The organism is Kineococcus gypseus, assembly GCF_050871305.1.
Lineage (GTDB): Bacteria > Actinomycetota > Actinomycetes > Actinomycetales > Kineococcaceae > Kineococcus > Kineococcus gypseus.
Genome location: NZ_JBJLRD010000025.1, coordinates 1 through 57,671, shown reverse-complemented (window position 1 = coordinate 57,671; position 57,671 = coordinate 1). Strand labels below are relative to the sequence as shown.

Here is a 57,671-nt window from a genome sequence, read left to right as displayed (position 1 = left end):
ACTCGGTGAGCTTGCCCATGGTCGCCCACAGGTGCTGCTTCTCGGTCTCGATGGAGGCGTTGTCGCGGCGCAGCTCGTCCTGGCCGCTGGCGAGCGCCTTGATGATGGCGTCGAGCTGGGACTGCGCGTCCTGGTAGCGCTCGAAGTAGCGCTGGACCTTGCTGCCCATGGGGATCAGGCCGAGGATCTTCTTGGCGCCCTTGAGGTCGGCGCGGCCGGGGTCCAGCTCGGTGATGGTGCGCCGCAGGTCCAGCAGCGTGCCGGCCACCTTCACCTGCGCGTCGGCGCCGGGCCCGGAGGCCTTCTGCCCCTTGGCGCCGGCCAGGGAGGACGCCGGGCGCTCGAGCATGCGGTTGGACACCTGCGCGGAGGCGCGCACCTCCTGCTCGCCCATGCGCGTGATGTCGTCCACGCGCTTGGTGAAGGCGGGGCTGCGCGGGTCCTGGGCGGCGAGGTCGGCCACGAACGCCTGCGCCTTGCGGGCGAGCTCCGCGCGGGTGGCCTCGTCCAGCGGGATCATGCTCTCGGCCTGCTCGTCGGCGACCACCGGGACCGGGGCGGGCGGCGTGAGCTGGAGGTCGCTCGCGGCCGGCGCCGGCGCCGCGGGCGGCGTCAGCGGCTTGCTCAGGTCCAGCGACTCCGACATCAGGCGGTCCCCCTCGTCCTCGGGTGCTGCTGCGCGCGGCCCCTGCCCGGAGCCGCACCGGCCCAACGATCCTGCCCGCGGTCGAGTGCCCGCGGCATCCACCCGACGGGGGACCCGCGGGTGCGCCCGGGGGCTGGGCCCGGGGGCGCCCGGTGGGTCACCAGTCGTCCTCCTCCTCGTCCCTGAGGTCCTCCGCCTCGGTGCGCGCCCGCGCCAGCTCGGGGGCGCGCGCGGCCTCCTCGCGGGTGGCGTACGGGCCCAGGAGGAACTTCGCCGGGCCGCGGTGCTCGGAGTCCTGCACCTCACCCGTGCGCGTGTCGTAGTAGTACGGTCCTGCGCTCACGGCAGCCATCCTGGCCCCTCCGGCGCGCCGGCGCACCCGACCTAGACTCGCGCCCATGAGCACCGGCACGGCCCAGCCCGGCGGCACCGCCCCCCTCGGCGACCTCGTCCCCGGGACGGTGGGCCCGCGCCGGGCGGTGCCGGCCGCGATCGCCAGGCCGGAGTACGTCGGCAAGCCGGCGCCGGCGCCCTACACCGGCCCGCACGTGCTGGACGCCGAGACGGTCGAGCGCGTGCGCCGCGCCGGCCGGCTGGCCGCGCGCGCGATGCAGGAGGCCGCGCGCAGCATCGCCCCGGGGGTGAGCACCGACGAGCTGGACCGGGTGGCGCACGAGTTCCTGTGCGACCACGGCGCCTACCCCTCCACGCTGGGCTACCGCGGCTTCCCCAAGTCGCTGTGCTCCAGCGTCAACGAGGTCGTCTGCCACGGCATCCCCGACTCCACGGTGCTGCGCGAGGGCGACATCGTGAACCTGGACGTGACCGCCCACCTCGACGGCGTGCACGGCGACACCAACGCCACCTTCCTCGTCGGCGAGGTGGACGAGGAGTCCCGGCTGCTGGTCGAGCGCACCCGCGAGGCCACCCGCCGCGGCATCGCGGCCGTGGCGCCGGGCCGGGCGGTCAACGTGATCGGCCGCGTCATCGAGGCGTACGCCAAGCGCTTCGGCCACGGCGTGGTGCGCGACTTCACCGGCCACGGCGTCGGCCCGGCGTTCCACTCCGGCCTGGTGGTGCCGCACTACGACGCCGCGCCCGAGCACGGCACGGTCATGGAACCGGGCATGGTCTTCACGGTGGAGCCGATGCTGACGCTCGGCACGCACGAGTGGGACCTGTGGGAGGACGGCTGGACCGTCGTCACGCGCGACCGCCGGCGCACCGCGCAGTTCGAGCACACGCTCGTCGTCACCGAGACCGGCGCGGAGGTCCTGACGCTGCCCTGAGCCGCGCGCCGGGCCGGCCCCGGGCCGGGCCGGCCGGGCACCGGCGCCCGGGCCCGCTCGTTGACCCGGCACCACCGCCCCGACGAGAGGAGCCCCCCGTGAACGGCCTGGTCCGTCCCTCCCGAGGCCGCGTGCTGGCCGGCGTGTGCGCCGCGCTGGGCCGCCGCTTCGGCCTGTCCGCCACCGTCGTGCGCCTGCTGTTCGTCCTCTCGTGCCTCCTGCCGGGGCCGCAGGTGCTGGTGTACCTGGCGCTGTGGGTCCTCGTGCCCGCCGAGGGCTCCCGGCGCGCGCTGCGCTGAGCCCGGTGCGTCCGCGCGACGCGGGGCGCCCGGGTGCCTAGGCTCGCGCCGTGAGCACCCCCACGGAGTCCAGCAGCGGCCTTCCCGAGACCCCCGCGCCGGCGCGCCCGGCGCTCGCCCTGGGCGTGGACATCGGCGGCTCGGGCATCAAGGCCGCGCCGGTGGACCTCGCCGCAGGCGAGTTCCTCGCCGAGCGGGTGCGCCTGGAGACCCCGCAGCCGGCCACCCCCGCGGCCGTCGCCCCGGTCGTGGCCGAGGTGCTGTCCGCCTTCGCCGACGTGCCCGCCGACGCGCCGATCGGCATCACGTTCCCGGCCGTGGTGCAGCACGGCATCACGCGCACCGCGGCCAACGTGGACGCCTCCTGGATCGGCACCGACGCCGAGGCGCTGTTCTCCGACGCGCTGGGGCGGCAGGTGCTCGTCGTCAACGACGCCGACGCCGCCGGGTACGCCGAGACCGCCTTCGGCGCGGCCAAGGGCGTCAAGGGGGTCGTGGTCGTCACCACCCTGGGCACCGGCATCGGCAGCGCCATCGTCGTGGACGGCAAGCTCGTGCCCAACACCGAGCTGGGCCACCTGGAGATCGGCGGGCACGACGCGGAGAAGAAGGCCGCCGACTCCGCGCGCGAGCGGCACGACCTGTCCTGGCAGCAGTGGGCCAAGCGCCTGCAGCGCTACTACTCCCACCTCGAGGACCTGCTGTGGCCGGACCTCATCGTCGTCGGCGGCGGGGTGAGCAGGAAGCACGAGAAGTTCCTGCCGCTGCTGGACCTGCGCACGCCCATCGTGCCGGCGGGGCTGCGCAACGACGCGGGCATCATCGGCGCGGCCTCGCTGGCCGCGGCGCGCCCGCGCGGCTGAGCACCCGCCCCGGCGGGAGGTGGCCTAGGCGTACTAGGGTCGCGCCATGAGCGACGCGACGCTGCGGTTCGGACTCTTCGTCCCCCAGGGCTGGCGGCACGACCTGGTCGGGGTGGCCCCCGCCGAGCACTGGGCGACGATGCGCGGGCTGGCGCAGCGCGCCGACGCCGGTGACGTGTGGGAGTCCATCTGGGTCTACGACCACTTCCACACCGTGCCCGAGCCCACCGAGGAGGCCACGCACGAGGCGTGGACCCTCATGGCCGCCTTCGCCGCGGCCACCGAGCGCATCCGCCTGGGGCAGATGTGCACGTGCATGGCCTACCGCAACCCCGCCTACCTGGCCAAGGTCGCCGCCACCGTCGACGTGGTCAGCGGCGGGCGCGTGGAGATGGGCATCGGCGCCGGCTGGTACGAGCACGAGTGGCTCGCCTACGGCTACGGCTTCCCCGGTGCCGGCGAGCGCCTGGCGCGCCTGGCCGAGGGCGTGCAGATCATGCGGCAGGCGTGGACGGAGGGGGTCTCCACCTTCGCCGGCGAGCACTACACCACCGACGGCGCGATTGTGCGCCCGCTGCCGCTGCAGGAGGGCGGCATCCCGCTGTGGATCGCCGGCGGCGGTGAGCGCAAGACGCTGCGGTTCGCGGCGCAGTGGGCGCAGTACACGAACTTCGACGGCACCCTGGAGGGGTTCACGCACAAGTCGCGGGTGCTCGAGGAGCACTGCCGCGACCTGGGCCGGGACCCCTCGGAGATCACCCGCAGCGCCAACTACAACGTGGCCATCGGGCGCGACGAGGCCGAGGTCGCCGAGCGCGTGGCCGCGCGCCGCGCGCAGCTGGAGGGGCACGTCAGCGCCGAGGCCGTCGAGCGGGAGCTGACCGGGCTGGACGCGAGCACCCCGTGCGTGGGCACCCCCGAGCAGATCGTCGAGAAGCTCAAGCCGATCGTCGAGGCCGGCATGACGTACCCGATCCTCAACTTCGCCGAGGCCGCCACGGACACCAGCGGCATCGAGCTGTTCGAGCGCGAGGTCGTGCCGGCCCTGCGCGGCTGAGGCGCGGCCGGGGCGGGGGCGGGCGGGTGTCGTCGGGCGGGGCGGGTGCTGTCGGCGGCGGCGGGCAGGCTGGGGCCGTGGAGGAGCACGCACCGGTCGGCGCCGGGGAGCCGGGGAGCGCCCCGCCCCCGCTGTGCGCGTTCTGCGGCGGCACCGAGGACGTCGGCGAGCAGGAACGCCTGGGCGTGCGCGTGAGCGTGTGCGCCCGGTGCACCGCCCGCTTCGCCCGCGCCCGCACCGGCGCCCCGGAGCCGGCGCCGCAGGCGCCCTCCCCGGGGGTCGGGCTGCCGCCGACGCTGGGGCAGCACTCCCCCGAGGTGCTGCGGCACCTGGCGCGCGTGGCGCGCAGCGCGGCCGCCCGGCCCTTCACCGAGGAGGAGTGCGCCCGCTGCGGCGGCGCCGTGCACGCCTACCCCGGCGCCGACGGCGAGGTGGTGCGGCTGGCCAAGGACGCCGTGCTGGCCACGTCCATCCCCGTGGGCGACCGCTGGCGGGTGCGCGGCGGGCGCGCCGAGCGCGCCGGCGACGACCCCGAGCAGGTCGGCGCGCGCGTGCTGCACGCGCTGGTGTGCGGCGCGGGTCCCGAGCCGGCCAACCCGCGCCTGGCGCAGGCCTGGCGCGCCCACCGCGCCGGCGGGGGCGAGCCGGCGGAGTGAGCCCTGCCGAGTGAGCCCTGCGGAGTGAGCCCCGCGGCGCGCTCCGGGGGCGCCCGGGCGCCTAGCCGCCCAGGGCCGGCAGCACCGCGTAGACGACCGTGAGCACCACCCAGAAGACGGTCACCAGCCAGCACACCACCAGCGCCGCGCTCGACAGGCGCGGCGAGCGGGTGCCGCGGCGCTTCGCGTGCGCGACGACGATCCCCACCAGCGAGGTCAGGCCGCCGGTGAGCAGGCCGCACACGCCCAGCACCAGCGCCACCGCGGCGGCCGCGTCGGTCCCGCCGGCCCGGGGGGTCGGCGGCAGGGTCGCGGGCGGGTGCGGCACGGGCTGGTGGCTCACGGGGTCTCCCGGGGTCGGCGGTGCACCCGTGGACCGGGGCGGCCGCGACGCTACCGGCGGCGCGAGCGCCCCACCCGCCGCGGCGGGCGGTGGCGCCGCGCCGCGTCAGGTTCCTGCCCGCGGGTGCCCGCGCGGGCGCGCGCGGGGGCCCCGAGGGGGGACGAGCCGGCCTGTAAGCCGGATCCTGTGCCGGCGGGGGTCTTGCGACCCGCCACCGGCGGCGGCCATCCCTCTACGACGTGCGTCGCCGCACGCCTCCAGCGACCTACCCGGCAGCTCGGGCGGGCCGCCCTCGAACGCTGCCTGTCTGGTCTTGCTCCGGGTGGGGTTTGCCGAGCCGCACCGGTCACCCGGTGCGCTGGTGGTCTCTTGCACCACCGTTTCACCCTTACCGCCCCGGCTCGCGCCGGGGAGGCGGTCTGTTCTCTGTGGCACTGTCCCGCGGGTCACCCCGGGTGGGTGTTACCCACCACCCTGCCCTGTGGAGTCCGGACTTTCCTCGGCGGCCCGGTCGCCCGGGCCGACGCGACCGCCCGGCCGACTCGTCCACCCCGAGGGTAGCGCGACCCGCGGGCCGCCCCGCGCGCGCGGCGCCTAGGCTGCCCCCTCGTGCTCGTGCTGCTGCCCCCGTCGGAGTCGAAGTGGGCCGGGCCGGCGCGCGGCGCCCCGGTGCGGCTGGCCTCGCTGTCGCACCCGGAGCTGACGGGGGCGCGCGAGCGGGTCCTCGACGCGCTGGTGGCGCTCTCCGCCCGCGAGGACGCCCCGGCGCTGCTGGGCGCCGGCGCCGGCCTGGCGGCGGTGGTGCGCGCCAACACCACGCTGCGCACCCGCCCCGCCGCCCCCGCCTCGCGCGTGTACACCGGGGTGCTCTTCGACGCGCTGGACCTGCCCTCGGTGCCGGCGGCCGCCGCGCGGCGGGTGCTCGTCGTCTCCGCGCTGTGGGGGGTGCTGCGCCCGGGCGACCGGGTGCCCGGGTACCGGCTGTCCATGGGCACCGACCTGCCGGGCACGGGGCCGCTGGCGGCGTTCTGGCGCCCGCACCTGGGCGCGGCGCTGGCCCCCTCCGGCGTCGTCGTGGACTGCCGCTCGGCCGCCTACGCCGCGGCCTGGGCGCCGGACGCGGCCACCGCGGCGCGCACGGTGCGGGTGCGGGTGCTGCGCGCGGGCCGGGTCGTCTCGCACGCCGCCAAGCACACCCGCGGGCTGCTGGCCCGGCACCTGCTCACCCGCGCCGGGCGCGCCCCGCGCACCCCCGCCGAGCTGCTCGACGCCACCGCGGGGGCGTTCGGGGCGCAGCTGCTGGAGCCGGAGCGGGCCGGGACGCCGTGGACGCTGGAGGTCGAGGCGGCGTGAGGCGCGGGCGACGGCGGGCCGGGGCCCGCTGAGGTGTGGTGGGCGTGCGGGCTGGCGGGGCTGGCCGTGGTCGCCACCGGCCTGGCCGGGCCGGTGCAGGTCGCCGAGGTGGCGCACCGCGCCGGGCCGGTGCTGGCCTTCCTGCTGGCGGTGACGGTGGTGGCCGAGCTGGCCGACGAGGCCGGGGTCTTCGACGCGGCGGCGCGCCTGGCCGCGCGCGCCGGGCGCGGGCGCACCTGGCGGCTGTGGCTGCTCGTCGTGGTGCTGGGGGTGCTGGCCACCACCGTGCTGTCCCTGGACACCACCGCGGTGCTGCTGACCCCGGTGGTGCTGTCCCTGGCCGCGCAGCTGCGCCTGGACCCGCTGCCCTTCGCGCTGACCACGGTGTGGCTGGCGAACACCGCCTCGCTGCTGCTGCCGGTCTCCAACCTGACCAACCTCATCGCCCTGGACGCGCTGGAGGACCTCGGCGTGCGCGGCACCGGCGGGTTCGTCGCGCTGACGTGGGCGCCGGCGCTGGCCGGGGCGGGCGCAGCGGTAGCGGTGCTGGCGCTGGTGCACCGGCGGTCCCTGCGCGGCGGCTACGGCGCCGCCCCGCCGGCCCCGCCGCGCGACCCGGTGCTCTTCGGCACCGCCGCGGTGGTCTGCGCCCTGCTGGCGCCGGCGTTCGTCAGCGGCGTCGAGCCGGCGGTGCCGGCCACCGCGGCGGCGCTCGTGCTGGTCGCGGTCTTCGCGCGCCGGCGCCCGGGGGCCCTGCGCCCGGCCCTGCTGCCGTGGCGCACGGTGGTGCTGGTCTCGGGCCTCTTCCTCGTGGTGGAGGCCGCGCAGGCGCACGGGCTGACGGACCTGCTGCGGCCGGTGGCCGGCACCGGGGAGGGCCTGGGCGCGCACCTGCGGCTGGCCGCGACGGCGGCGGTGGGGGCCAACGCCCTGGACAACCTGCCCGCCTACCTCGCCGCCGAACCGCTGGCCGGCAGCCCGGCGCGCCTGGTGGCGGTGCTGGCCGGGGTGGACCTCGGTCCGCTGGTGACGCCGTGGGCCTCGCTGGCGACCCTGCTGTGGCTGGAGCGCTGCCGCGCGCGCGGCGTGCACGTGCCGCTGACGCGCTTCGCGGCGCTGGGGCTGCTGGGCGCGACGGCGAGCGTGGGCGCGGCGGTGCTGGCGCTGCAGCTGACCAGCTGACCCGGGGGCGCACGCGCCGCCCGGCGCCGCCCGGCGGGTCCGTAACCTCCCGGTCACCTGGGGCGGGTGTAGTGGCCCCATGCACCTACTCCCCACCCCCGGGCGGCGCGCTCGACGCACCGGCGCCGCCCTCAGCGCCGCCGCCCTGCTCACCGGGCTCGGCGCCACCGCGGGCGCCGGCAGCGCCGCCGCCGTGCCCGCCCCGCCCTCGATCACGCTGGTGTCGATGACCGACGTGCACGGCCACGTCCTGGACTGGGACTACTTCGCCGGCAAGCCGTACGCCGCCGGGCAGGGCCTGGGCCTTGCGCGCGTGTCCACGCTGGTGGACCGCGTGCGCGCCGAGCGCGGCGACGCCTCCACCCTCGTGGTCGACAACGGCGACGCCCTCCAGGGCACCCCGCTGACGTACTACTACGCCCGCCAGGAGCCGGTGACCACCACCGGCGTGGAGCACCCGATGGCCCAGGCGTACGACACCATCGGCATCGACGCGCAGGTCGTGGGCAACCACGAGTTCAACTACGGCCTGGACACCCTGGAGAAGTACCGCTCGGACCTGAACGCCCCGCTGCTGGGCGCGAACGTGGTCGACCAGCGCACCGGCGCGCCGTACCTGCGCCCGTGGGTGCTGCGCTCGGTCGAGCCCACCGGCGGCGGCAAGCCCGTGAAGGTCGGCATCCTGGGCCTGACCACCCCCGGCTCGGCCGTGTGGGACAAGCAGAACGTCGAGGGGAAGCTCACCTTCGACGACGTGGTCGCCACCGCGCAGCGGGAGGTGCCGCGGATGAAGGCGGCCGGCGCCGACGTCGTCGTGGTGCTCTCGCACTCGGGCCGCTCGGGGCCCTCCTCCTACAGCGAGGCGGAGCTGGGACCGGAGAACGTCTCCGACCGCGTGGCCGCCGAGGTCGCCGGCGTGGACGTCGTCGTGGCCGGGCACAGCCACCAGGACCTGCCGCAGGCGTGGGTGCGCTCCACCGCCACCCCCGGCAAGGAGGTCCTCGTGACCCAGCCGTACCGCTGGGGCGCCTCTGTGACCGCCACCCGCCTGGAGCTGGACAAGGAGCGCGGCCGGTACTCCGTGAGCGGCGCCGACGTGCAGGACCTGCGCGCCGCCGACGCCCCCGAGGACCCCGAGGTCGTCGAGGCGGTCGCCGACGAGCACCGCAGGACCGTCGAGTACGTGGACCAGGTGGTGGCCACCTCGACGCAGGAGCTCCCCGCCACGGACTCGCGCTGGCGCGACACCCCGCTCATCGACTTCATCCAGGACGTGCAGACCGACACCGTGCGCGAGGCCCTGGCCGGCACCCCCGACGGGGAGCTGCCGGTGCTCTCGATCGCGGCGCCGTTCAGCCGCACCGCGGTGTTCCCGCGGGGCGAGGTCAGCGTCAAGGACGTCGCCGGGCTGTACGTGTACGACAACACGCTGCAGGCGGTGCGGATGACCGGCGCGCAGGTGCGCGACTACTTGGAGAAGTCCGCGCAGTACTACGCGCAGGTGCCGCCGGGGAACCCCGCGGACCCCGAGTCGCTGGCCACCGGCGCGACGCCGGACTACGACCTCGACCAGCTCGCGGGCGTGGAGTACGAGCTGGACCTGTCGCGGCCGGCCGGCTCGCGGGTGGCGTCGCTGACCCTGGACGGCGCGCCCGTCGCCGACGAGCAGCAGTTCGTCGTCGCGGTGAACAACTACCGCCGCTCCGGCGGCGGGCAGTTCCCGCACATCGCCACCGCCCCGGTGGTCTACGACGCGCAGGCGGAGATCCGCCAGCTGCTCATCGACCGCGCCCAGGCCACGGGCACGATCGACCCGGCCGACTTCGCGGTGGAGAACTGGTGGCTCACCGCGGGCGGCGAGCGCCTCTTCGGCTGAGGCCCGTTCGGCTGAGACCCGCCGGGCGCGGGGCCGCTCAGACGCGGTTGACGGCCACGACCTCGCTGGAGCCGTCGGCGTGCAGGCGCAGCAGCGTGCGCGAGGCGGGGTCGACGCGGATGCGCCGCTGCACCTGCGCACCGCAGCCCAGGCTCTGGCGCAGCAGCACCCGCAGCGGGTCGCCGTGGGTGACCAGCACGACGCGCCGACCGGCCCACCGCGAGCGCAGCGCCGCGGCCGCCTCGCGCACCCGCTGCTCCACCGCGCTCAGCGCCTCGCCGCCGGGCGGTGCCACGGCCGGGTCCTCGGACCAGGCGGCGTACTGCGCCGGCCAGCGGCGCACCACCTCCGCGGCGGTGCACCCGTCCCAGTCGCCGAAGTCCGTCTCGTCCCACAGCGGGTCGGCCAGCACCGGTGCGCCGACGCGCTCGGCGATCACCTCGGCCGTCTGGCGCGAGCGGCGCATCGTGGAGGTCAGCACGACGTCGGCGCCGCGCACCTCCTCGCAGCCGGCCACCCGCTGCGCCTGCTCCAGCCCCGCGGCGGACAGCCCCGGGTCCTCCCCGTGCCGGCCCGACAGGCGGCCCTGCTCGGTCAGCGGCGTGGCGGCGTGGCGCACCAGCACCAGGTCCACCGGCTCGCCGGCGGCGGCCGGGCGCGCGGCGGCACCGGAGGACGCGGCGGCACCGGAGGACGCGGCGGCACCGGAGGACGCGGCGGCACCGGAGGACGCGGCGGACGACGCGGCGGAGGACGCGGAAGACGACGCGGTCGAGGTGGTGGAGGCGCGCTGCCACTGCCGCCCGGCGGCCGCGGCGTCCATGGCCTCGTTGGCCAGGCGGTCGGCGTGGGCGTTCTGCGCGCGCGGGATCCAGCCGTAGTCGACGCGACCGGCCGGCAGCACCGCGCGGGCCTCCTCGGCCAGGCGGCGCATGTCGGCGTGCTTGACCTGCCAGCGCCCGGACATCTGCTCGACGACGAGCTTGGAGTCCATGCGGACCTCCACGCGCGCGTCGGGGTCGATCGCGGCGGCGGCGCGCAGGCCGGCCAGCAGCCCGCGGTACTCGGCGACGTTGTTCGTGGCGCGCCCGATGGCCTCGGCCACCTCCGCGAGCACCTCGCCGGTGGCGGCGTCCTTGACGAGCGCGCCGTACCCGGCCGGGCCGGGGTTGCCGCGCGAGCCGCCGTCGGCCTCCACGCGCAGGCGGCGAGCGCTCACAGGCCGGACTCGGCGGTGCGCACGAGGATGCGCCCGCACTCCTCGCAGAAGACGACCCGGTCGGCCGGGGCGGCGCGCACGGCGGCGAGGTCGGAGGCGTTCAGCTCCAGGCGGCAGCCCTCGCAGCGGCGCCCGCGCAGCAGGGCCGCGCCCACCCCGCCGCGGGTGGCGCGGGTGCGCTCGTACAGCTGCACCAGCCCGTCGTCGACGGTGGAGGCGATCGCCTGGCGGCGGGCCAGGGCGGCGCGCTCCTCGACGGCGACCTCCTCCAGCACCGCGTCGCGGCGGCGGGTGGCGTCCTCGGCCTGGGCGGCCAGCTCGCCGTCGGTGGTGGCCAGCTCGGCGGCGGCGAACTGCGCCTGCTCCAGCTTCTCCATGGCCTCCAGCTCGGCGTCCTCCAGGACGCCCTGGCGCCGCGCCAGCGACTCCAGCTCGTGCTGCAGGCCCTGCAGGTCCTTGGCACTGCCGGACCCGGCGTTGAGGCGGGCGGTGTTGCGCTCGGCGCGCTCGCGCACCTGGGCGACGTCGCCCTCGGCCTTGGCGACGGCGCGCTCGGCGTCGGAGAGCAGGGCGCGCGCGGCGACGAGCACGTCGCCGACGCGGCGGCGCTCGGCCGCCAGCGAGTCCAGCTCCGCCTGCTCCGGGACGGTGGCGCGCCGGTGGGCCAGCTGCGCCAGCCGGACGTCGACGGCCTGCAGGTCCAGCAGCTTCTGCTGGTCGATCGCCGGTGCGTCGGGCATCCGCCGGGTCACTCTCCTCGACTGGGCACGCGCAGCGCCCAGGGGTCGGTGCGCGTGGTGGACACGTGGGCGTCCACGGTACGGCCGCGCGCGGCCAGCCCCGTCACCAGGCGGTCTGCGCACCCGGCCAGCCACGGCCACTCGCTGGCCCAGTGGGCCACGTCCACCAGGTGCGGGGTGCCCGCGGCGCCCAGCGCGGCGCCCTCGCGGGCCTCGGAGGCGGGGTGGTGGCGCAGGTCGGCGGTGACGAAGACGTCGGCGCCGCTGGCGCGCACCCGCGCGAAGAGGGAGTCGCCGGAGCCGCCGCACACGGCCACGCGCCGCACGGGCGCGTCGAGGTCGCCGGCCACGCGCACGCCCTGCTCGGTGGCCGGCAGGGCCTGCGCGACGCGCTCGGCGAAGTCGCCCAGGCGCTGGGGGGCCGGCAGGGTGCCCACGCGCCCGATGCCCAGCTCGGGGCGGTCCGGCTCCTGCTCCAGCGGCTCCAGCGGCTCCAGGTCGTCCAGGTCCAGCACGCGGGCCAGGGCGTCGGAGACGCCGGGGGCGGCGGCGTCGGCGTTGGTGTGGGCCACGTGCAGGGCGCAGCCGCCCTCGATGAGGCGGTGCACCAGGCGGCCCTTGGCGGTGGTGGCGGCCACCGAGGAGACCGGGCGCAGCAGCAGCGGGTGGTGCACCAGCAGCAGGTCGGCGCCCGACGCCAGCGCCTCCTCGACGACGGCCTCGACGGGGTCGACGGCCAGCAGCACGCGCCGCACGGGGCGGGCGGGGTCGCCGCAGACCAGGCCGACGGCGTCCCAGGGCTGCGCCCAGCGCGCGGGGTGCATGCCCTCGAGGACCTCGAGCACCTCCCCGAGGGTGGGGGTCGTGCCCGTCGCGGTCGGCGCGCTCGTCGGCGCGGGGGTCGTGGCAGCCACGGGCGCACCCTAGCGGCGGTGGGCCCGGCCGGGTTCGAACCGACGACGGCCGCGGTGTAAGCGCGGTGCTCTACCAGCTGAGCTACGGGCCCGCGCCGGCGCGCGGCCGGCCGCGGCCACGGTAGCGCCCCGCGCGCGGCGGGGACGGGCGCTCAGCGGGAGGGGCTCAGCGCCTCCAGCGCGGCGCGGTGGGCGGGCAGCGAGCGCGGCGCGCCGGCCGGGCCGCTCAGCGTCCACACCACGCGGCCGTCGCGCACCAGCAGCGAGAGGCGCTCGCTGGTGCCCAGCTCCTCGTCGAAGGCGCCCAGCGCGCGCGAGACGGCGCCGTGCGGCCAGAAGTCGGACAGCAGCGGGAACGGGTAGTGCCGGTCCTCGCCCCACGCGCGCAGCGCCGGGACCGGGTCGCACGAGAGCGCGGCCAGCTGCACCCCGGCGTCGTCGAAGCGCTCCACGTCGTGGGCCAGCGCCCCCAGCTCGGCGGTGCAGTGCGTGGAGAACGCCGCGGGCACCAGCACCAGCAGCGCCGGGCCCTCGGCCCACAGCTCCGAGAGCCGCACCGGCTCGCCGTGCTGGTCGCGCACCACCGCCCCGGGCACGGGGAAGGCGGACCCCGCGCGCGGCGCGGCGCCGGCGCCCGGGGCGGGCGCGCTCAGCGGCGCCCGCCCTTCGGGGTGGTCATGCGCGTGCCGGCCCAGTTCGCCGAGGCGCTGACGCTGGAGGTGGCGTGCAGCCCCGCGGTGGGGGCGGCCTCGTCGATCTCGGAGGCGGGCACGTGGCCCGGGCGGCCCTTCTTGGGCGTCAGCAGCCACACCACGCCCCCGTCGGCGAGGTTGGTGATGGCGTCCACCAGGGCGTCGACGAGGTCGCCGTCGCCGTCGCGGTACCAGCACAGGACGACGTCGGCGACGTCGTCGGCGTCCTCGTCGAGCAGCTCGCCGCCGACCAGGTCCTCGACGGCGAGCCGGAAGTCGTCGTCGACCTGCTCGTCCCAGCCGAACTCCTGAACGAGCTGGCCGGGCTTGAAGCCCAGCTTGGCCACTGCCGCCGTGTCGGCGGCAGGGTCCGCGGTCGCGCCCACGTGCTGTCCTGCCTTCCCTCTGCCCCCGAGCGGGGGTCCTCCGTGCTCCGTGACCTCCTAGTCCAGCCCACCGGGCCCCCCGCGCGCAAGGCGGCCGCGCCCGCCGGGTGCCCGCGCGGGCGGCGCCCGGCCCCCGGTCGGGGGTCGAGCGGGGTGCCCGTCGAGCGCCGGCGAGGTGCCCGCGGGGTGCCCGCGGGGGCGCGCCGGCGGCCCGCGTGGGAGCCTGTGCGCGTGGGACGGGTCACGACGCGCACGCGCACCGAGCGGGTCGACCTGCGCCCGGGAGGCGCGCGCGGGGAACGGGTGGACACCCTGGCGGTGGAGGAGCCGCTGCAGGTGGAGGTCGCCGGCGAGCAGCTGACCGTGACGATGCGCACCCCCGGCGACGACGTGGACCTCGTGCTGGGCTTCCTGCACGCCGAGGGGCTGCTGGGCGGCGCGGAGGACGTCGTGGCGCTGCGGCACTGCACCGACCTCGGCGAGGACGGGCAGCCGACGTACAACGTGGCGCAGGTCACTCCCCGGCCGGGCAGCCGGCTGGCCGGCGAGCGCGTCGCGCGGCCGTTCACGACCACCTCGGCGTGCGGGGTGTGCGGCTCGGCCAGCGTGGAGCAGGTGCTCGCGCGGGTGCCGGCCCCGCTGCACGCCGACGACGTGCGCCTCGACCCGCAGGTGCTGGAGTCGCTGCCGGGGGCGCTGCGCGCGCACCAGGCCGCCTTCGAGCGCACCGGCGGCCTGCACGCAGCGGGCCTGTTCGACGCCGAGGGCCGGCTGCTGTGCCTGCGCGAGGACGTCGGGCGGCACAACGCGGTGGACAAGGTCGTCGGGTGGGCGCTGCGCACCGGCGCGCTGCCGCTGCGCGGGCGGGTGCTGGTGGTCAGCGGCCGCGCCTCCTTCGAGCTGGTGCAGAAGGCCGCGATGGCCGGGGTGCCGGTGCTGGCGGCCGTCTCGGCCCCGTCCTCGCTGGCGGTCTCCCTGGCGCGGGAGGCGGGCATGACGCTCGTGGGCTTCCTGCGCCCGCCCACGGCCAACGTCTACGCCGGCGGGCACCGCCTGCGCGGCCCCTCCGGCGCCACCGCGGGGGCCGGCGCGGGGGCCGGCGCGGGGGCCCTGGCGGGGGTGGGCGCTGACGGGTCCGGGCAGGGGACCGCCGAGCGGGTCCCGGGTGCGGTGGCGACGGCGGCGCCGGAATAGCCTTGCCCCGTGCCCGCTGACCGCGGGCCGACGGACGACAGCGGGAGGACCACCACCGTGGCCAGACGCGACGACGCGGGGAACGGCCCCGCGGGGCTCGGCCCCATCCTCAACGGGCTGCCCAGCCAGCTGCCCGACATCGACCCCGAGGAGACCGCGGAGTGGCTGGCCTCCCTGGACGGGGTCGTCGACGAGCGCGGGAAGAACCGCGCCCGCTACCTGATGCTGCAGCTGCTGCAGCGCGCCCGCGAGCAGCAGGTGGGCGTGCCCAGCCTCACCGCGACCGACTACATCAACACCATCGGGCCCGAGTCCGAGCCGTGGTTCCCCGGCGACGAGGACGTCGAGCGCCGCTACCGCGCCTGGATCCGCTGGAACGCGGCCGTCATGGTGCACCGGGCGCAGCGGCCCGGCATCGGCGTGGGCGGGCACATCTCCACGTACGCGTCGTCGGCGACGCTGTACGAGGTCGGCTTCAACCACTTCTTCCGCGGCAAGGACCACGCCGGCGGCGGCGACCAGGTCTTCATCCAGGGCCACGCCTCCCCCGGGGTGTACGCGCGCGCCTTCCTCGAGGGCCGCCTGAGCGCCGAGCAGCTCGACGGCTTCCGCCAGGAGGTCTCCGCGGCGCCGAACGGGCTCTCGTCCTACCCGCACCCGCGCCTGATGCCGGACTTCTGGGAGTTCCCCACGGTGTCCATGGGCCTGGGCCCGGCCAACGCCATCTACCAGGCGCAGTTCAACAAGTACCTGCACAACCGCGGCATCAAGGACACCTCGCAGCAGCACGTGTGGGCGTTCCTGGGCGACGGCGAGATGGACGAGCCGGAGTCGCGCGGGTTCGCGCAGCTGGCCGCCTACGAGGAGCTGGACAACCTCACCTTCGTCGTCAACTGCAACCTGCAGCGCCTGGACGGGCCGGTGCGCGGCAACGGCAAGATCGTGCAGGAGCTCGAGGCGTTCTTCCGCGGCGCGGGCTGGAACGTGATCAAGGTCCTGTGGGGCCGCGAGTGGGACTCCCTGCTCGCCGCCGACTCCCAGGGCGCGCTGGTCAACCTCATGAACGCCACCCCCGACGGGGACTACCAGACGTTCAAGGCGGAGAACGGCGCCTACGTGCGCGAGCACTTCTTCGGCCGCGACGAGCGCACCGCCAAGCTGGTGGCCGGCATGAGCGACGACGAGATCTGGGCGCTCAAGCGCGGCGGCCACGACTACCGCAAGGTCCACGCGGCCTACCGCGCGGCCACCCAGCACACCGGGCAGCCCACGGTGGTCCTCGCCAAGACCATCAAGGGCTACGGCCTCGGCCCGCACTTCGCCGGCCGCAACGCCACCCACCAGATGAAGAAGCTGACGCTGGAGGACCTCAAGCTCCTGCGCGACTCGCTGCGCATCCCGATCAGCGACGAGCAGCTGGAGAAGGACCCGTACCGCCCGCCGTACTACCACCCCGGCGACGGCGACGAGGCGATCCAGTACCTGCGCAAGCGCCGCGCCGACCTCGGCGGCCCGGTGCCGCAGCGCCGCGTGCAGCACGCGCCGCTGCACCTGCCCGCCGACGAGTCCTACAAGATCGCCGCCAAGGGCTCGGGCAAGCAGGAGATCGCCACGACCATGGCGTTCGTGCGCCTGCTCAAGGACCTCATGCGCGACAAGGAGTTCGGCAAGCGCGTCGTGCCGATCATCCCGGACGAGGCCCGCACCTTCGGCATGGACTCGCTGTTCCCGACGATCAAGATCTACAACCCGCACGGGCAGAACTACACGTCGGTCGACCGCGAGCTGATGCTGGCCTACAAGGAGTCGGTCGAGGGCCAGATCCTGCACGTGGGCATCAACGAGGGCGGCTCGGTGGCGGCGTTCACCGCAGCGGGCTCCTCGTACGCCACGCACGGCGAGCCGATGGTCCCGCTGTACATCTTCTACTCGATGTTCGGCTTCCAGCGCACCGGCGACAACCTCTGGGCGGCCGCGGACACCATGGCGCGCGGCTTCCTCATCGGCGCCACCGCCGGGCGCACCACCCTGACCGGCGAGGGCCTGCAGCACGGCGACGGGCACTCGCTGCTGCTGGCGGCGACGAACCCGGCGGTCGTCTCCTACGACCCGGCGTACGCGTACGAGATCGGGCACATCGTCAAGGACGGCCTGCGCCGCATGTACGGCGACGAGCCGGAGAACGTCATGTACTACCTGACGGTCTACAACGAGCCGATGGTGCAGCCGGCCGAACCGGCCGACGTGGACGTCGAGGGCGTCGTGCGCGGCATGCACCGCGTGTCGGTCGGGCAGGGCGAGGGGCCGCGCACGCAGCTGCTCGCCTCCGGCGTCGGGGTGGCCTGGGCCCTGGAGGCGCAGCAGCTGCTGCGCGACGACTTCGGCGTCGTGGCGGACGTGTGGTCGGTGACGAGCTGGAACGAGCTGCGCCGCGACGGCCTGGCCTGCGACGAGCACGCGTTCCTCAACCCCGGCGAGGAGCCGCGGGTGCCGTTCATCACCCGCAAGCTGCAGGACGCCGCCGGTCCCGTCGTCGCGGTCAGCGACTGGATGCGCGCGGTGCCCGACCAGGTGCAGCCGTGGGTGCCCGGCGACTTCGCCTCGCTGGGCGCGGACGGCTTCGGCATCTCCGACACCCGCGCCGCCGCGCGCCGGTACTTCCACATCGACGGCCCCTCGGTGGCCGTGCGCGCTCTGGAGATGCTGGCGCGCCGGGGCGAGGTGGACTGGCGCGCCCCGGGGCAGGCGATCGAGAAGTACCGGCTGCACGACGTGCGCGCCGGCCGCAGCGGCAACGCCGGCGGGGAGAGCTGACCGCTCCCCCGCCGCGTCCGGGAACCCCGCACCGCCCCGGCGGTGCGGGGTTCCCGCGCGTGCGGGCGGGTGCGCCGCGCCGGTGGCAGGACCCTGCCGCTCCCGGCGGCGGGCTGACCCGAGGTGCCGGTCCTGTTCCGCGCCCGCCGCGGCGCGGGGAGGGTGGCGGGTAGACCCCGCACCGCTCCCCCGGAGGACACGTGGCCTCGCCGCCCGACACCGCACACGCCCCCCTCCCCGCGGTGAGCACCGCGCCCGCCGCGCGCGACGCGTCCGCCCCGGCGGCCGCACCCGCCGCGGGACGCCTGCGCGCGATCCTGGTGCTGCTGTGCACCTCCCTCGGCCTGGTCATCGCGGCGAACTCCTCGCTGGCCGTGGCGCTGCCGTCGGTGGGCGCGGACCTGCGCGCCGACCAGGGCGCGCTGACGTGGGCGGTGGACGCGTACTCCCTGCTGTTCGCGGCCCTGCTGCTGCCGGCGGGCATCGCCGCGGACCGCTTCGGCCAGCGCGCGCTGCTGGTGGGCGGGCTGCTCGTCTTCGGCGGCGCGAGCCTGGCCTCGGCCTTCGCCGGCTCCGCGGAGGTGCTCATCGCCCTGCGCGCGGTCGCCGGGGCGGGCGCGGCAGCGGTCTTCCCCGTCACCCTGGCCGCGCTGGTCTCCGCCTACCCGCCCGAGCGGCGCGGCTTCGCGGTCGCGGTGTGGTCGGGCGTCAGCGCCGGCGGTGCCGTGGTGGGCCTGCTGGCCGCCGGGGCCCTGCTGGAGCTGTTCTGGTGGGGCAGCGTGCAGGTGCTCTTCGGCGTCGGTGCCCTGCTGCTGGTGCCCGGCGCGCTCGTGCTCGTCGGCCAGCACCGCGACCGGCGCCTGTCGCTGGACCTGCCCGGCGCGCTGCTGGCGGTGGTGGCGCTCACGGGCCTGGTCTACGGGGTCCTGGAGGCGCCGCTGCACGGCTGGACGTCCGGGCGCGTCCTGGTGCCGATCGCCGTCGGGGCGCTGGCCGGCGTCGGCTTCGTGCTGCGCGAGCTGCGCACCGACTCCCCCGCGCTGGACGTGCGCGCCTTCCGCAGCCGCGGCCTGGCCGTGGGCAGCCTGCTCGTCTCGGCGCAGTTCTTCACCGCCTTCGGGCTGTTCACGCTGCTGCCGCAGTACCTGCAGGTCGTGCCGGGCTACTCGCCGCTGCAGGCGGCGCTGGTGCTGCTGGCCATGTCGGTGGGCGCGGGCATCGGCTCGGCGACCATGGGTGCGCGCGGCGCCGCGTGGGGCTGGCGCGGCCCGGCCGCCACCGGGCTGCTGCTCATGGCGGCCGGCTTCGCCGGGCTGTCGCTGGCCGCCGGGGACGGCCGGCTGTGGTCGGTGCTGGCCGCGCTGGTGCTCTTCGGCGCCGGCTTCGGCGCCTCGATGGTGCCGGGCACCTCGCTGATCCTGGACGGCCTGCCGCCCGAGCGGCGCTCGGTGGCCAGCGCCGTCAACGACATCACCCGCGAGGTGGGCGGCGTGCTGGGCATCGCCGTGCTCTCCAGCGTGCTGGTCTCCACCTACCGCGAGGACCTGGCCCCGGCGCTGGTGCTGCTGCCCGAGCCGCTGGCCGACCTCGCCCTGGACGGCGCCGGGCCCGCGCAGGCGGCCGCCGGGCAGCTCGGGCCCGCCGGCGCGGACCTGCGCGCGGCCGTGGGCGACGCCTTCGCCTCCGGCCTGGCCGACGCCTTCGCCGTGGCCGCGTGCTTCCTCGTGGTCGCCGGCCTGGTGTGCGGGGCCCTGGCCCCCAGCCGGCGCCGCCCCGGCCGGCACGTGCGCCGCCGGCAGGTGCCCGCGCCGCGCACGCCCGCGCGCGGAACGGCCTGAGACCACCCCCGCCGGCACCCGCCGGGCCCCCAGTCCCGCCGGGCGCCGCCCGGGACGTGCCAGCGCCGACGCCGACGATCGAGCACCTGGAGGAACCGTGCGAGTCCTGGTCAGCACGCTGCCCGCGTTCGGGCACGTCTACCCCGTCATGCCCACCGCCGAGGCGCTGCGCGCCGCCGGCCACGAGGTCGTCGTCGCCACCGGCGGCACCCCCGCCGACCGGCTCTCGGCGGCCGGGTGGCGCGTCGAGCGCGTGGACGTGAGCATCGAGGGCGCCGTGGGGCGGGTGATGCGCTCGCAGCCGGAGCTGGCGCGCCTGGCGCCGCCCGAGCGCTGGCGGGTGGCCGCGGCCATGTTCGGCGACGTGCTGGCCTGCGACGTCGACCGGCTGCTCGGCCTCGTCGTGGAGTCCGTGCGCCCCGACGTCGTGCTCTACGAGGAGCTGGCCATGGGGGCCGCGGTGGCCGCCGCCCGCGCCCACGTGCCGGCGGTGCGGCACGGCGTGGGGCCCTGGTCGCCGGCGCCGATGGAGGCCGCCTGCGCCGAGCAGCTGACCCGCCTGGGACGCAGCGACGGCGACCCGACCTTCCCCGCCGGCCCGGAGGTCTTCGGGCGCCTGCACCTGGACGTGTGGCCGCCGGCCCTGGGCGTGCCCGGCGCGCAGCTGCCGCTGCCCAGCACGCCGCTGCGCCCGCAGTCGTGGAGCGAGCAGGACCAGCCGGTGCCGGGGTGGCTGACGCAGCCGCGCGAGCGCCCGGTGGTGTACCTGACGCTGGGCACGGTCGCCGCCGGCGAGGTCGGCGTGCTGCGCACCGTCCTGGAGGGCCTGCGCGGGCTGGGCGTGGAGGTGCTGGCCGCGGTCGGGCCGGCGCTGGACGTCGCCGAGCTGGGCCCGCTCGAGCCCGGCGTGCACGTGGAGCGCTTCGTGCCCGCCGCGCGCGTCTTCCCCCTCGTCGACGTGGTCGTGCACCACGGCGGCAGCGGGACCCTGCTGGGCGCGGCGGCCGAGGCGCTGCCGCAGCTGGCGCTGCCGCAGCGCGCGCACGACCAGTTCCCCAACGCCGTGGCGCTGGCCGCCCAGGGCTGCGGGCTGGGCCTGCGCCCGGAGGAGCTGAGCGCCGAGGCCGTGCACGACGCCGTGCACCGCCTGCTCACCGACCCCTCGCACCGCGCGGCCGCCCGCGAGCTGGCCGCGCAGATCGCCGCGATGCCCGCGCCGGAGTCGGTGGTGGACGTCCTGGGCGCCCTCACCGGCTGACCGGCCCGCGCCCCCGCCCGGCCGAGCCTTGACGCCGGAGCCCCACCGCGGGGCCCGGCACGCACGAGGGGGCCGACGGACGGGTCGGCCGGCGGTCAGCCGGCGCTCAGGGCCCCGCGCCCGGGCAGCTCCACGGCGCCCGCGCCGCCCAGCTCCACCGCGGCGCCCTCGCGCAGGTCCACCACCTCGGGCCCGGGAGCCGCCGCCGCCGCGGGCACCTGGGCGGCGGCCGGGTGCGGGCCGTGGGCCTGGTGCGGCAGGCGCACCGGCACCGGCGCCGGCGCCGGGACCCTGGCGGCCGGGCGCGCCCGCTCCACCAGCAGCGCGCGCAGCACGCGCACGCCGTCGCGGAAGGTGTTGAGGTTGCTCTCCCCGAACAGGCGCGGGTGCTCGAAGCTGGGCACCTCGCTGATGGTCAGCCGGGCCTTGGCGATGCGCGTGTTGATGAGGGTCTCGATCTCGAACCCGTCGCCCCAGTGGCGCTCGTCGACCACCTCACCGCCGTGGTCGAGCTCGAGCACCGGCAGGCAGCTGGCCCAGAACGCGTTGTAGCCGTAGCACAGGTCGGTGTACCGGGTGCCGAACAGGACGTTCGCGGCCGCGTTGAGCAGGCCGTTCCCCCAGCGGCGCACCAGGGTGATGTCGTCGCTGCCACCGCCGGCGAGGAACCGGCTGCCCTTGGCGAAGTGCGCCCCGGCGGTCAGCGCCTCGAGGAACCTGGGGATCTCGCGGGGGTCGGCCGAACCGTCGGCGTCGAGCATGACGACCACGTCGCCGGTCACGGCGGCGAAGCCGCACGCGAGCGCGTTGCCCTTGCCGCGGCGGTTCTGCAGGACCACCTTCACGTCCGGTCGCAGCCTCCTGGCCGTCTCCACGGTGCCGTCGACGCTGCGCCCGTCCACGACGATGACCTCGTGCACCTCGGGCATGAGGGCGAAGACGTGCGGCAGGTTCTTGGCCTCGTTGTAGGTGGGGACGACGACGCTGATGCGCGGTGCCGCCTCCGGTGCTCGGGCGGTGTGGTCCATCGGTGCTCCCTGGTGGGGCGGCGGAGATCGGTGGTTCGGCTTCGTCGGGGTCTGGTTCGTCGGGGTCTGGTCCGTCGGGGTCTGGTCCGTCGGGGACTGGAGCGGTTCGGCACGAGGCTCGCACGGCGGGGCGGTCCAGGACCCTGCAGGACGTGGCAGGGGCCTGACGGGTGCTCAGCGCACCGCTGCCCGCAGTTCCGCGCCCACCACCGCCGCGAGGTCGGCGGCGTGGGGGTCGCGCAGCACGGAGTTGTGGTCGCACTCCAGGTGCAGGAACTCGTGCGGGCCGGTCAGCAGGCCCCGCCACGGGGCGGGCCCGTCGGGGTTGCCCAGCAGCTGCACGCAGACCGCGCGGCCCGCGTAGGGCTGCACGCGGTGGCGCCGCGCGACGACGTGGCCGTGGTCGTGCATGACCTCGCCCTGGCGCGGCCCGAAGCGCACCACCCCGGCCAGCGGGACCCGCAACCGCTGCGGCACCGCGTGCAGCGGCGGCAGCCCGTCCGGCAGCACCCGTTCCAGCACCGCGCGCAGCGGTCCCCGCGCGCGCCGGGACGCGCCCGCCGCTCCCCCGGTGCCCCCGCTCACCGCGGGTCCCCCGGGTCCCCCGGGTTCCAGGCGTTCCCCGGGTTCCTCGGGTTCCCCGGGTTCCAGGGACCCTCCGGGTTCCCCGGGTCCTGCGGCGGGGCCGGGTCCCGCGGCGGCGGTGCGCGGCAGGTAGGTGTCCACCAGCACCACGCTGGCCACCTCCTCGCCCGCCTCGCGCAGCCGCCGGGCCACCTCCAGCGCGACCAGCCCGCCCATGGAGTGGCCCACGAGCACGTACGGCCCGCGCGGCTGCACCAGGCGCAGCTCGCGCAGGTGCCGGCGCGCGGCGGCGGCCACGGTCAGGTCCGGCAGGGCGCGCGCCTCCGAGCCGCGCGCCTGGAACGCCACGACCGCGCGGCCGGGCAGGTGCGCGGCCAGCGAGGTGAACGACATCCCCAGCGCGCCGGCGCCGGCGAAGCAGAACAGCACCGGCGCCGCGGCCGGGGCGCGCAGCGCCACCGCCGTGGGGTGGCGCGGCAGCGCGGCCGGTCCCGCCGCGACGCGCCGGGCGAACTCGCGCAGCGTGGGCGCCTCGAGCAGGTCCCCGGCGAGCAGCTCGACGCCGAAACCCTCCTCCACCCGCGCCAGCATCTCCTCCACCGTCAGCGAGTCGGCGCCGAGCTGCTGGAAGTCGTCCTCGCGCCCGACGCGCGCCGCGGCGGTGCCCTCCAGGCCCAGCAGCTCCGACCACAGCCGGGCCAGGCGCACCTCGGTGTCCGTGCTCGGCGGCTCGGACGGCGCGCGCGGCGGCACCGGCGGCAGCGCGCCGCGGTCCACCTTGCCGCGCTCGTTGTGCGGCAGCGCGGTCAGCGGCACCACGTCGGCGGGGACCATGTACTCCGGCAGGTGCGCGCGCAGCCGTCGCCGCAGGGCCGCGGGCGACTCCACCGGCTCGCCCGGCACGGGCGCGACGTAGGCGACCAGGCGGTGCGTGCCCGCGGCCTCCACGGCCACCACGACCGCCTCCGCCACGGCGGGCGAGGCCAGCAGCGCGGCCTCCACCTCCGCCAGGTGCACCAGGTACCCGCGCACCTTCACGGCCCCGTCGAAGCGGCCCAGCAGGTGCAGGGTGCCGTCGGCGTCCAGGCGGCCCAGGTCGCCGGTGCGGTAGGTGCGCCGGCCGTCGGGGGCGGTGCTGAAGCGCTCCGCGGTGCGCTCGGGGTCGCCCCAGTAGCCGGCGGCCAGGGCGCTGGAGGTGACGAACACCTCGCCGGTGCCGCCCGCCGGCGCCGGCGTCCCGTCGGGCAGCAGCACGCTGACGTCCTTGCCCGGCTCGGGCAGGCCGGCGGGCAGGGCGCCCTGCGGCACGGGCTCGCCGCACACGACGCGGAACGAGGAGATCGGGCCGGTCTCGGAGGAACCGGGCCAGTTGAAGAACTCCGTGCCCGGGCGCACCCGCGCGGCCAGCTGCTCCACGTCGCGGCCGTGCACGGCCTCGCCCGCGGTGGTCACCAGCCGCAGCGTGGTCAGCGCGGCCCCGGCCGGCACCGCGGCCAGCACCGAGCGCAGCAGGTGGGGGGTGGCGTGGAACGTGGTCACCGCGTCGCGCCGCACGCCCTCGGCGACGGCGCGCGCGCCGTGCTCGCGCGGGTCCAGCAGCCACGTGCAGGCGCCGTTGAGCAGGGCCGTGGCCAGGACCACGGCCCCGGCGGCGAAGGACGGCGGCAGCACCAGGGCCACGCGGTCCTCGGGCACGACCCCGAAGCGCTCGCGCGCCGTGCGGGCGGCGCTCAGCAGCCAGTCGTGCGTGAGCAGCACGCCCTTGGGGCGGCCGGTGGAGCCGGAGGTGAACACCACCAGCAGCGGGTCGGCGCCGGAGCCGGCGGCGTCGGGCAGCTCCCCGGCCGGCGCACCCGGCGCGCCCGGCGCGTGCGCCCCGGTGCCGTCGCGCAGCAGCTCGGCGGTGCCGACGACGTCGGGCACGTGGGCGGCCAGCTCGCCGGCGCGCTCGGGGCGGGTGCCGTCGGTCAGGCAGGCGGCCACGCCCGCGGCGGCGCACACCTCGCGCAGCCGCGCCGCGGGCAGCTGCGCGTCCAGCGGCACCACGACCCGCCCGGCGAGCGCGGCGGCCAGCAGGGCCGTCAGGCCGTCGACGGAGGAGCCGACGAGGACGGCGACCGGGCCCTCTCGCCCGTCCAGGCGCCGCAGCAGGGCCCGCGCCAGCAGCGCGGCGCGCTCGTGGGCCTGCCGGTACGTCAGCTCCCGGCCGGCGGCGGCGAACGCCGGGCGGTCCGGCTGCTGCGCGGCGAGCTGGGCGAAGCGGGCGGTGAACGAGCGCGGCCACCCCCGCCCCGGGTCCGTCGCGGCCGCGGCGTCCCGCCGCGCCCGGGGCAGCGCGGGCGAGGGCTGCGCGGCCACGGGGGTGCTGTCCAGGTCCACCATGGGCTCCAGCGTGCCGCAGGCGGCGGCGCGCGGGCCCGGCCCGCGGGGCCCGCCCGCTCCCGGGTTCCCGCCCCGCCGGGCAGGTCCGCGCCCGGCGCTGGCAGGTCCGCGCCAGGACGCCGGCGAGGGGGCCGCGCGGGCGGCGCCGTCACCCACGATCGCCCCTGCAGGAGCACCGCTCGCAGGGGGGCCGCCGAGCCCCCCGGGAGGAGATCGGGACACCCGTGAGCAACTCGCGAGGAACGACCGACGGGAGCGGGAGCGCACCCGGCGCGGTCGCGGCACCGCAGGGGCCCGCGCCGCTGCTGGTGCTGCAGGCCGACGCCGGCTCCGCGCGCCGGGACGACGTCACCGCCGCCGTGCTGGCCGCGGTGCGCGACGCCCTGGCCCGCACCGGCGGGCGCGCCGCGGGCGGTCGCGCCCCCGGCGGCGCCTACGTCCTGGTGCGCCTGGACGGGCGCCCGCTGACCGCGGTCGACGTGCGGTTGCCGCTGACCGCGGACCGGGTGGCCGCCGCCGTGGCCCGCTCCAGCGCGCACAGCGCCGTCGGCGACGGCGCGCCCGCCGCGCCCGCGGTCCCGCGGCCGCCGCTGCGCCTGCCGTCGGCCACCGTCGTGGTGCCCACGGTGGTCGCCCGCGTGGAGGAGCTGCGCCGGTGCCTGCAGGGCCTGGCGCGGCTGGACCACCCCGACGCGGAGGTCGTCCTGGTCGACAACAGGCCCCGGCGCCCGGCGGTGGACCCGCTGGAGGAGCTGCTGCGCGAGCACCCCGGCGTGCGCGTCGTGCGCGAGGCGGTGCCCGGCATCTCCGCCGCCCGCAACGCCGGGCTGCGCGCGGCCCGCGGCGAGGTCGTCGCCTTCACCGACGACGACGTGACCGTCGACCCCGGCTGGCTGAGCGCGATCGCGCGCCGCTTCGCGCAGAGCCCGGCCGAGGAGGCCGTCACCGGCCTGGTGCTGCCCGCGGAGCTGGAGACCGCCGCCCAGCAGCGCTACGAGCGCCACTACGGCGGTTTCGGCGGCCCGCGCAGCTTCGTGCCCGTCTCGCTGCACCCGGCGCGCGACCGGCGCGGGCGCGTGCGCCGCGGCCTGGTCGACGTGCGCTCGCCCGAGGGCGAGCGGCTGCGCACGATCGCCGTGTACGGCGTGGGCGCCTACGGGGCCGGTGCGAACGTGGCCTTCCGCACCGACGGGCTGCGCGCGCGCGGCGGTTTCGACGTCGCCCTGGGCACCGGCACCCCCACGCGCGGCGGCGAGGACCTCGCGGCGTTCGTGCACGTGCTCGGCGAGGGCTGGGCGCTGGGTTACGAGCCCACCGCGGTGGTGCACCACACGCACCGCCGCGAGGACGCCGAGCTGGAGCGGCAGCTGGTGGGCAACGGCACCGGTTTCACGGCCATGCTCACCTCCCTGGTGCTGCACGACCCCGCGCACCTGCTCTCCCTGGCCGCCCTGGGCCCCGGGGCGGCGGCGACCATGGCGCGCCAGACGCTGCGCCGGCTGCTGCCGGGCCGCGCCCGCCGGGCCGGGGGGCCCGCCGGGCCCGCCGTGCCAGCCGAGCCCGCCGGACCCGCCGTGCTCGCCGAACCCCCCGCACCGCGCGACCCGGCGGCGCGCCGGATGGTGGTGCTGGAGCTGGGCGGGATGCTGCGCGGCCCGGCCGCCTACCTGCGCAGCCGCAGGGCGCACGCCGCCCGCGGCGCCGCCCTGCCGCTCGCGGCGGGGGGCGCCGCGTGAGCGCTCCGGCGGCGACGGGTCCCGCGACGGTCAGCGTCGTGGTCTGCGCGTACACGCTGCAGCGCCTGGACGACCTGGTGGCCGCCTGCACCGCGCTGGGCCGGCAGACCCGCGTGCCGGACGAGGTGGTCCTCGTGGTGGACCACTGCCCGCCGCTGGTGGAGGCCGCCGCGCGGCGCCTGCCGGGGGTGCGGGTGGTGCAGAACGCCGGGCCGCGCGGGCTCTCGGGCGCGCGCAACCACGGCACGGCCGTCACCACCGGCGACGTGGTGCTCTTCCTCGACGACGACGCCGTGCCCGAGGCGACGTGGGTGGAGGCGCTGTGCCGGCCGTTCGAGGACGGCGACGTGGTCGGGGTGGGCGGGTGGGCCGAGGCCGCCTGGGACTCCCCCGGCTGCCCCTCGTGGTTCCCGCGACCGTTCCTGTGGGTCGTCGGGTGCAGCTACGAGGGCCTGCCCGCCGACGGCGCGGACCTGCGCAACCCCATCGGCGCGGCCATGGGCTTCCGCCGCGAGGCGCTGCTGGCGGTGGGGGGTTTCCCCGACGGCGTCGGCCGCGTGGGCACCCACCCGGTGGGGTGCGAGGAGACGGAGCTGTCCATCCGGGTGCGCCGGCGCAGCCCGGGGGCGCGCATCGTGCACCAGCGCTCGGCCGTGGTGCGCCACCGGGTGCGCGCCGAGCGCCGCTCGCTGCGCTACTTCGCGCGGCGCTGCTACTGGGAGGGGCGCTCGAAGGCGATCGTGGCCGGGTCGGTGGGCAGCACCGACGCGCTCTCCTCGGAGCGCTCCTACGCGCTGCGCACGCTGCCGGCCGCGGCGCTGGCCGGCCCGGCGGGTTTCGCCCGCTCCGGCGACCCGGCCCTGCTGCTGCAGTCCGCGGCGCTGCTGGTGGGCCTGGTGTGCACGGTGACGGGTTTCACGACGGGGAAGGTGGTGGCGCGTGGCTGAGACCGGGATCGCGGCCGGGGGGGCGACGGGCCCGCGGGTCCTGGAGCTGCCCGTGTGGTGCGGCGAGCTGGACCTGGCGGAGGTCCCCGCGCAGCTGCCCAGCCCGCGCTCGGGCGCGCGCTCGTACCGGCTGCTGGTGCGCGAGCACGGCGAGCCGGTGGGCTACGCGCACGGTCCGCTGCGCGAGGGCACGGACGTGGGCGAGCTGTTCCGGCGGGTGCGCGCGGAGATGCCCCCGCCCCTGCCGGCGCCGGCCGACGGCCGGCTGCGCGACGTGCCCGAGTCGCTGCGGGTGACCGTGGCGGTGTGCACCCGCGAGCGCCCGGCGGACCTCGAGCGCTGCCTGGAGGGCCTGCGGCGCCTGCGGTACCGCGCGCTGGAGGTCCTCGTCGTCGACAACGCCCCCTCGAGCGCGGCGACGCGGGAGGTCGTCGAGCGCGCCGCCGCCGCGGACCCGCGGGTGCGCTACGCGCTGGAACCGCGCCCGGGCCTGTCCCGCGCGCGCAACCGCGCCCTGGCGGAGGCCACCGGCGAGGTGGTGGCGTTCACCGACGACGACGTGCGCGTGGACCCGTGGTGGGTGCACGGGCTGGTGCGGGGCTTCTCCCGCCGCGCCGACGTGGGCTGCGTGACCGGGCTGGTGGCCACCGCCGGGATCGGCACGGCGCCGGAGGCGTACTTCGACCGGCGGGTGCCGTGGGCGCAGGTGCGCCCGCAGCGGCTGTACGACATGGGCGCCCAGCGCGGCGAGGACGCGATGTACCCCTACGCGGCAGGCGTGTTCGGCACGGGGGCGAACTTCGCGGTCGACCGCGCCCTCGCGCTTCAGCTCGGGGGTTTCGACGAGGCGCTGGGCGCCGGTGCGGCCACGCGCGGCGGTGAGGACCTCGACGCGTTCGTGCGGGTCCTGCAGGGCGGGCGCGCGATCTCCTACGAGCCGGCCGCGGTGGTGTGGCACCACCACCGCGCCGACGTCGACGGGCTGCGCCGGCAGATGTACGGCTACGGCACGGGGCTGACCGCGTTCTACGCCAAGCACCTGGTGGACCGTCGCACCCGCGCGCAGTTCCTGCGCTGCGCCCCGCACGGGGCCGCGCGCCTGGTGCGGGTGGGCTCGAGCTCGCGGGAGGCCGCCGGTTCCGGCGAGGCGCCCGGGAGGGGTTCGGAGGGGGTGCGCGCCGCGGACCTGCTGGTGCGCGAGCTCGCGGGGATGCTGGTCGGTCCGCTGCTGTACGCGCGGGCCCGCCGCCGCGGGCGCTGACACCGCGGGCGCTGACGCCGCGGGCGCTGGAGCAGCGCGGCACGACCGCGCACGGCGCTGCGGGCCGGCTCAGCGGTCGGGGTGGCGCCCGTCGGCCAGGAGCAGTCCGACGGCCTCGTCCACGACCCCGTCGCCGTGCTCCTGCGGGATCCGGCCGGAGACGATCAAGGACGCCACCCCCTGCACCACCGCGGCGATGAGCAGCCTCGTGCGGGTCGGGTCGGCGCTGCGGAACCGGCCCGCCGCGAAGTCGGCGTGGAAGAGCTCGTCGAACGCCGAGAACAGCCGGCCGGCCGCCGCCGAGACCCCCGCCGCCGGCGAGCCGCTCTTGGCGGAGAACATCAGCTCCATGAGCGCGGCGTCGGTGACGGCGAAGCGCACGTACGCGCCCGCGACCGCGCGCAGGCGTCCGGCGAGGTCGTCCGGGTGCCCGGCGCCGGCGGCGGTCACGTCCTCGGTCAGCCGGGCGAAACCCCGCTCGGCGAGGGCGTCCAGCAGCGCCTGCCGGTCGATGAAGTGGCTGCGCGGCGCCCCGTGGCTGACGCCCGCGCGCCGGGCGAGGTCGCGCAGGGACAGGTCGTCGACGCCGCTCTCGCGCAGGGCCCGCTCCGCCTGCTCCAGGAGCACCGCGCGCAGGTTGCCGTGGTGGAACGACTGCCGGGTCACCGCCCGAGCCTACACCCGCAGTAGGCATTGACTAGAAAGTAGGCAGCGTCTACTGTCGGGCTCGTGCCCGCACCCACCACGTCGGCGACGCCCGACCTGTCCACCCGCACCGCGATCGTCACCGGGGGCAGCGGCGGGATCGGCGCCGCCACCGCCCGGGCCCTGGCCGCCCGCGGGGCCCGCGTCGTCCTCGCCGTCCGCGACCTCGACAAGGGCGCCCGGGCCGCGACCGCGATGCCCGGCCGCGTCGAGGTCCGCCCCCTTGACCTCGCCAGCCTCGCCTCGGTCCACGCCTTCGCCGCGGCCTGGGACGAACCGCTCGACCTGCTCGTCAACAATGCCGGCGTCTCCGTGCGCGAGCGGCGGCGCACCGCCGACGGGTTCGAGCTGCAGTTCGGGACCAACCACCTCGGCCCGTTCGCCCTGACCAACCTGCTCCTGCCGCGCACCACCGGCCGCGTCGTGACGCTGTCCTCCCAGGCGGAGCGGTCCGCCCGGCTGGACCTCGACGACCCGAACCACGAGCGCACCCCGTACCGGGAGTCCAGGGTCTACGCGGCGTCGAAGCTGGCGAACCTGCTGTTCACCACCGAGCTCCAGCGGCGGCTGACCGCCGCGGGTTCCCCCGTCCTCGCCGTCGCGGCGCACCCGGGTCTCGTCTCCACCGGCATGACGAACGGCAGCAGCCGGGCCCTCGACCGGTTCCTCACCCGCCACCTGGCCCAGAGCCCGGACGAGGGCGCGCTGCCGGTGCTGTTCGCCGCCACCGCCGACGTCCCGCCGGGCGCCTTCACCGGCCCCGAGCGCGCGATGCACATGCGGGGCGGCGCCACGCTGATCGGCCGCTCACGGCGCTCCCGGGACCCCGGCCTGGCGCGCCGCCTGTGGACGGTCTCCGAGGAGCTCACCGGCGTCGGCTTCGGGCTCGCCGGGTGAGCACGTCCCCGTCCCCCGGCACCACCGGCGGCACCGGCCGGCGCGTCGGGGGGCGGGCCGGCCGGGTGGTGCGGCCCCGGGTGCGGCCGCACCGCCCCGGCGGTCAGAGCACGAGCACGTCGAGGAAGCGCACGACCACGGCGGCCGCGGCGGCCACCGTCAGGGCCAGGGCGGCGCGGGTGCAGCGGCGCACCGCGGGGCGCGCCGTGGCGGTGCCGCCGGAGGGCGAGGTGCCCTGGCGCAGCGCGTCGGCGGCCACGGCGCACCCGACGGCGCCCACGAGCAGCAGCACGCCCAGCCAGCCGCTCAGGGCCGAGACCACCGCGCCGCTCACCGGGTCACCCCCGGCAGCGCGCGCCGCTCCAGCAACCAGGCGTCCGGCGTGCGCAGCACCACCGCGTACCCCTCGTCCGCCCACGCCCGCGCCAGGTCCCACACCCACCCGGCCGGGCGGCCCTGCAGCAGCTGCCCGTAGCGGTCCTGGGTGGAGCTGACCAGCAGGAACCGCGGGTCGCCGTCGGGGGTGCACGCCGGGCCGGGCCCGGTGTCGCAGCGGTCGGGGTCGAGGTAGGCGACGTCGACCTCGGTGATGCGCAGGTACGGCGACAGGCCGGTGCCGTTGGGCAGGCCGACCGCGTCGCCGGCGCGGGCCAGGGCGTACACCTCCTCGGAGGCGGCGCGCTGCCCCGGCGGGGTGCGCTCGAAGGAGACGTTCAGGCCGCGGGTGAGCACCAGCCCCAGGGAGGCGACCACGAGCACCGGCACCAGCGCCAGCGGCGCGGGCACCCGGCGCGCCAGCCGCGCGGCGCGCCCGTCGCCGGCCAGGGCCCGGGTACCGGCCAGGGCCCGGCGCAGCGCCACCGCGGCCAGCGGGGCGAGCAGCGGCGAGGCGTACAGGAAGCAGCGGATGAGGACCTCGCCGCCGTAGCTCTGCACGAGCAGCAGGCCGAAGGGGGCCAGCGCGGTGCCGGCCAGCGCCAGCGCGACGCGCCGGCGGCGCAGCACCAGCAACCCGGCAGCCCCCAGGGCGAACAGCAGCCCGGAGGAGGCCATGCGCGCGAACTGCGCGCGCTGGTAGAGCGGGTCGCCGACCAGCCGGGCGCCGACCCCGGCGTCCAGCGAGTCGCCGGGGCGGCCGATCTCGCCGAGCACCGAGACCAGGTGCCCGGTCCAGTAGTCGGTGGCGCCGTGGGCGAACCAGCCGGCCAGGGTCACGCCGGTGACCAGCCAGAGCAGCCGGAAGCGCGTCAGCCCGGTCAGCGCGAGCACCGCGGCCTGGGCGATGAGGGCCAGGGGCGTGAGCTGGTGGCCCACGGTGATGGCCAGGGCGAGGAGCACCACGAGGAACCAGGTGCGGCGCACGGTCGCGGCCGTCTCCCCCGTCGGCAGGCCCGGCACCCTGCGCACCACCTGCAGCGCGCGGGCGGTGCGGGTGGCGCCCGCCGGGCGCGGCACGGCGGCGCCGTCGAGCAGGCGCAGCGCCACGGCCAGCACGGTCACGTAGCCGACGAAGGCGATCGCCTGCGGGGCGAAGTAGTCCTGCTGGTACCAGTTCGCCAGCAGGTGGCAGAAGACCCCCACCCACGCCCAGCGCACCGAGCGGGTGACGGCTCGGGCCACGACGAACAGGCCGGGCAGCGCCAGCGCCGTGTGGACCACCGGGGCGGCCACGAGGAAGGCGCGCGCGTCCGGCGCGCCGGACAGGGCGGCCAGCTGGGCGGCCGCGGCGAAGAACCCGGGCCAGCTGAAGCGGGCGTCGACGCCGCCGGGCACGGTGCCGGTGAGGGTGATCTGCTCGGCGAAGCCGACGTGCACCCAGCCCACCGGCACGCTGCCGCTGCCGTCGGCGACGGCGGCGGTGGTGTAGGCGATCGCGGCCAGCAGCAGGGCGGCGGCCACGAGCAGCGGGGTGTCCGGCCGCGGCCGCGTCAGCGCCCAGGCGCTCGCGCAGGCGAGCAGGACCACGGCGAGCACCACGCGCCAGCCGACCACCGGCAGCAGGCCGAGGGCGCCTGCCTCGTCCAGGCGCACGTGGTGGGTGCCGGACCACCACAGCAGCCCGGCGAGCAGCAGGCCCGCGCCGGCCAGGGCGCGGTGCGCGAGCGGGGCCGGCGGCCGCGCAGCGGCGGCGGGACGGGTCGCGGGGCGGGCGGCGGGCGGGGTGGCGCGCAGGGCCAGCGGCGTGGCGGCCAGCGCCACGGCCGAGGCGACCCACGCGGAGGCGACCGGCGCCCACCAGCCCTGCGCGATCGCGACGGTGCCGGCGAGCACCGCCCACGCCGGGCCGGCCGCCAGGGCCAGCGCGCAGGTCAGCGCGCGGTCGCGCAGGCCCGCGGCCAGCGCCAGCGGCACCCCGGGCACGCACACCACGAAGAGCACGGCCAGCAGCGAGCGGCCCGGCAGCTGCACGCCGGCGCTGGCGGCGCCGGGCACGAGGACGGCCAGCAGCAGCGCGCCGGCCAGGGCGAGCAGGCGGGGCGCGGGCACGGCGGGGCGCTCGCCGGCGCGGTGGCGCGCCGGCGGCTGCGGCGCCCCGCCCGGCGCCAGCTCGCGCAGCGCGCTCACAGCGCCCTCGCCCGGCGCAGGCGCTGCAGGCACCACGGCAGGCACGCCAGGGCCAGCGCGAAGCGGGCCCCGTCGAGCAGGGCGGTGGCCGGCAGGGCCGCCAGCGCCAGGACGGCGGCGGTGACGGCGCCGCCCTCGAGCAGCACCCGTGGCGGTGTGGCCGGCCACGGCCCGGGCCGCGAGCGCACCGCCCAGCGCTGGGCCAGCGCCTGCGCGGAGTACGCCACCGCGGTGGCCGCGGCGGCGCCGGCGATCCCGGCGAGCGGCACCAGGAGCAGGTTCAGCACGACGTTGAGGACGGCCGCCAGCGCGGTGGAGACGGCCAGGGCCCGGGTGCGCCGCTCGGTGACCAGGACGCGGCCGCTGGCGGTGGAGGCGGCCACCGGGTAGGCGCTGACCGCGACGAGGACGACCACGAGCAGCAGGTCGCGCGGGCGGAAGGAGGCCGGGGCGGCCACGACGAGCACGACCGGGGCGGCCAGCGCCACCCCGAGCAGCACGGGGGTCAGCAGCGCGTAGACGCTGTCGCGGGTGGTGCCCACCAGGGCGCGGCGCTCGGCGTCGTCGCGCACGGCCGCGAAGCGCGGCAGCCAGGAGTTGCCGGCCACGACGATGAGCTGCACCGCCAGGAAGCCGACCGTGTAGGCGACCTGGTAGCGGCCCAGCTCCGCGGGCCCGGCCAGGCGCTGCACGACGACGCGGTCGCCGGCGTTGAGCACGAACACCGACAGCGAGCTGAGCATCAGGGGGGCGCCGAAGACGAGGGCGGGGCGCATCAGGCGCGGGGACAGCGCCCGGCGCCAGCTCGGGCGGGTCAGGCGCCAGCCGACGAGGGCGGCGAGCAGGTCCGCGCCCAGCAGGCCCCACGCGTAGGTGCCGGCCCCCCCGCCGAGCAGCAGGACCGCGCCGAGCCCGGCGAGCTGACCGCCGAAGGCGGCCAGCACGCTGACGACGGTGTAGGCGCGCAGGCGGTCGGCGGCCAGCAGCAGCCCGAGGGTGACCATGACGCCGGCGGCGGGCACCGTCCACCACACGGTGGTCGGCACGATGCCGGCGCCGGTCAGGGTGCCGGCGGGGAAGCCGAACAGCGGCGCCCACCAGCCGGCGGTGCCCCACAGCAGCGCGGTCACCGCGGTCACCACGACCACGGCCCCGCCGGCCAGCGCCCGCACGTCGCGGTCGTGGCCGTCCTCGGCGCGCTGGAGCACCACGGCCTGGTCCAGCCCGACCAGGGCGAGGACCACCAGCAGCTGGTGCAGGGCGATCGCCGCGGCCAGCAGGCCGACCTGCGCGGGGTCGTCGAGGACGTGGGCGAGCACGGGGGCCACCAGCGCGCCCGTGACCAGCTGGGCGGCGGCGACGACCGTGTACAGCAGGCTGCGCCCGAACAGCCCCGCGCCCGCGGGACGGGCGGAGCCGGTGGCCGCGCCGCCGGTCGGCGGTGCGGCTCGGTGGCGCCCGCCCGCGGGGCCGACGGGGACGGGCAGCGGGGAGCCCTGCGGCGCGCGGTGCCGGCCGGTCGCCGGCCGGGCGCCGGCGCGGCCCGTGGTCCCGGGGCCGGGGGTGGCGGGGCTGGAGGTGGCGGTGCCGGAGGTGGTGGGGCCGGAGGTGGTGGGGCCGGAGGTGCTCGCGGGGCCGGAGGTGCTCGCCGGGGCGGACCGAGCCACCGGGACGACGTTCTCCACGGTGCGCTCGGTGCTCGCCCCGGGCTCTCCTGCGGTGCTCGTCCCGGTGCCGGCTGTCACGCGACCATCGGACCAGAGGAGGCGGCGGGCCCGCAGCCGTGCGCGCTGGCAGATCCCCGCCGGGACCGCCCGCCCCGCGCTCGGCGGCGGCCCGGCCGCCGTACGGTCGCCGCGTCCGTCACCAGCGGGGACGGGCGACCGGGGCGGCCGCGCTGCGGCGGGGAGGAGCGGGACGTGTCGCTGGCGGCCGTCGTCATGGCGCACCGCGACGCCGAGCACGTGCGCGCCCTCGTCTCGGCGCTGGAGGACGTGCCGGTGGTCCTGCACTGCGACGCCAAGGCCCCCGACGAGGAGGCCGGGCGCATGGTGCGCGGCTGGGGCGGGCGGGTGCGGGCGCTGCCGCGCACCTCCGCGGCCCTGGACAGCTGGTCGCTGGTGCGCGTGGAGCTGGACGCGCTGCGCAGCGCGCTGCGCTTCTCCGCGGCCGGGCACGTGGCGGTGCTCTCCGGCGCGGACTACCCGCTGCTGGGGGTGCAGGAGCTGCTGGAGGAGCTGCGGGCCTGGGAGGGCGTGTCGTACCTGGCCAGCGTGCCGCTGCCGCACCGGCCGTGGGACACCCCGCGCAACCCCGACGGGGGCCGCTGGCGCACCGCGCACCGCTTCCTCACCCGCGGCGACGACGTGCTCTTCGCCGGCCCGGTGCCGCTGCGCCTGCCCTGGCGGCGCGCGCTGCCGCCGGGGCTGCAGCTGCGCGCCTCCTCGCAGTGGAAGGTGTACGCCCGCGCCGACGTGGTGCGGCTGCTGGCGGCGGTGGACGCGCGCCCGGACCTGGTGCGCTTCTGGCGCAGCACGCTCGTGCCCGACGAGAGCTTCGCCGCCTCGATGCTCAGCTCCCCCGCGCTGACCGGCGCGCCGGCGCTGGCCCACTGCCACGCCACCCCGTGGTTCCAGCGCTGGCCGGCGGCCGGTTCGCACCACCCGGCGGAGCTGACGGAGGAGGACCTGCCCGCGCTGGCCGCCGCGCGCGCCGCGCCGCCGGGGCTGCCCGGGCGGCTGACCTCGCCGCCGGCGCGGGCGCCGCGGGCGTGGTTCGCGCGCAAGCTCTCCAGCGCGCGCAGCGCGGCGCTGCGCGAGCGCGTGGACGCGCAGCTGCGGGCGGCGGGCGCACCTCTCGCGGGCGCACCGCTCGCAGGCGCTCAGGCGGCGCCGGCGCCCCGGTAGCTCCAGGCGGCGACCCAGTCCACCTGCACGTGGCCCTCGGCGCCGGGCCGGGGTTCGCGGCCCGGCGTGGTGCTGGTCTCCGTCTGCAGCACCCAGTGCATCGAGCGCGAGGGCACGCTCGTGGTCGAGGTGCCCACCAGCTCCCCGTCGAGCAGGAAGCGCACCTCGCCCGGGCGCCACTCCACGACCGCGGTGTGCCAGTCGGCGAAGGTGCGCCCGGTCTCGAACTGGTCCTGCCCGCCGGCGGGGTCGGCGTGGTGCATGAACGCGCCGAAGGTGCCGTCGAGGTCGCCCTCGGGGAAGTTGACCTCCCCGTCGTCGGGCCAGCGCTCGGAGTCCGGCCACAGCAGGAACGTCAGCTTGAAACCGGGCACCGGGTCGGCGCGGAAGCGCACCGCGTAGCGGCCGTGGGTCTGCCCGTAGGTGGGCAGGCTCGGCACCAGCGCGGCGCTCACCGGCTGGCCGTCGTCGACGTGCACCCGGAAGTCGAGCACCCCGTCGCGCACGGAGACGACCCGCTCGGGGCGGTACGCGCCGCGGCCGGTGGTGTCCGTCCAGCCCGAGGGGTAGGCGCTCCAGCTGCTCGCGTAGCGCGGGCCGGGGAACTGCCCGACCGGGACGTCGTCGTCGAACTCCTCCACGAACACCTGCCGCCAGTCGGCGGGTTCGGCCGGTGCGGGCACGGCCGAGCGGCGCGAGACGACCGCGTCGCCCACCACGGCGGCGGTGACGGCGGTGGCCACCAGGGCCACCACCCACCGCACGCCGCGGCGGGCGGACCGACCTGCCGCGTCCCGTGGACGTGCCGGCAGGCCGGTTCCCCTCATGCTGCGCGAGAGTACATCACCGCCCAGTCCACGAGGACGTGCCCGGAGGCGGTCGCCGAGGGGCCGGAACCGCTCGTCTCCGTCTGCAGCACCCAGTGCATCGGGGAGGTGGGGACGCTGGTGGAGGTGCCCAGGTTCTTGCCGTCGAGGAAGAACGTCACGCCGCTGGGCGTCCACTCGATCGTGGCGGTGTGCCAGTCGGTGTAGCGCGCGCCGGTGTCCACCGCGAGGCAGTTCGCGGTGGGGTTGCCCACGCAGTGGTTGAACGCGTGGATCGTGCCGTCCAGGCCACCCTCGGGGAAGTCGATCTCGCCCTTGTTCCAGTCGTCGCCGTCCGGCCACAGCAGCCAGGCGGTCTTGTACCCGGGCACCGGGTCGGCCTTGAAGCGCACGGAGTAGCGCCCGTACGTCTGACCGAACCACTTCCCGTCCACCAGCGGCACCGGCGCGGCGACCAGCGGCACGCCGCCCTCGGTGCGCAGGTGCATGTCGAGCACGCCGTCGTGGACGGACAGGACCTTGCCCGGCGCGTACAGGCCGCGCTTGTCGGTGTCCTTGAAACCGTCGTAACCGGTCCACTTCGACGCGTACGCCGCGCCGGGGAAGGAACCGGTGGCCACCGGGGTGGTGAAGTCCTCGCTGAACACCTGCTTCCAGCCCGGCAGGTCCCCGCGCGGCACCGCGGTGGTGGCCACCGGCGAGGTGGTCGGCGTGGGCGTCGGCGTGGGCGTCGGCGTGGGCGTCGGCACCGGGGTGGGCGAGACCGGCCGCGGGTTCGCGGTCACCGGCGGGGTGGCGCTCGTCGAGGCGACGGTGAACGTCTTGTCGGTGCCCACCTTGTACCAGGTCCCGCCGGCCTGCAGGCAGGTGAAGTACGTGTAGGTGCCGGCCGCCAGGCTCCTGCTGGCGGTGACGGTGGTGGCCGTCGGGCTCAGCGCGACGTCCGCGCGCAGCGGGAAGTCGACGTTCTGGCCGGTGGCGCTGCGGGCGCACACGCCCACGCGCTGGACGGTGGCCCCGGGCGTGACCGAGATCCGCGTCGTGGCGGTGGCGGTGGTGCCGGAGACGGAGACGGTGGCGGTGGCGGTGGCCCGCTGCTCGGCGGCGTGGGCGGGCGCGACCGCGCCCAGACCCACGACGCCGAGCACGCCGGCCGCGGCGACGGCCTTGCTGATCTTCACTGCGTGAACTCCCCCGAGCTCGTCGGCGCGCGGGTTCGCGCCGTGGGGAGTTGCTTCGGGCGGCCCGGCGGCGGACTTGAGACTCCCGCGGGCAGGTCCCTGACGCCGGGCCCGCGCGGCGGCGACGCCGGGCACCGCGCGGTGGTAACCCTGGGCCACCGATCCAGCAAGCCACCCGGGGGTCCGCCGTGCGCGTCCTGATCACCGCCCTGCCGGCGCTGGGGCACCTGTACCCGGTGATGCCGATCGCCGAGGCGCTGCGCGCGCGCGGGCACCGCGTCGTGCTGGCCACCGGGGACCGGGCGGCGCACCGCCTGCAGCGGCAGGGCTGGGAGGCGCACCCGCTGGGCGTGAGCACCGAGGAGGCCGCGCAGCAGGTCCTGCGCAGCGGCGTGGACTTCCGCCGCCTGGCGCCGGGCGAGCGCTGGCGCTTCGCGGTGGCCATGTTCGCCGGCGTCCTGGCCACCGCGCTGGCCGTCGAGCTCGCACCGGTGCTCGAGGCGCTGGTCCCCGAGCTGCTGCTGTACGAGGAGATGGCGGCCGGGGCGGCGCTGGCCGCGGTGCGCGCGGGGGTGCCGGCCGTGCGGCACGGCATCGGCCCGCGGATGCCGCCGCCGATGCGCGAGGAGTTCGACCGCGAGCTGGAGCGCAGCTGGGGCGCTACGGGGGGCGGCCCGGTGCCGCCCGGGCTGGCCGGCGCGCTGCACCTGGACGTGTGGCCGCCCGCGGTGCCGCAACCGCCCGAGGTGCCGCAGCCGCCGCAGGTGGCGCGGGCGCCGCAGGTGGCGCGGGCGCCGCGCAGCGCGGCGCTGCGGCCGGCGGCGTGGAGCGAGCCGGGCCTGCCGCTGCCGGAGCTGCTGCGGGCGCACCCGCGCCCGCGCCCGGTGGTGTACGTGACCCTGGGCACCGTCTCCACCCGCGAGTCGGCCACGCTGCGCACCGTGCTGGCGGGGCTGACCGGGCTGGACGTCGACGTGCTGGTCGCGCTGGGACCGGACCTGGACCCCGCCGAGCTGGGCCCGCCGCACCCGCGCGTGCACCCGGTGGCCTTCGTCCCGGCCGACCGCGTCCTGCCGCGCGTGGACGCGGTGGTGCACCACGGCGGCAGCGGCACCTTCCTCGGGGCGCTGGCGGCGGGGCGCCCCCAGCTGGTGCTGCCGCAGCGCGCGCACGACCAGTTCCTCAACGCGCGCGCCGCCGTCGGCAGCGGGTGCGGTCTCTCCCTGGGGCCGCAGGAGGTCACGAGCGCGGCGGTGCACGGGGCGGCCGCGGACCTGCTGGGCGCGCCCGGGTGGGGGCGGCGGGCCCGCGAGGCGGCCCGGCGGGTGGCGGCGATGCCGGGGGCCGAGGAGGTGGCCGCGCAGCTGGAGCGGCTGGCCGCCGGGGGCGGCGCGGCCGGCTGAGCCGCCGGGTCCCCGAGTCGGGTCCCTGACACGTGGCGGCGAAGCCGCGCACGGCTGCGCGGCGGGTGCTTAGCGTCGGCGGCGTCGGCGGGGTGACGGTGCCCCGCCCCGTCGGAGGAGCTCGCATGACCACTCGGACGTCTCGGAGCCGCGCCCTGGGCGTGGCCGCGCTCGTGACCGGTTCGCTGCTCGTCCAGCCCGCGACGGCCGGCGCCCGCGGGCAGGCGCACCTGGATCCCGGCACGACACCCCTGCTGACCGTCGGCGGCCTGACCTTCAAGGACCACGACCGCGACGGCGCGCTGGACCCCTACGAGGACTGGCGCCGCCGGCCCGCGCAGCGCGCCGCCGACCTCGTGGCGGAGATGGACCTCGCGGAGAAGGCGGCGACGATGGTGCACGGCACCGCGCCGGTGCCGTGGGGCCCGCCCGGCGCGACCCCCGCCTACGACGAGCCGGCCGCGCGGCAGCTGGTCCTCGAGCGCGGCGTGACCAGCCTGCTGACCCGCCTCAGCGGCCCGGCGCGGGTGCTCGCGGAGCAGAACAACGCGCTGCAGGACATCGCCGCGGAGGGCCGGCTGGGCATCCCGCTGACGATCAGCACCGACCCGCGCAACCACTTCCAGTCCGTGGCCGGCGCGAGCGTGCCGGCGGGCTCGTTCTCGCAGTGGCCCGAACCGCTGGGCCTGGCCGCCACCCGCGACCCCGGCCTGGTGCGGCGCTTCGGCGACGTCGCGCGCCGCGAGTACCGCTCGGTGGGCATCACCACGGCCCTGTCCCCGCAGGCGGACCTGGCCACCGAACCGCGCTGGTCGCGCATCAACGGCACCTTCGGGGAGGACCCGGCGGTGGTCGAGCGCATGGCCGGCGAGTACGTGCGCGGGTTCCAGGGCGGGCGCGGGATCGGTGGGCGCAGCGTGCTCGCGGTGGTCAAGCACTGGGGCGGGTACGGCGCCGCGGAGGACGGCTTCGACAGCCACAACCCCTACGGCAAGTACGCGGTCTTCGGCTCGGACGACGCCTTCCGCACCCACCTGGACGCGTTCCAGGGCGCCTTCGACGCGGACGTGGCCGGCGTGATGCCCACGTACTCGATCGTGCGCGGCGCCACCGTGGACGGTGCGCCGCTGGAGCAGGTGGCCGCCGGGTACAACCGGCAGCTGCTCACCGACCTGCTCCGCGAGCGCTACGGCTTCGAGGGCGTCGTCCTCAGCGACTGGGGCATCACCGAGGACTGCGTGGACGCCTGCCTGGAGGGCGCCCCGCCCGGCCAGCAGCCCAGCTTCGTCGGTTTCGGCGCGCCCTGGGGCGTGGAGCAGCTCACGCGCGTGCAGCGCTTCGCCAAGGGCATCGCCGCCGGCGTGGACCAGTTCGGCGGCACGGACGACCCCGCGGCGATCGTGCAGGCCGTGGCGGACGGCCTGGTGAGCGAGGAGCGCGTGGACCGCTCCGTGGCCAGGGTGCTGCAGCAGAAGTTCGCGCAGGGCCTGTTCGAGGACCCCTACGTCGACCCCGCCGAGGCGGAGCGCACGGTGGGCAGGGCGGAGTTCCAGGCGGCGGCCACGCGGGCCCAGCAGGACGCCACGGTGCTGCTGGCCAACGCCTCGACCCGCCCGGGCCGGGGCGAGCACGGGCGCGCGGCCGCCGGCGAGGCGGGCCGGGCGGGCGAGGCGGGCCGCAGGGGCGAGGCGGGCCGGAAGGGCGGCAGGGGCGGGAAGGGCCTGCTGCCGCTGGCGGCGGGCACCAGGGTGTACCTGCACGGGGTGTCCCGGGAGGCCGCCGAGAGCGCGGGCCTGACGGTCGTCGACACCCCGCAGGAGGCGGACGTGGCCCTGGCGCGCACCGGCACCCCGTACGAGACGCTGCACCCGCAGTACGTCTTCGGCCGGATGCAGCACGAGGGGAACCTCGCGTTCGAACCCGGGCAGCCGGACTTCGACGCGATCGCGGCGCTGAGCGCGCGACTGCCCACCGTGGTCTCGGTGTACATGGACCGCCCGGCGGTGCTGACCCGGTTGCTGCCGGAGGCGGACGCCCTGCTGGCCGACTTCGGCATCACCGACGAGGCGCTGGCCCAGGTGGTGCGCGGCACGGCCGAGCCGCGCGGGAGGCTGCCGTTCGAGCTGCCCTCGTCGATGGCGGCGGTGGAGGCGCAGCGCCCCGACCTGCCGGCGGACAGCGCCGCGCCGCTGTTCCGGATCGGCGCGGGCCTGCGCTACTGAGGCCGCTCGCCGTTCCCGCCGGGCGCCCGGGCAGCACCGGGCGCCCGGCGGGCGCGGTTCACAGCACCGGCTCCACGGCGGCGAACAGGCTGTACCCGTACGTGGTGCGGTTCACGCGCGTCCGCGCGCTGACCGCCGCGGTGTCCACCGAGGCGGTCCACGAGTACCGGCCCGCGGGGGCGTCCCCCAGCGCCACGTCGCAGGTCGTGAACCGCGCGCGCAGCGAGGCGGTGCTCCCGCGCCGGCGCACCGACACGGGCCCGTCGCACAGCACGTCGCTGAGGTACGTCTTGCCGTCGCGGTCGCTCGGGTCCGGGTCGTGCGCCTCGGTCGTCAGCTCCACGAACACGACGCTGCGCCCCTCCTCGTAGCGGGTGCCGAAGGAGGCGACCCGGCACAGCGGGTGCTCGGCGCTCACCTCGGTCGGGCAGGTGCTGGTCCGCCCGCTGTACGTCACCAGCGGTTCGGGGGACGGCGCCGCCTGCGCCACCGCCCCACCGCCCAGCACCAGCGCGGAACCCGCCGCCACCGCGCCCAGAACACGCGTCGTCCGCTTCACAGCAACCCCCGGAGATCGTCGACCGGTCGCCTCGTACCCCCCGGTACGGCGATCCGTGGACGAGTGTTCTCCCCCGTTCGAGGCGTGCGCAAGCGGTTCTCCGAAACCGTGCGTGACGAGTCGTTCACCCGCGAGGGGGAGCGCTCACCCGGGCGGGACGGGTGCGCGCCGCGGGCACGGCGGGCACCGCCGGCACGACGACCGCCGTGCCCAGCAGCCCGGCGGCCACGCCCCAGCGGCCGGCCAGCAGCGCCCCGCGCGGGCCGTGCGCGCTGAAGGCGCCCTGCGCGTCCAGCCGCACCCGGAACGCGGAGAACCCCGCCCAGTCCGGGTCGAGGGCGGACCACGCCTTGATCAGCGACTCCTTGGCGCTGAACAGGGCCCGGTCGGCGTGCACCCCGGGCAGCAGCGGCGCCAGCTCGGCCAGGTGCTCGCGCTCGTCCGGGTCCGCCACGGCCGCCAGGACGCGCTCGGGCAGCGGCTCGTGGGGGGTGGCGTCCACGCCCAGGGCCACGACGTCGCGCCGGTGCGCCACCACGGCCGCCCGGTAGCCGGCGCAGTGGGTGATGCTGCCGACCACGCCGGCCGGCCACACGGGGGCGCGGCGCACCCCCGGCGGCACCGGCGCGGCGGGCAGGCCGAGGGCGCGCAGCGCCTCGCGGGCGCACCAGCGGCCGGTGAGGAACTCCGCCCGGCGCTCCGGGCGCGCGGCGGCCACCGCCGCCAGCTCCACCGGCGCCGCGCCCTCCCCCGCCGCCTCGACGTCCCCGTCGACCTCCACCGCCCGCGCGCCCGGCGGCAGGAGGGCGCGCAGCAGCATCGGGCGTCCGGGCGCCGGCCCGGCCGGGGACGGCGACGGGTGCGCCACCCCCGCGAGGGGGGTGGCGCACCCGTCGTCCTGCACCACCTCGTCGTGGCGTCGGTCGTGCACCGGTCTCAGGCGAAGACCAGCGCGAGGTGCTCCAGGACCGCCGGCAGCGAGGCGGGCGCGGAGCGGAAACCGACGTGGCCGTCGGGGCGCACCACGTGGGCGGCCGCGCCGCTCACGCCGTAGGCGTCCCGGTAGGCGCCGCGCGCGTCGCGGTGCACGGCGTGCGCCAGGCCCGTCGGCACGACGGCGTCGGGGCTGACGAGCAGGTGGACGTCGAGCTCGCCGGCGGCCGCGGTGCGCGCGGCGTCGCCGAGCTTCTCCAGCTGCAGGAAACCCTCCTCGTCGACCGAGGCGTCGGCGTACAGCAGCAGCGCCGAGCGCGTCGAGCGCAGCAGGTCGAACAGCCGCTCCTCGTGGGCGACGCCGAACCGGCGCAGGCCGGTGACGTCCGGGGCGCGGTGCCCGGGTTCGGGGCCGGAGAGCTCCCCGGCGACGGACTCGCCGACCAGCGGGCTGCCGGCGTAGTTCATCGTCATCTGCATCTCGAGCAGGAACTGCGCCTTGGCGTCGTCCATGTCGATCTCGTCGGTGAACGCCATGCTCACGGCGCGGTCGACGATGGCGCGCCCGGCCGGGCGCCGCTCCGCCTCGTAGCTGTCGAGCAGCCCGTCGGAGGCCAGGCCCCGCACCGCCAGCGCCAGCTTCCACCCGAGGTTCCAGGCGTCCTGGATGCCGGTGTTCATCCCCTGCCCGCCGGCCGGCGGGTGCAGGTGCGCGGCGTCTCCGGCCACGAAGATCCGCCCGTCGCGGTAGCGGTCCACGATGCCGTGCTTGATGCGGAAGATGGACGACCAGCGCAGGTTGCTCGCCGTGGTGCCCGCCGGGGCGAGCTCGTCGACGACCTCCTGGATGTCGGCCAGGCCCGGCGGGTCGTACTCCTGCCAGAACCCGGCCGGCACGACGCCGGTGCCGACGGCCTCGACGAATCGCTGCGGGGCCATGGTGGCCACGCGGTAGCGGTTGCGCCCCTTCAGCGGCACGCACACGAGCATGCCGGTGAAGTCGCCGTCCTCCTCGATGCGCACGAAGCGCAGCAGGTGGCCCGAGGGCATGTCCCAGTCCAGGTCGACGTCGCCGAGCATGAACAGCTGCGGGAACATCGACAGCCCGCCCTCGAACGTCAGCCCCAGGCCCGAGCGCACGGCGCTGTGGGCGCCGTCGCAGCCGACGAGGTACTGCGTGCGCACGACCTCCTCGCCGTGCTCGGAGCCGAGCACGCACGTGACGCCGTCGGCGTCCTGCGCGAACGTCAGCAGCTCCAGGCCGCGCTCGACGCGCACGCCGGCGGCCTCCAGCGCCCCGGTGAGCAGCCGCTCGGTCTCGTACTGCGGCAGGCCCAGGTGGGCGTACGGCAGCTCCTCCAGGTCGGACCAGTCCGTCTGGTGGGTCTGCACGCCGTTGACGAAGACCGTCTGCCCGTGCAGCCAGACGCCCGCGTCGATGGCCTGCGCCACGATGCCCTGGCGCTCCCAGATCTCCATGGTGCGGCAGTGGATGCCGATGGCCTTGTCGGCCTGGGTGGAGGCCTCGGCGCGCTTGTCGACCAGGCGCACGTGCACCCCGCGCCGGGCGAGCTCGAGGGCGTGGGTCATGCCGGCCGGACCGGCGCCCACGACGAGGACCTCCGGCCCCGACGCGTCGCGCCCCGCGGTGGGCACCGCCACGTGCGAGGGCGCCGGGACGGTCTCGCGCACCACGGCCGCCGGTGCGGGGACCGGCTGCTGCACCGGGGTGGGTTCGGTGCTCAGCAGGGCCGCGGGCGCGGTGGCCGCGGTGCCCGTCGCGGTGCTCGCGGCGGGGGCGGCGGGGGCGGCGGGGGCGGCGGGGGCGGCGGGGGTCGACTCCCCCGACCCGGCCGCGCCCACGGCGGGTCGCTGCCTGATCGGCAGGATGCGGCGCTGGAAGTCGACCGAGAGCCAGCGCGCCAGGGGGCCGGAGTCGGCCAGGTGCGCGGGGTCCTCGACCCACTGCCGGAAGCGCTGCTCGTCGGCCCACTCGGCCACGATGTGGAAGCGGCCGGTCTCCGGGTCGCGCAGCAGCTCCTCGCGCAGGTGCCCGCCCTTGCCGCCGACGCGCTCGGCCACGAGCGCGTAGGCGCGCTCGAACGCCTCCTCCTCGCCGGGGGCGACGGAGGTGGAGATGTCCACGCGCACCGCGCCGGGCTGCAGGTCCCAGCGGTGCGGGTCGCCGGCGCCCACGGCGGGGCGCCGGCGCAGCTCGTAGACGGTGCGCTGGAAGTCGACGGAGAGCCAGCGCGCCAGGGACGCGGAGTCCGCCAGGTGCGCGGGGTCCTCGACCCACTGGCGGAACCCCTCGGCCGACTCCCACTCCGCGAAGAGGTGGTAGCGGCCGGTCTCGGGGTCGTGCAGCAGCTCCTCGCGCAGGTGCCCGCCCTTGCCGCCGACGCGGCCGGCGACGACGAGGTAGGCGCGCTCGAACGCCTCCTCCTCGCCGGGCTTGACGGAGGTGGAGATGTCCACCCGCACCGCCCCGGTCACGACCGGGGCGGTGCTCGCGGTGCTCGCGGTGGCCGCGGCCTGCGCGGGCGCGGCCGCGGGGTCCTCGGCGGGGGTCTGCGCGGAGGCGTCGCCGGCCCCGGCGGCGTCCCCGCCGGCGGCCCGCCCCTCCACCTGGTCGAGCACGGTGAACACCTCCCGGGCGGCGTCCTCGCGCAGGTCGCGCAGGGACTCGGTGAGGTTCTCCCGGGCGCTGCTGCGCCCGAAGGCGGTGGCGGCCTCGCGGTCGGTCCAGTCGCTGGCGATGGCGAACCAGCGCTCCTCGGTCTCGCTGCGCATCAGCTCCTGGCGCAGGTTGCCCGGCACGCGGCTGATCTCGGCCGCGGCCGCCCGCCAGGCGGCGACGAACTGCTCCTCGCAGCCGGGGCGGGCCCGCATGCGCAGCATCGTGCGCACCGGCCCGCCCGCAGCCGGCGCACCGGGCCCGCTCACGCGCCGGCCCCCTCGTGGCGCCGCAGCACCACGGCGCTGTTGAAGCCGCCGAGCCCGCGGGCGACGACGAGCACGGTGGAGACCGGGGTCTCGCGCGGGGCGGTGACCAGGTCCAGGCCGTGCGCGGCGGCGGACGGGGTCTCGAGGTTGCCCACCGCCGGCACGACGCCGTCGCGGATGGACAGCAGGGCCGTCGCCACCGCCAGCGCCGAGCCGCCGACGCTGAGGCGGCCCACCAGGCCCTGCGGCGCCGAGACCGGCACCGGGGAGCGCCGGCCGGCGAACGCGGTGCGCAGCGCCTCGGCCTCCGCGGTGTCCAGCTCGGGAACGCCGGCGGCGTCCGCGAGCACGAAGTCCACGTCGTCCGGGCCCACGCCGGCGTCGTCCATCGCCCGGCGCATGGCGCGCGCGTACTGGACGGGGTCGCTGAGCGGGTCCGAGGGCGAGGAGGCGTCGTGGGTGGCGGCGTAGCCGGCGATCTCGCCGTACACCTGCGGGGCGCCGCGCTCGGCGGCCTGCTCGGCGTCCTCCACGACGAGCACCGCGCCGCCCTCGCCGAGGACCTGCCCGGTGGTGGCCGCGTCGAACGGCTTGTAGGCGGCGCGCGGGTCGCGTGCCGGGGACAGGCGCCCGCCGACGGACTGGCAGGCCAGCGCGTACGGCGACAGCGACGCCTCGGTGCCGCCGGCCAGCACCGTGGGGGTGCCGCGGCGCACGACGCGCCGGGCGTGCCCGAGGCTGTCCAGGCCGCCGGCTCCCTCGGTGACCAGCACGCTGGCCGGCCCCTTGGTGCCGTTCTTGATGGAGGCCTGCCCGGTGCTGGCCGCGTAGAACCACGCGATCGACTGGTAGGCGGTCACGGCCTGCGGGCCGCGCCCGTAGAGGCCCGTCATCTCCCGCTGGCCGAACTCGTTGCCGCCCGAGGAGGCGGCCAGGGCCACGGACGTGTCGTACGGGTCGCGCGCGGCCGGGTCGTAGGCGGCGTCGGCCAGGGCCATGCTCGTCGCCGCCAGCGACATCCAGGTCCAGCGGTCCGTCTGGACCATCAGGCGGGGCTCGACGTGCTCCTCGGGGACGAAGCCGCTGACCTGCCCGGCCAGCGAGACGCCGTAGGAGGAGGGGTCGAACGCGTCCAGGGGGCGCACGAGCAGCTCGTTGGCCCGCACCGCGGCCCAGTGCTCCTCGACGCCGATGCCGCTGGGCGCGATCACGCCCAGCCCGGTCACCACCGTGCGCGTCACGCGGACCTCCCGGGAGCGGTCAGGGCGACGGCCGACTGGAAGCCGCCGAAGCCGCTGCCGACGGACACCGCCACGTCGATGCGCTGGTCGCGCGCCGTCTTGGGCACGTAGTCCAGGTCGCACTCGGGGTCGGGGTTCTCCAGGTTCGCGGTCGGCGGGACGACCCCGAACTCCATGGCCAGGGCGCAGGCCGCCAGCTCGATGGAGCCGATGGCGCCCAGCGAGTGCCCCACCATCGACTTGATCGACGTCATGGGGATCTCGTAGGCGCGCTGGCCGAGGCTGCGCTTGACCGCCGCGGTCTCGTGCCGGTCGTTCTGCTTGGTGCCCGAGCCGTGCGCGTTGACGTAGTCGACCGCGCTCGGGTCGACCCGCGCCTGGGCGAGGGCCGCGTCGATGGCCCGGCTCATCTCGGTGCCGTCCGGGCGCAGACCGGTCATGTGGAAGGCGTTGCAGCGGTTCGCGAAACCGCTGACCTCGCAGTAGACGTGCGCGCCGCGGGCGCGGGCGTGCTCGAGCTCCTCGAGGATCAGCACCGCGCCGCCCTCGCCCATGACGAACCCGTCGCGGGTGGCGTCGAAGGGGCGCGAGGCCGTGGCGGCCTCGTCGTTGCGCGAGGAGGTGGCGCGGATGGCGTCGAAGCAGGCCACCGAGATCGGCGAGATCGGCGCGTCGCTGGCACCGGCGATGACGACGTCGGCGTCACCGTCCTCGATGAGCTGGAAGCCGTAGCCCACCGCGTCCAGCCCGGAGGTGCAGCCGGTCGACATGAGCGAGGCCGGGCCGTGCGCGTGGAAGCGGGCGGCCACCTCGGAGGCGCCGCTGCTGGGCACCAGCGCCCGGTCCAGGAACCGGGAGCCGTAGGCGGGGTCGACGACCCAGTCGCGACCGGAGTCGCTGACCTGGACGTACTCGTCCTCCAGGCGCATCGTGGCGCCCACGGCGCTGCCCAGGCTGACGGCCAGGCGGTCGTGGTCCACGCCGGTGCCCGAGGTCAGGTCCAGGCCGGAGTCGGCGACCGCCTCGTCGGCGGCCACCATCGCGAAGCGCACGAACCGGTCGGTGCGCGCCAGCTCCTTGGTGGTCAGCCCGCGGGCGCTGAAGTCGATGTCGACCTCGGCGGCGATGCGGGAGCGGAACTTCGAGGCGTCGAAGAAGCTGATCGGGCGGGTCGCGGTGCGCCCGTCCACGAGCAGCTGCCAGAAGGACTCGCGGGTGGGGCCGCCGGGGGCGACCACGCCCACGCCGGTGACGGCGACGCGCCGCCGGCCGGTCACGGGGTCGCTCCGGGCAGCGGGGGCAGCTCCTCGGTGTCCACGTGGCCCAGGCGCGGCTGCGGCGCCAGCGGCGCCAAGGTGAACACGGCGGTGGCCGGCTGGTCGGAGTCGTTGATCAGCTTGTGGCGCACGCCGATCGGCACGCACACGCCCTCCTGGGCGCGCAGCGTGCGCAGCTCGCCGTCCAGGCGCACGCCCAGCTCGCCGTTGATGACGAGGAGGAACTCCTCGGAGTACGGGTGCCAGTGCTCGGTGACGACCTCGCCCGGCTGCAGGGTGACGGTGCCCATGAAGCCGGTGGTCGAGCCGGCCGTCGACGGCGCCAGCACGGTGCGCACGTCGCCGCCGCGCCGGCGGTTGGCCGGTACCTCCGCGGCGCTGACGGTCTTGATGTCGGAGGGCTTGGGCGCCTGCGCCTGGTGCAGGCGCACCGGGTCGGGCGCGCCCACGACGGGGTGCCCGTCGCGCGTCGTCTCGGTGCGGACCTCGGTGGTCATGCGTGGCTCCCCTGCTCGGCGGGGGCGGCGGCGCGGGCCGCGGCCTCGACCTTCCCCCGGATGACGTCCATCTGGACGAGCGTGTTGGCGTTCATGCGGTCGGTCATGGTGGGCGTGTCGACGGGGGCCTGCGGGCGCATCGCGAAGTCCTGCACCCAGCGCATGAGCACGCCGTCGGGTCGCTGCTCGTAGCTCCAGCGGATGTCCATGAACTCGAACGGGCCGGGCTCCGTGCGCCGCGCCACCACGGTGCGGGTGACGGGGTCCGGCGTGCGCTCGGACACCCAGGACCACACCGTGCCGTTCTCGTCCGGGTGCATCGACAGCCGGAAGGTGATCTTCCCGTCCTCGACGGACAGGACCTCGGCCTTGGCGTACTCGGTGAACAGGTCCGGCCAGTTCGCGACGTCGTTGGTCATGTCCCAGACCAGGTCCATCGGCGCGTCGATGAGGATCGAGTTGTCGACGTGGCCGGGCGTGGCCGAGCGGGCCGCGTCGGGGGTGGTCGCGCTCACGCGCCGGCCCCGGCCTGGTTCACCATCGCGACGATGTCGCCGAGGGTGTGGTCCTCGGCGTGGGCCTCCTCGTCGACGGGCAGCCCGAACGCCTGCTGCAGCTCGGTCTGCAGCTGCAGGAAGGCGAGCGAGTCCAGGCCCAGGTCCAGGAAGGAGGTGCTGGGGTCGTCGGTGCGCGCGGCGGCCGGCAGACCGACCTTGGCGACCAGCAGGTCCATCAGGTCGTCGAGGGTGAAGGTGCTGTTCTGGACGGTCACGGGTGTCTCCTCGTCAGGTCCTGCTGCGGGTGGGTCGTGAGGGGCGTCACGCGCTGAGCGCGGTGGCGCCGTCGAGGAAGCCGGTGTGGTGCTCGCCGGCCCGGAAGACCGGGTCGGACAGGACCTGCAGGTGCAGGTCGCGGGTGGTGACGACGCCCCGGCCCTCGACGCGCAGCTCGGCGAGCGCGGTGCGCATGCGGGCCAGGGCCTGCTCCCGGTCCGGTCCCCAGGCGATCAGCTTGGCGATCAGGGAGTCGTAGTGGGCGCTGACGCGCGAGCCCGCGGTGCAGGCGGTGTCCACGCGGATGCCGGGGCCGCCCGGCAGGTCGAAGACGTCCAGCAGGCCCGGCGCCGGCGCGTACCCGCGCGAGGGGTCCTCCGCGTTGATGCGGCACTCCACGGCCGCGCCCTCCAGGCGGACGTCCTCCTGCTTGAAGCCGAGGGGTTCGCCGGCGGCGACGAGGATCTGCTCGCGCACCAGGTCCAGACCGGTGACGGCCTCGGTGACCGGGTGCTCGACCTGGATGCGGCAGTTGACCTCCATGAAGGAGAAGTTGCCGCGGTCGTCGAGGAGGAACTCGAAGGTGCCGGCACCGGTGTACCCGACGGCCTTGGCCCCGCGCACCGCGGCGGCGCCGATCTCCTCGCGCTGCTGCGGGCTCAGGCCCGCGGCGGGGGCCTCCTCCACCAGCTTCTGGTGGCGGCGCTGCACCGAGCAGTCGCGCTCGCCCAGGTGCACGCCGTTGCCGTGCTCGTCCAGCAGCACCTGGACCTCGATGTGGCGGGCGCGGTCCAGGTAGCGCTCGACGTACACGGTGCTGTCGCGGAACACCGTGTGCGCGGTGCGCCGGGTGGCGGCGTAGGCCTGGCGGAACTGCGCGGGGTCGCGCACCACGGTGATCCCGCGGCCGCCGCCGCCGGCGGCGGCCTTGATGACCACCGGGTAGCCGATGTCGTCGGCGATGGCGGCGCCCTCGTCGGCGGTGGCGACCGGCTCGACCACGCCCGGCAGCAGCGGCAGGCCGGCGGCCGCCATCTGCGAGCGGGCGCTGGCCTTGTTGCCCAGCACCGCCATGACCTCCGGGCGCGGGCCGATGAACGTGATGCCGTTGTCGGCGCACACCTCGGCGAAGTCCGGGTCCTCGGAGAGGAACCCGTACCCGGGGTGGATCGCGTCGGCGCCGGTCTGCAGCGCCGCCTCGATGACGTTGGGGATGTTCAGGTAGCTGAACCGGGCCGGCGCCGGGCCGATGTGCACGGCCTGGTCGGCCGTGCGCACCAGGGGCGAGTCGCGGTCGGCGGTGGAGTACACCGCCACCACGCCGATGCCCAGGCTCCGGCAGGCCCGCGCCACGCGCAGGGCGATCTCGCCGCGGTTGGCGATGAGGACCTTGGAGAACACCGCCTCACCCCACCTTCACGGCGTCGGGGACCTCGGCCCCGACCGGCTCGATGAGCACCAGCGGCTGGTCGAACTCCACGGGGGTCCCGTTCTCCACGAGCACCTCGACCACGCGGCCGGCGACGTCGGAGACGATGGAGTTCATCAGCTTCATCGCCTCGATGATCCCGAGGGTCTGCCCCACGGTGACGGTGTCGCCGGGCGAGACGAAGGGCGCCTCGTCCGGCGAGGGCGCGGCGTAGAAGGTGCCCACCAGGGGCGCGCGCACGCTGTGCCCGCCGGCGGCCGCCTCGGCCTCCGCGGCCGCGGTGGTGTCGGGCAGGACCACCGAGGTGGTCGCCGCCACCGCCGTCCCGGGCGCGGCCACCACGGTGGTGGGCGCCTCCTGCCAGTCGACCTCGACGGTGATCTCACCGCGCGAGAGGGCGATCCGCTTCAGCGGGCCCTTCAGCGACTGCGACAGCGACACCGCCTTCTCGGTCAGCTCCGACAGCGCGTCGGGCTGCCCCTCGGCCGTCCCCCCGGTCCCCTGCGTGCTCACGCCACACCCCTCCCCGAACCCATCCCGCGCAAGCGGGCGCTGCGCCTCCGCAGCAACTCGTCCACGTCCAACGCGCACAGCTCGTCCAGCGCCTCGGCCACCGAGCTGCCGAGCAGCCCCGCGGCCGCCTCGGGGTCCGCGTGCGCCCCGCCCTCCGGCTCGGGCACCACGCCGTCGGCGACGCCCAGGCCCACCAGGTCCGCGGCCGTCACGCGCAGCGCGCGCGCCGCCTGCGGGGCCGCCTGCGCGTCGCGCCACAGGATCGCCGCGCACCCCTCGGGGCTGATGACCGAGAAGAAGGCGTTGCGCATCAGCAGCATCCGGTCGCCGGTGGCCAGCGCCAGCGCCCCGCCGCTGCCGCCCTCGCCGGTGACGACGCTGACCACCGGCACCCGCAGCCGGCTGGAGCGGGCGATGGCCTCGGCGATCGCGATGGACTGCCCGCGCTCCTCGGCGGCCACGCCGGGGTACGCGCCGGGGGTGTCCACCAGCGTCACCAGCGGCATCCCGGTGCGCTCGGCGTGCGCGAACAGGCGCATCGCCTTGCGGTAGCCCTCCGGGTGCGGCATCCCGAAGTTGCGCGCCACCAGCTCGCGGGTGTCGTGCCCCTTCTGGTGGCCCACGACCACGACCGGGCGGCCGGCCAGGGACGCGACGCCGGCGACGATCGCCGGGTCGTCGCCGTGGGCGCGGTCGCCGTGCAGCTCGACGAAGTCGTCGAAGGCGAGGTCGAGGTAGTCCAGCGTGGTCGGGCGCTCGGGGTGGCGCGCGGCGCGCACGACGTCCCAGGCGTCCGGCGCCGCACCGCCGGCGCTCGGCGCCACCACCGCCGAGGTGGTCGTCCCCGAGCGGCGCGGGGCGGGGATTCCGCCGGCCGGCGCCGCGGGGCGGTGCAGCTTCAGCAGCTTCGCCAGCAGCGGGCGCAGCCGCTCGCGGCTCTCCACCCGGTCCACCAGCCCGTGCTCGAGCAGGTACTCGGCCTTCTGGAACTGCTCGGGCAGCTCCTGCGGCACCGTCTGCTGGATGACGCGGCGGCCGGCGAAACCGACCGAGGCGCCGGACTCGGCCACGAGCACCTGGCCCAGCGAGGCGAAGGAGGCGGTGACGCCGCCGTAGGTCGGGTCGGTCAGCACGCACACCGACAGCAGCCCGGCCTCGGCGACCAGGGCCAGCGCCTGGCTGGTCCGCGCCATCTGCAGCAGCGACAGCGCGCCCTCCTGCATGCGGGCCCCGCCGGAGGCGGTGACCAGCACCAGGGGCAGCCTGCGCGAGACGGCCTCCTCGGCGGCGGCGGCGACGGCCTCGCCGGTGGCCGAGCCCATGCTGCCGCCCATGAACCGGAAGTCCATGACGAGCAGGACGAGCGGGTTGCCCTCCAGCGCCGCGGTCCCCGAGACGGTGCCCTCGTGCTCACCGGTGTCGCGGCGGGCGCGCTCGAGCCGGTCCGGGTAGGGCGTGGTGTCGGTGAAACCCAGCGGGTCGTGCGGGACGTCGACCGGGGCGAACTCCTCGAAGCTGCCCTCGTCGACGAGCTGGGCGATGCGCGCCCGCGCGGTCAGGCGCTGGTGGTGCCCGCACTCGTGGCACACGTGCAGGTCGCGCGCGAGCCGGCGGCTGTACAGGGGCCTCGCGCACCCGGAGCACTTGACCCACTCGGCTCCGGTGGCGGGCGGGGACGTGGTGGTGGTCATCTGCTTCCTCCTGGTCGCTGCGCCTGGGTCTTCACGTGCTGCGGTCCTGCTGGTTCCGCGCGGCTCGGGTCAGCTGCCGGGGCGCCAGGTGTAGAACCGCTTCGCCGAGGCGTCCTGCGGCCCCCTCCACGTCGACAGGTAGGGCGAGATGAACGGGTCGAGCTTGCGGCTGATCTCGCCGAAACCGGGCTGGCGGGCGGCGATCTCCATGACCTCGGCCGCGCTGCGGTCGAACTCGACCAGGTGCACGTACAGGTCGCCCAGGCTGTAGAGGCTGCGCTCGGTCACGCCCAGGGCGTGCGGCAGGTCGGTCGCGTCGGACTCGCCGAAGATGCGCGCCACCTCCGCCTCCGCACCGGGGGCGATCTTCGCCACGATGATGTTGCGGGCGGTCGTGCGGTCGACGCGGGCGGTCGCCTGGGTGTCGGCGGTGTCGGTCATGGGTTCTCCTCGGAACTGGCCGGAGCACGGGCGGGACGGCCGGCGGACCGGTCCTCGCGGGTCTCCGGCGGTGCATCGGTGCCGGGCGTCGGGTGCCGCACGCCGGTGGCGTGCGTCGGTGGCGTGCGTGACGTTCGTGGCGTGCGCGGGGTTCTCGCGGGTGCTGCCCGCGCGCCTGCGGGCGCACGGGCGAGGTGCCGTCCGGCGGGTCCGGGGACCCGGCGGCCGGCACGTTCCGCTGGGTAACGGCTGTGACGAGCGTGACGGCCGGCGCTACGGACCGTCAACGCGCCCGGCGGGTTCCGCTGGTGCGTGTCAGGACCGTGCCACCGCGGGAACGGGGACCTGCCAGCACCCTGCCGCCGGCGCGGGTCCAGGGGCCGGCGCAGGGGCCGGCGCGGAGCCGGAACACGGTCCGGAACTGGGCCGGAGCACGGTCCGGAACAGGGCCGGAGCAGGGTCCGGCACGGGCCCGGAGCGGGGCCTGGAGGAGCTGCGCAGGGCCGGCGCGCGGGCCGGCGCGCGGGTCAGTCGAGCTCGACGGGCACGTCGATGAGGCTGCCGTACTCGGCCCAGCCCCCGACGTAGTGGCGCACCCGCGGGTGCCCGACGATCTCGGCCAGCGTGAACCACAGCATCGAGCTGCGGTCGGCGACGCGGCAGTACACGACGGCGTCCGAGCGCGGGGTCAGGCCGCGGTCGGAGAACAGGCGCAGCAGCCGCTCGCGCGGGGCGAAGCGGTGCCCGTCGAGCACCAGGTGCGAGGGCAGGTTGCGCGAGCCGGGGATGTGCCCGGGCACCCGGTGGCGCTCGGCGGCGACGTCGAGCTGGTGCTGGACCAGGCCCTCGAACTCGCCCTCGGTGCGGCAGTCGAAGATGAGCACCGGGTCGGGGGCGCCCACGTAGCGCGACAGCAGCTCGTCGCGACCGACGATCACGGACTCGTCGCGCCCGGGGCTGCGGTAGTCGGCGGTGGCCACGACCACGCCGGAGTCGTCGAGCTCGCCGCCGGCGGCGACCCACGCCGGCAGGCCGCCGTCGAGCAGGCTCAGCCGGCGGTGCCCGTACAGGCGCATGACCCAGAAGGCGAACGCCGCGTGGCTGGGGTCGCTGGAGGAGCACACCACGACGTGGTCGTCCGCCGAGACGCCCAGGCCGGACATCAGCCGCTCGAAGTTGCGCTGGGAGACCGGCCCGCGCCGCACGCGCTCGTGCAGGTCGTCCCAGGTGGACAGCGGCAGCGAGCCCGGCAGGTGGCCCGAGTGGTAGGCGGCGGCGTCGTCGTCGACCTGGGCGACGACCACGTCGGAGCGGTGGGCGCGCAGCCAGCGGACGTCGACCAGGGCCGGCGCGGACGCGGGAGCCTCCTCGCTGGTGCGCGCGCTGGTCACGGCCCGTGCCCCCCTTCGTCGAGCAAGCCCCAGCCGGCAGCACGCAGGAGCGCCTCGGTGCGGCTCTCCGCCCCGAGGCGACGGTACAACTTGGCCAGCAGGCGGTACATCTCGCGCTCCGAGTAGGCCGCCGAGCGCGCGATGGCGGCGACGGTGCCGCCCTGGCCGAGCATGCGCAGCCACTCGCGCTCGTGGGGGGCGACCTCGGGCGCGTCGGTGCGCGCGCCGGGCCCGGTCAGCGCCGCCAGGACGTGCTCGGGCACCAGCACGCGCCCGGCGGCGGCGGAGAGGACCACCTCCACGGCGGCGTCGAGCTCGACGGCGGGGTCGAGCACGCCCAGCGCCCCGGAGCTGACGGCGGCGGCGAAGCTCTCGCGGCTGGCGCCGACCGCCAGGTGCACCAGCGCCACGCGCGCCGCGGGGGCCGCGGCGCGCAGCACGGCGCGCACGCGCTCGGCGCTGGGCTCGGGCACCACGACGACGACCTGCTCGGCGCCGCCGGCGGAGGCGAGCTCCGCGGGCAGGTCCTCGCCGTCGGTGCGCACCACGCGCTCGACGCCCGCGGCGCCCAGGGCGTGGGCCAGGCCGTGCCCGTAGACCTCGGGCACCTCGGCCAGCAGCACGAGGGGCGCGCGCACGGTGAGCGCGCTCACGAGCGCCCACCCCCCGGGGGGAGCGGGACGGGGGTGGGGGCGGGCGGCGCCCCGGCGGGGGGGCAGCCGCGTGCATAGCCGCGGATCACGGAGCACCTGCTTCCTCGCGCTCGGGGCGCGCAGTCCCTGCGCGACGGCCGGACGGCCGCCGCGGGTCGTCGCGGGCCACAGCCTCCCGCACGGGGTGCGCCGGTGGCGCCCCCGCGCCCCGGCAGGTCACTGCCAGGCACTGGCGCACGGCTGGTCACCCCCCGGGGCGGTCCTTGACCCCCCGGCGGCTCGGGAGCAGCGTCCCGGGGGAGGCGCCGCGCCGCGTCCCCGCCCCGCGACCCGGGAGGTCCCGTGATCGAGGTCCCCGAGCAGCCGACCGCGCTGCCGAGCACCACCACCGCCACCGCCCTGCTCGCCCCGGGCCAGGGCGCCCAGCGCCCCGGCCAGCTCGCGCCGTGGCTGGAGCTGCCGGGCGTCGAGCAGCTGCTGGGCGAGCTGTCCGAGGCCGCCGAGCTGGACCTGGTGGCCGCCGGCACGACGTGGACGGCCGAGCAGATCCTGCCCACCGAGGTCGCGCAGCCGCTGCTGGTGGCCACGTCCCTGGTGGTGGGCCGCGAGCTGCTGCGCCACGGCGCGCCCGCGGTGCTGGCCGGCCACAGCGTCGGGGAGTGGACGGCCGCCGCCCTGGCCGGCGTGCTGGACGACGCGACCGCGCTGCGCCTGGTGGCCGCCCGGGGCCGGGCGATGGCCGCGTGCTGCCGGGGCGCGGCGGCGGGCATGTCGGTGGTGCTGGGCGGTGAGCCCGGCGCCGTGCACGAGGCGGTGCTGCGCGCCGGGCTGGTGCCGGCCAACCACAACGGCGCCGGCCAGCTCGTGGTCGGCGGGGCGGCGCACGCGCTCGCCGCGCTGGAGGAGCAGCCGCCGCAGGGGGCGGTGGTGCGGCGCCTGCAGGTGGCCGGCGCCTTCCACACCCCGGCGATGGCCGCGGCGGTGCCGGTGCTGGCCGGGGCGGCCGCCGCCGTGCACCCGCGCGACCCGCGCCTGCCGCTGCTGTCCAACGCGGACGGCGAGCGGGTCCCCTCCGGCGCGGAGGTGCTGCGCCGGCTGGTGGAGCAGGTGGCCCGGCCGGTGCGCTGGGACCTGTGCACCGAGACCCTGCGCCGCTCGGGCACCACGACCGTGCTGGAGCTGCCCCCGGCCGGGGCGCTCAGCGGCCTGGCGCGCCGCGCCCTGCCGGACGTGCGCGTGGTGCCCGTGCGCACCCCCGAGGACCTGCGGACCGCGGGGGGCCTGCTGGCCGCGGGCTGACCCGCCGCGGGGGCGGGCCGGCCGGCGGCCCGCCCGCGCGGTCGTCGGCGCACCGGCGCCCGCCCCCCTCAGGGGGCGAGCAGCCCGGCGCGCTGGGCGGCCAGCAGCGCCTCGGTGCGGTTGCTCACGCCGAGGCGCTGGTAGGCGCGGTTGAGCAGGCGGTACATCTCCCGCTCGGAGTAGGAGGTGCGCACGGCCAGCTCGGCCACGGACACCCCGCGGGCGAGCTGGCGCAGCCAGCCGCGCTCCTCGGACGGCACCTCGCAGGGGGTGGTGCGCGCCAGCGGCACGCACAGGCCCCGGGCGACCGCCGGCGGCAGCACGGTGAAGCCGCGCGCGGCGGCCGAGAGCACCGCCACGAGCGTGGACAGCGGCGCGCCGGCGGGCACGACGCCGCGGGCCCCGGCGCGCAGGCCGGCCACGTAGCTGGCGGGCTCGGAGTCGTCGAGCAGGACGGTCAGCGCGACCGCCGGTCCGGAGCGGCCGGCCAGCAGCAGCGCGGTCTCGCGCGCGGCCGCCAGGGGCGTGACGACGACCACCCCCGCCCGCCCGTCGCGCCGGCGGGCGGCGCCGGACTCCTCCGCCTCGTCCTGCAGGGCGTCGAGGTGGGCGCGCACCTCGGCGAGGTCGCGCACGCACGCGCCGTCCATGCCGTGCTGCGCGACGGCGGCGGTCAGCCCGTGGGCGAACACGGGCGGCACCCCGCACGCCACGACGCTGGTGCGCGCCGTCCCCGGGGCGGGGTCGGGCGGGGCGGGGCGGGC

51 protein-coding genes, 1 tRNA gene and 1 other RNA gene (1 of these 53 running past the window's edge) are annotated in these 57,671 nt (G+C 77.3%); 20 read left to right on the top strand and 33 right to left on the bottom strand.

Features of this window, described 5'->3' with window-relative positions; translation table 11 throughout:
• Positions 1–646 carry the 5' portion of a toxic anion resistance protein gene (locus tag ACRYMN_RS11465; protein WP_432495088.1) on the bottom strand. It extends 620 nt beyond the left edge of the window, so only the first 646 of its 1,266 coding nucleotides appear in the window; the start codon lies at positions 644–646; its stop codon lies off the left edge, out of view.
• 157 nt (positions 647–803) lie between these two features.
• Positions 804–989 (bottom strand): hypothetical protein, encoded by a 186-nt coding sequence (locus tag ACRYMN_RS11460; protein ID WP_432495086.1) that lies wholly within the window; start codon positions 987–989, stop codon positions 804–806.
• 55 nt (positions 990–1,044) lie between these two features.
• On the opposite strand from ACRYMN_RS11460, the gene map reads away from it, so the two are divergent.
• The 5 genes from map (at position 1,045) to ACRYMN_RS11435 (ending at position 4,810) form a co-directional block, all read left to right on the top strand.
• The gene (map, locus tag ACRYMN_RS11455; protein WP_432495085.1) at positions 1,045–1,935 is read left to right on the top strand and encodes a type I methionyl aminopeptidase; all 891 of its coding nucleotides are present in this window, start codon (positions 1,045–1,047) and stop codon (positions 1,933–1,935) included.
• Positions 1,936–2,033: 98 nt separating this feature from the next.
• The gene (locus ACRYMN_RS11450; RefSeq protein ID WP_432495083.1) at positions 2,034–2,234 is read left to right on the top strand and encodes a PspC domain-containing protein; all 201 of its coding nucleotides are present in this window, start codon (positions 2,034–2,036) and stop codon (positions 2,232–2,234) included.
• 119 nt (positions 2,235–2,353) lie between these two features.
• A complete protein-coding gene (gene ppgK, locus ACRYMN_RS11445; protein ID WP_432495106.1) occupies positions 2,354–3,097 on the top strand; it encodes a polyphosphate--glucose phosphotransferase in 744 nt (247 codons plus the stop codon).
• Positions 3,098–3,158: 61 nt separating this feature from the next.
• Positions 3,159–4,154, top strand: a complete 996-nt coding sequence (locus ACRYMN_RS11440; protein WP_432495104.1) for an LLM class F420-dependent oxidoreductase — start codon at positions 3,159–3,161, stop codon at positions 4,152–4,154.
• A 77-nt stretch (positions 4,155–4,231) separates the two neighbouring features.
• Positions 4,232–4,810, top strand: a complete 579-nt coding sequence (locus tag ACRYMN_RS11435; protein WP_432495081.1) for a DUF6083 domain-containing protein — start codon at positions 4,232–4,234, stop codon at positions 4,808–4,810.
• A gap of 61 nt (positions 4,811–4,871) precedes the next feature.
• On the opposite strand, the gene ACRYMN_RS11430 is transcribed toward ACRYMN_RS11435, so the two are convergent.
• Both ACRYMN_RS11430 and rnpB read right to left on the bottom strand, forming a co-directional pair.
• Entirely contained in the window at positions 4,872–5,153 is a 282-nt protein-coding gene (locus ACRYMN_RS11430; RefSeq protein ID WP_432495079.1) for a hypothetical protein, read from the bottom strand.
• A gap of 157 nt (positions 5,154–5,310) precedes the next feature.
• Positions 5,311–5,698: RNase P RNA component class A (rnpB, locus tag ACRYMN_RS11425), an RNA gene on the bottom strand.
• Between the two features lie 64 nt (positions 5,699–5,762).
• On the opposite strand from rnpB, the gene ACRYMN_RS11420 reads away from it, so the two are divergent.
• From ACRYMN_RS11420 to ACRYMN_RS11410, 3 genes are all read left to right on the top strand, one after another.
• Positions 5,763–6,506 (top strand): YaaA family protein, encoded by a 744-nt coding sequence (locus ACRYMN_RS11420; RefSeq protein ID WP_432495077.1) that lies wholly within the window; start codon positions 5,763–5,765, stop codon positions 6,504–6,506.
• 33 nt (positions 6,507–6,539) lie between these two features.
• Positions 6,540–7,688, top strand: coding sequence for an SLC13 family permease (locus ACRYMN_RS11415; protein WP_432495075.1), 1,149 nt, complete (start codon positions 6,540–6,542; stop codon positions 7,686–7,688).
• 79 nt (positions 7,689–7,767) lie between these two features.
• The gene (locus ACRYMN_RS11410) at positions 7,768–9,564 is read left to right on the top strand and encodes a bifunctional metallophosphatase/5'-nucleotidase (protein ID WP_432495073.1); all 1,797 of its coding nucleotides are present in this window, start codon (positions 7,768–7,770) and stop codon (positions 9,562–9,564) included.
• A gap of 37 nt (positions 9,565–9,601) precedes the next feature.
• Here the strand turns inward: ACRYMN_RS11410 and ACRYMN_RS11405 are convergent, their stop codons facing one another.
• From ACRYMN_RS11405 to ACRYMN_RS11380, 6 genes are all read right to left on the bottom strand, one after another.
• Complete coding sequence (locus tag ACRYMN_RS11405) at positions 9,602–10,783, bottom strand: bifunctional RNase H/acid phosphatase (protein ID WP_432495071.1); 1,182 nt, start codon at positions 10,781–10,783, stop codon at positions 9,602–9,604.
• On the bottom strand, positions 10,780–11,523 hold the full coding sequence (locus ACRYMN_RS11400; protein ID WP_432495069.1) for a zinc ribbon domain-containing protein: 744 nt from the start codon (positions 11,521–11,523) through the stop codon (positions 10,780–10,782). The genes ACRYMN_RS11405 and ACRYMN_RS11400 overlap by 4 nt, the downstream gene beginning before the upstream one ends.
• A gap of 8 nt (positions 11,524–11,531) precedes the next feature.
• Positions 11,532–12,347 carry a Nif3-like dinuclear metal center hexameric protein gene (locus tag ACRYMN_RS11395; protein ID WP_432495102.1) on the bottom strand — a complete coding sequence of 272 codons (816 nt, stop codon included), beginning with the start codon at positions 12,345–12,347 and terminating at the stop codon, positions 11,532–11,534.
• A 109-nt stretch (positions 12,348–12,456) separates the two neighbouring features.
• Positions 12,457–12,529: transfer RNA gene (locus ACRYMN_RS11390), tRNA-Val, on the bottom strand.
• 60 nt (positions 12,530–12,589) lie between these two features.
• On the bottom strand, positions 12,590–13,033 hold the full coding sequence (locus tag ACRYMN_RS11385; protein ID WP_432495067.1) for a redoxin domain-containing protein: 444 nt from the start codon (positions 13,031–13,033) through the stop codon (positions 12,590–12,592).
• Positions 13,034–13,086: 53 nt separating this feature from the next.
• The gene (locus tag ACRYMN_RS11380) at positions 13,087–13,515 is read right to left on the bottom strand and encodes a DUF3052 domain-containing protein (RefSeq protein WP_432495065.1); all 429 of its coding nucleotides are present in this window, start codon (positions 13,513–13,515) and stop codon (positions 13,087–13,089) included.
• 231 nt (positions 13,516–13,746) lie between these two features.
• On the opposite strand from ACRYMN_RS11380, the gene fdhD reads away from it, so the two are divergent.
• The 4 genes from fdhD to ACRYMN_RS11360 all read left to right on the top strand — a co-directional run bounded on the left by fdhD (position 13,747) and on the right by ACRYMN_RS11360 (position 20,619).
• Complete coding sequence (gene fdhD, locus ACRYMN_RS11375; protein WP_432495063.1) at positions 13,747–14,709, top strand: formate dehydrogenase accessory sulfurtransferase FdhD; 963 nt, start codon at positions 13,747–13,749, stop codon at positions 14,707–14,709.
• Between the two features lie 57 nt (positions 14,710–14,766).
• A complete protein-coding gene (gene aceE / locus ACRYMN_RS11370) occupies positions 14,767–17,523 on the top strand; it encodes a pyruvate dehydrogenase (acetyl-transferring), homodimeric type (protein WP_432495061.1) in 2,757 nt (918 codons plus the stop codon).
• Between the two features lie 242 nt (positions 17,524–17,765).
• On the top strand, positions 17,766–19,361 hold the full coding sequence (locus ACRYMN_RS11365) for an MFS transporter (RefSeq protein ID WP_432495059.1): 1,596 nt from the start codon (positions 17,766–17,768) through the stop codon (positions 19,359–19,361).
• 97 nt (positions 19,362–19,458) lie between these two features.
• Positions 19,459–20,619, top strand: a complete 1,161-nt coding sequence (locus ACRYMN_RS11360) for a glycosyltransferase (protein ID WP_432495057.1) — start codon at positions 19,459–19,461, stop codon at positions 20,617–20,619.
• A gap of 95 nt (positions 20,620–20,714) precedes the next feature.
• On the opposite strand, the gene ACRYMN_RS11355 is transcribed toward ACRYMN_RS11360, so the two are convergent.
• Positions 20,715–21,647, bottom strand: a complete 933-nt coding sequence (locus ACRYMN_RS11355; protein WP_432495055.1) for a glycosyltransferase family 2 protein — start codon at positions 21,645–21,647, stop codon at positions 20,715–20,717.
• Positions 21,648–21,821: 174 nt separating this feature from the next.
• Complete coding sequence (locus tag ACRYMN_RS11350) at positions 21,822–24,614, bottom strand: alpha/beta fold hydrolase (protein WP_432495053.1); 2,793 nt, start codon at positions 24,612–24,614, stop codon at positions 21,822–21,824.
• A gap of 224 nt (positions 24,615–24,838) precedes the next feature.
• On the opposite strand from ACRYMN_RS11350, the gene ACRYMN_RS11345 reads away from it, so the two are divergent.
• The 3 genes from ACRYMN_RS11345 to ACRYMN_RS11335 are packed head-to-tail and all read left to right on the top strand — an operon-like array spanning position 24,839 to position 28,558.
• Entirely contained in the window at positions 24,839–26,350 is a 1,512-nt protein-coding gene (locus tag ACRYMN_RS11345; protein WP_432495051.1) for a glycosyltransferase, read from the top strand.
• On the top strand, positions 26,347–27,297 hold the full coding sequence (locus ACRYMN_RS11340) for a glycosyltransferase family 2 protein (RefSeq protein ID WP_432495049.1): 951 nt from the start codon (positions 26,347–26,349) through the stop codon (positions 27,295–27,297). The genes ACRYMN_RS11345 and ACRYMN_RS11340 overlap by 4 nt, the downstream gene beginning before the upstream one ends.
• Entirely contained in the window at positions 27,290–28,558 is a 1,269-nt protein-coding gene (locus ACRYMN_RS11335; protein WP_432495047.1) for a glycosyltransferase family 2 protein, read from the top strand. The genes ACRYMN_RS11340 and ACRYMN_RS11335 overlap by 8 nt, the downstream gene beginning before the upstream one ends.
• A 69-nt stretch (positions 28,559–28,627) precedes the next feature.
• On the opposite strand, the gene ACRYMN_RS11330 is transcribed toward ACRYMN_RS11335, so the two are convergent.
• On the bottom strand, positions 28,628–29,224 hold the full coding sequence (locus ACRYMN_RS11330) for a TetR/AcrR family transcriptional regulator (protein WP_432495045.1): 597 nt from the start codon (positions 29,222–29,224) through the stop codon (positions 28,628–28,630).
• A 63-nt stretch (positions 29,225–29,287) separates the two neighbouring features.
• On the opposite strand from ACRYMN_RS11330, the gene ACRYMN_RS11325 reads away from it, so the two are divergent.
• The gene (locus tag ACRYMN_RS11325; RefSeq protein WP_432495043.1) at positions 29,288–30,160 is read left to right on the top strand and encodes an oxidoreductase; all 873 of its coding nucleotides are present in this window, start codon (positions 29,288–29,290) and stop codon (positions 30,158–30,160) included.
• A 103-nt stretch (positions 30,161–30,263) separates the two neighbouring features.
• On the opposite strand, the gene ACRYMN_RS11320 is transcribed toward ACRYMN_RS11325, so the two are convergent.
• From ACRYMN_RS11320 to ACRYMN_RS11310, 3 genes are read right to left on the bottom strand one after another with little or no spacing between them, the layout of a single operon-like run.
• Complete coding sequence (locus ACRYMN_RS11320) at positions 30,264–30,494, bottom strand: hypothetical protein (protein ID WP_432495041.1); 231 nt, start codon at positions 30,492–30,494, stop codon at positions 30,264–30,266.
• Positions 30,491–32,725 carry a serine/threonine protein kinase gene (locus tag ACRYMN_RS11315; RefSeq protein WP_432495039.1) on the bottom strand — a complete coding sequence of 745 codons (2,235 nt, stop codon included), beginning with the start codon at positions 32,723–32,725 and terminating at the stop codon, positions 30,491–30,493. Before ACRYMN_RS11315 ends, ACRYMN_RS11320 begins: the two co-directional genes overlap by 4 nt.
• On the bottom strand, positions 32,722–34,470 hold the full coding sequence (locus ACRYMN_RS11310) for a lipopolysaccharide biosynthesis protein (protein WP_432495038.1): 1,749 nt from the start codon (positions 34,468–34,470) through the stop codon (positions 32,722–32,724). The genes ACRYMN_RS11315 and ACRYMN_RS11310 overlap by 4 nt, the downstream gene beginning before the upstream one ends.
• A 174-nt stretch (positions 34,471–34,644) precedes the next feature.
• On the opposite strand from ACRYMN_RS11310, the gene ACRYMN_RS11305 reads away from it, so the two are divergent.
• Positions 34,645–35,631 (top strand): beta-1,6-N-acetylglucosaminyltransferase, encoded by a 987-nt coding sequence (locus tag ACRYMN_RS11305; protein ID WP_432495036.1) that lies wholly within the window; start codon positions 34,645–34,647, stop codon positions 35,629–35,631.
• Here the strand turns inward: ACRYMN_RS11305 and ACRYMN_RS11300 are convergent.
• Together ACRYMN_RS11300 and ACRYMN_RS11295 are read right to left on the bottom strand one after the other, a co-directional pair.
• Positions 35,607–36,386, bottom strand: a complete 780-nt coding sequence (locus ACRYMN_RS11300; protein ID WP_432495034.1) for a glycoside hydrolase family 16 protein — start codon at positions 36,384–36,386, stop codon at positions 35,607–35,609. The genes ACRYMN_RS11305 and ACRYMN_RS11300 overlap by 25 nt on opposite strands.
• Before the next feature lie 68 nt (positions 36,387–36,454).
• Positions 36,455–37,639 (bottom strand): glycoside hydrolase family 16 protein, encoded by a 1,185-nt coding sequence (locus ACRYMN_RS11295; protein WP_432495032.1) that lies wholly within the window; start codon positions 37,637–37,639, stop codon positions 36,455–36,457.
• 188 nt (positions 37,640–37,827) lie between these two features.
• Here ACRYMN_RS11295 and ACRYMN_RS11290 point away from each other — a divergent pair, with 188 nt between their 5' ends.
• On the top strand, positions 37,828–39,042 hold the full coding sequence (locus ACRYMN_RS11290; protein ID WP_432495030.1) for a glycosyltransferase: 1,215 nt from the start codon (positions 37,828–37,830) through the stop codon (positions 39,040–39,042).
• Between the two features lie 125 nt (positions 39,043–39,167).
• Positions 39,168–41,264: a glycoside hydrolase family 3 protein gene (locus tag ACRYMN_RS11285; protein ID WP_432495028.1), complete on the top strand. Its 2,097-nt coding sequence runs from the start codon at positions 39,168–39,170 to the stop codon at positions 41,262–41,264.
• Positions 41,265–41,322: 58 nt separating this feature from the next.
• Here ACRYMN_RS11285 and ACRYMN_RS11280 read toward each other — a convergent pair whose 3' ends face one another.
• The 14 genes from ACRYMN_RS11280 to ACRYMN_RS11215 form a co-directional block, all read right to left on the bottom strand.
• Positions 41,323–41,823, bottom strand: a complete 501-nt coding sequence (locus ACRYMN_RS11280; protein ID WP_432495026.1) for a hypothetical protein — start codon at positions 41,821–41,823, stop codon at positions 41,323–41,325.
• A gap of 124 nt (positions 41,824–41,947) precedes the next feature.
• Positions 41,948–42,754: a 4'-phosphopantetheinyl transferase family protein gene (locus ACRYMN_RS11275; RefSeq protein ID WP_432495024.1), complete on the bottom strand. Its 807-nt coding sequence runs from the start codon at positions 42,752–42,754 to the stop codon at positions 41,948–41,950.
• Positions 42,755–42,759: 5 nt separating this feature from the next.
• Positions 42,760–45,702 carry an FAD-dependent monooxygenase gene (locus ACRYMN_RS11270; RefSeq protein ID WP_432495022.1) on the bottom strand — a complete coding sequence of 981 codons (2,943 nt, stop codon included), beginning with the start codon at positions 45,700–45,702 and terminating at the stop codon, positions 42,760–42,762.
• Positions 45,699–46,943, bottom strand: coding sequence for a beta-ketoacyl synthase N-terminal-like domain-containing protein (locus ACRYMN_RS11265; protein ID WP_432495020.1), 1,245 nt, complete (start codon positions 46,941–46,943; stop codon positions 45,699–45,701). Before ACRYMN_RS11265 ends, ACRYMN_RS11270 begins: the two co-directional genes overlap by 4 nt.
• Positions 46,940–48,220 carry a beta-ketoacyl-[acyl-carrier-protein] synthase family protein gene (locus ACRYMN_RS11260; protein WP_432495018.1) on the bottom strand — a complete coding sequence of 427 codons (1,281 nt, stop codon included), beginning with the start codon at positions 48,218–48,220 and terminating at the stop codon, positions 46,940–46,942. The genes ACRYMN_RS11265 and ACRYMN_RS11260 overlap by 4 nt, the downstream gene beginning before the upstream one ends.
• The gene (locus ACRYMN_RS11255; protein ID WP_432495016.1) at positions 48,217–48,717 is read right to left on the bottom strand and encodes a cupin domain-containing protein; all 501 of its coding nucleotides are present in this window, start codon (positions 48,715–48,717) and stop codon (positions 48,217–48,219) included. The genes ACRYMN_RS11260 and ACRYMN_RS11255 overlap by 4 nt, the downstream gene beginning before the upstream one ends.
• On the bottom strand, positions 48,714–49,154 hold the full coding sequence (locus ACRYMN_RS11250) for an SRPBCC family protein (protein WP_432495100.1): 441 nt from the start codon (positions 49,152–49,154) through the stop codon (positions 48,714–48,716). The genes ACRYMN_RS11255 and ACRYMN_RS11250 overlap by 4 nt, the downstream gene beginning before the upstream one ends.
• A 74-nt stretch (positions 49,155–49,228) precedes the next feature.
• Positions 49,229–49,489 carry an acyl carrier protein gene (locus ACRYMN_RS11245; RefSeq protein ID WP_432495014.1) on the bottom strand — a complete coding sequence of 87 codons (261 nt, stop codon included), beginning with the start codon at positions 49,487–49,489 and terminating at the stop codon, positions 49,229–49,231.
• A 46-nt stretch (positions 49,490–49,535) separates the two neighbouring features.
• Positions 49,536–50,891 (bottom strand): acetyl-CoA carboxylase biotin carboxylase subunit, encoded by a 1,356-nt coding sequence (locus ACRYMN_RS11240; protein ID WP_432495012.1) that lies wholly within the window; start codon positions 50,889–50,891, stop codon positions 49,536–49,538.
• Between the two features lie 4 nt (positions 50,892–50,895).
• On the bottom strand, positions 50,896–51,432 hold the full coding sequence (accB, locus tag ACRYMN_RS11235) for an acetyl-CoA carboxylase biotin carboxyl carrier protein (RefSeq protein ID WP_432495010.1): 537 nt from the start codon (positions 51,430–51,432) through the stop codon (positions 50,896–50,898).
• Positions 51,429–53,123: an acetyl-CoA carboxylase carboxyltransferase subunit alpha gene (locus ACRYMN_RS11230; protein WP_432495008.1), complete on the bottom strand. Its 1,695-nt coding sequence runs from the start codon at positions 53,121–53,123 to the stop codon at positions 51,429–51,431. The genes accB and ACRYMN_RS11230 overlap by 4 nt, the downstream gene beginning before the upstream one ends.
• Positions 53,124–53,192: 69 nt before the next feature.
• Positions 53,193–53,564, bottom strand: coding sequence for a TcmI family type II polyketide cyclase (locus ACRYMN_RS11225; RefSeq protein WP_432495006.1), 372 nt, complete (start codon positions 53,562–53,564; stop codon positions 53,193–53,195).
• A 527-nt stretch (positions 53,565–54,091) separates the two neighbouring features.
• The gene (locus tag ACRYMN_RS11220; protein WP_432495004.1) at positions 54,092–54,955 is read right to left on the bottom strand and encodes a sulfurtransferase; all 864 of its coding nucleotides are present in this window, start codon (positions 54,953–54,955) and stop codon (positions 54,092–54,094) included.
• Positions 54,952–55,608 carry a hypothetical protein gene (locus tag ACRYMN_RS11215; protein WP_432495002.1) on the bottom strand — a complete coding sequence of 219 codons (657 nt, stop codon included), beginning with the start codon at positions 55,606–55,608 and terminating at the stop codon, positions 54,952–54,954. Before ACRYMN_RS11215 ends, ACRYMN_RS11220 begins: the two co-directional genes overlap by 4 nt.
• Positions 55,609–55,950: 342 nt before the next feature.
• Between ACRYMN_RS11215 and ACRYMN_RS11210 the strand changes: the two genes are divergently transcribed.
• On the top strand, positions 55,951–56,907 hold the full coding sequence (locus ACRYMN_RS11210; RefSeq protein WP_432495000.1) for an ACP S-malonyltransferase: 957 nt from the start codon (positions 55,951–55,953) through the stop codon (positions 56,905–56,907).
• 68 nt (positions 56,908–56,975) lie between these two features.
• Here ACRYMN_RS11210 and ACRYMN_RS11205 read toward each other — a convergent pair.
• A partial coding sequence (locus ACRYMN_RS11205; protein WP_432494998.1) for a hypothetical protein occupies positions 56,976–57,671 on the bottom strand: 696 nt, incomplete at its 5' end.

Excerpts from the sequence above, each read along its gene's own strand:
- map (WP_432495085.1), top strand. The coding sequence starts at position 1,045 with ATGAGCACCGGCACGGCCCAGCCCGGCGGCACCGCCCCCCTCGGCGAC.
- ACRYMN_RS11410 (WP_432495073.1), top strand. The coding sequence starts at position 7,768 with ATGCACCTACTCCCCACCCCCGGGCGGCGCGCTCGACGCACCGGCGCC.
- ACRYMN_RS11400 (WP_432495069.1), bottom strand. The coding sequence starts at position 11,523 with ATGCCCGACGCACCGGCGATCGACCAGCAGAAGCTGCTGGACCTGCAG.
- ACRYMN_RS11395 (WP_432495102.1), bottom strand. The coding sequence starts at position 12,347 with ATGCACCCCGCGCGCTGGGCGCAGCCCTGGGACGCCGTCGGCCTGGTC.
- ACRYMN_RS11355 (WP_432495055.1), bottom strand. The coding sequence starts at position 21,647 with ATGGACCACACCGCCCGAGCACCGGAGGCGGCACCGCGCATCAGCGTC.
- ACRYMN_RS11350 (WP_432495053.1), bottom strand. The coding sequence starts at position 24,614 with ATGGTGGACCTGGACAGCACCCCCGTGGCCGCGCAGCCCTCGCCCGCG.
- ACRYMN_RS11285 (WP_432495028.1), top strand. The coding sequence starts at position 39,168 with ATGACCACTCGGACGTCTCGGAGCCGCGCCCTGGGCGTGGCCGCGCTC.
- ACRYMN_RS11255 (WP_432495016.1), bottom strand. The coding sequence starts at position 48,717 with ATGACCACCGAGGTCCGCACCGAGACGACGCGCGACGGGCACCCCGTC.
- ACRYMN_RS11250 (WP_432495100.1), bottom strand. The coding sequence starts at position 49,154 with ATGGACCTGGTCTGGGACATGACCAACGACGTCGCGAACTGGCCGGAC.
- ACRYMN_RS11230 (WP_432495008.1), bottom strand. The coding sequence starts at position 53,123 with ATGACCACCACCACGTCCCCGCCCGCCACCGGAGCCGAGTGGGTCAAG.
- ACRYMN_RS11225 (WP_432495006.1), bottom strand. The coding sequence starts at position 53,564 with ATGACCGACACCGCCGACACCCAGGCGACCGCCCGCGTCGACCGCACG.